This window comes from Nocardia aegles, from assembly GCF_052545135.1.
The window spans coordinates 172106-229776 of the sequence record NZ_JBQWRI010000007.1; the positions used below are offsets into that span (position 1 = coordinate 172106).

Sequence of the window (57671 nt, forward strand, 5' to 3'; positions counted from 1 at the left end):
GCGTCGGTGCCGTGGTGCCACGACCTGGCCGGATCGGCGCGGCACCGGCACGTTCAGCCGCGCAGGGCCGAGAGGAAGACGCCGGGCAGCCGGGCGGGGTTGGCGTCGGCGTAGAACTCGGTGAGCCTGCGCCCGGTGGTCGCGGCGGTGGTGTTGCCGACGAACCACGGCGGCTTCGGGGCGAGGGCGAACTCGCCGCTCAGCAGCGAGCGCGGCACCGGCCGGAACGGGCCGCGCACCACGGTGCGCTCCACATCGTCGAGCAGCAGGGCGTTGTGCACCACGCCGATACCGCTCTGCACGTCGTCGAGGGTGTGCCCGGGGAAGGCTCCCCAGGCCGCCCGCGGCGCGAGAAAGGCCAGGCCGGTCCAGGTGTTCACCGCAATCGCGCCGTAACGCAGCCGCTCGATCGCGCGGTCGAAGGCGACGCCGAGCCTGCGGATGGTCGTCGGATGGGCGATCACGTTCGCGCCGAGCGTGCCGGTCAGCTCGGCGTTGGCGAAGTCCACCGCGCGGTGCAGGAACTCGCCGCCCGTGTAGGGCAGCTCGACCACACCCAGCACGGGGGAGAAGTACTCCGTGCGCAGCAGCGGGGAGCCGGTCCGCGGCAGTCCGTCGATCAGCACCCGCCCCGCGCCGAGACGCTCGGCCGCCGGATAGGCGGCCAGCGCGTCGGCGACCCGCGCGTCGCTGCCGGGGTAGTAGGCCGTGCGTTGGGGCGCCCGCTCCAGGGCCAGGCGCAGCTCGGCGAGGAACTCGTCCTTACGGTTCCACTCCGAGCCGATCACCACCGCCTGCGCGGCCACGCAGTTGTAGCCGCCGTTGTGCAGCCGTTGGGTGGCGACGTGCTCGGCGTGGTAACGCAGATCGGCGTCGGACCAGTTGCCGGGCACCACGATGGTCGGCGAGACGCCGCCCAGCTCGCTGGTGATCGGCTTGTCCAGCAGCGGCCGATGGTCCTTCTTGCGTTCCGCGCCCTCCGTGCCGGGGCCCCACACGATGGCGTCGTGGGTCTGCGCGCTGCCGGTCATGTGCACGTGCGCGACATCCGGATGACGCACCAGGTAACCGCCCTGCTGCGCGCCGCCGGTGAGAATCCGCAGCGCACCGAGTTCCAGCAGCGGTTCGAACACCATCTCGAACACGGTGAACAGCGGGTCGGTGATCGGGTTGAGCTTCAGCGCGACGACCCGGTTGTGCGCGAACAGTTCGTACAGCGCGTCCAGCGGCGGAATCGAGGTGATGTTGCCCGCGCCGAGCACGGCGCCGATCCCGCCGGTCGCGGTGGGATCCAGCTGGGCCAGCCCGGCCCGCCTGCGCGCGGTGTCGGCGTCGACGCCGGGCCGCAGCCACACCTCGCCGCGGAAACCGTTGAGCAGCAGCCGATCGTAGACGCCGAACGGGAATACCGGCACAGCCAACCGCCCGCCCGGCGCCGGCCGCAGTGTCCTGCCCGCCAACGGGCTCCGTCCGGTCTCCAGCGCGGCCAGGGTCGCCGACAGCGCGTCCGTGGCTTGCAGCAGGGCGAGCGGGCCGGACATCCATTCCTCGCCGACCAGCGGGGAGTGTTCGCCGAGATCCTTGACGAGGCACGCCGCGCGCACCCAGGCCTCGGCGAAGCGGCCGGTCCGGGCGTGGATCTCAGCGAGCAGCGCACGGCGCCGGCGCAGCGGCGTCGCGGCCCACGCCTTCTCGCCCGCCGCGAGATCGGCCAGCGCGTTGTCGATGGCCGTCTCGTCGAATGGGGTGCCCACAGGCCCACTATGCGCGCGATCCCGCGTGGATGGTCCGCATCCTGGGATATCGGCGTGAAAGCGCAACACACCGACTACTAGGCTGGTGGCCCATGATCGACCTCCGATTCCTGCGGGACAACCCGGACGCGGTCCGCGCCTCGCAGCGCGCCCGCGGCGAAGACCCCGGCCTCGTGGACGCGCTGCTCGAGGCGGACGCGGCGCGGCGTGCCGCGGTGGCCACCGCGGACAACCTGCGCGCCGAGCACAAGGCGATGGGCAAGTTGATCGGCAAGGCGGGCAAGCAGGAGCGCTCCGCCCTGCTGGCGCAAGCGTCGGAGATGTCGGTCAAGGTCAAAGAGGCAGAGGCCGCGCAACACGCCGCCGACGCCGACCTGGACGCCGCGCACCGCGCCATTTCCAACGTGGTGCAGGAAGGCGCGCCTCCGGGTGGCGAGGACGACTTCGTCGTGCTGCGGACCGTCGGCACGCCGAGGGAGTTCGACTTCGAGCCGAAGGACCACCTGGAGCTCGGCGAGTCGCTGGGCCTGATCGACATGGAGCGCGGCGCGAAGGTCTCCGGCGCCCGGTTCTACTTCCTCACCGGCTACGGAGCGTTGCTGCAGCTGGGAATGCTGCAACTGGCCGCGCAGAAGGCGGTGGCCAACGGTTTTACCATGATGATTCCGCCGGTGCTGGTGCGCCCGGAGGTCATGGCGGGCACCGGCTTCCTCGGCCGGCACGCGGCCGAGGTCTATCACCTCGCCGACGACGATCTCTACCTGGTCGGCACCTCCGAGGTGCCGCTGGCGGGCTACCACGCGGACGAGATCCTGGATCTGAGCGACGGTCCCAAGCGGTACGCGGGCTGGTCGTCGTGCTTCCGCCGAGAGGCGGGCAGCTACGGCAAGGACACCCGCGGCATCATCCGGGTGCACCAGTTCGACAAGGTGGAGATGTTCGTATTCACCACGCCCGACCAGGCCGACGCCGAACACCAGCGCCTGCTCGCCTGGGAACAGGAGATGCTGGCGGCGATCGAGGTGCCCTACCGGGTGATCGACGTCGCCGCCGGTGATCTCGGAAGTTCCGCCGCGCGCAAGTTCGACTGCGAGGCGTGGGTGCCCACGCAGCAGACCTACCGGGAGCTCACCTCGACCTCCAACTGCACCACGTACCAGGCGCGACGCCTGGCAGTCCGTTATCGAGACGAGAACGGAAGGCCGCAGATAGCCGCCACGTTGAACGGCACGCTCGCGACCACCCGCTGGATCGTGGCCATTCTGGAGAACCATCAGCAAGCCGATGGGTCGGTCCGGGTTCCGCCCGCACTGGTGCCGTTTGTCGGTACCGACGTGCTTCGACCGTCGAATTGACTACGCGCGAATTACGTTCAGGTGAATAGCTGCTGGTTCGCCCCGCCGGATTCCCTAGATGTGACAACCAGCGGGATCCCTTATGTCTAGGCTATTCGTCGTGCGAGGAATCGGGTCTCGCGGCGATACCCGAACCCGGGTGCGGGCCGCGTCTGCGTTGGCGACGGCTATGGTCATGGCTCGGACCACCGGGGCGTTCTACGTCATGGGCGGGGTGCTCGGTCTACTGATCACCGCCATCGCCCCTGGCGACGAGGGTAATCGTCCGCTGGTAGGCGGGGCGGCAGCGGTGGCGCTGGCGCTCGGTCTCACGCTGCTCGCCTGGGGGCCGCGGCTGCCGCATTCGATCCACCACGTCTACGTCGCGATCGCGACGGTGCTGGTGACGATCGCGGTGCATTCGTTCCCGAACACCGTGGGCGCGATCAGTCTCGCGGCGTTCTACGTGTTCATCGCGTGCGATGCCGCGCTGTTCTTCGCCTGGTCGCAGGCCGCCGCCCATATCGCCTTCGCGTTGGCGCTGTGCCTGTGGGTGCTGCCCGCACGGCCGGTGACGCCCGGGTTGCCGTGGTGGTCGGGTCTGATCCCGGCCGGTGTGACCTTCGGTGTCGGCATCGTCGTCGGGATCCTGACCAGGATGGCGTCCGAAGCCGATATCGACGTGCTCACCGGCCTGCTGAACCGGCGCGGCTTCGACCGGGCGCTGAACACCGCGATCCAGCAGGCCACCAGATCCGGGCACGGGCTCGCGCTGGTGCTGGTCGACCTGGACCGTTTCCAGAAGATCAACGACCATCTCGGCCACCGTGCCGGTGACGCCGTCCTGCAGCGGGTAGCCGACACCTGGTCGAAACTGCTGGCCCCCGATCAGCGCTTGGCGCGCTATGGCGGTGACGCGTTCGCCCTGCTGCTGCCGAGCACCACCGAGCAGGCCGCGATCCTACTCACCGAACAGCTGCGCGCCGCGGTGACGACCGGCTGCTCGGCCGGCGTGACCTCCTGGCAGCCGGGCGAATCCGGGTCGCTGCTGGTCAGCCGCGCGGACGTCGGCCTGTACCGGGCCAAGCAGGCCGGACGCAACCGGACGGTACTCGAGTCCTCCCGGCAGCTGCCGCTGGCGGTGGAGCTGCGCGAGGCGATCGACCGTGGCGCACTCGATGTGCACTACCAGCCGATCGTCAGCCTGACCGAGGGCGGCGGCAAGGCGGTCGGTGTGGAGGCGCTGCTGCGCTGGTCGTCGAGCGCGCAACCGGATGTCACCACCGAGGGCCTGATCCGCGTCGCCGAGGAATACGACCTCATAGCCGATCTGGACGAGCTGGTGCTGCGCCGGGCCTGCGCGGACGCCGCGCGGTTGCAGGAAACCTTCGCCCAGCTGGATCTGACATTGAACGTCAACGTCAGCGGGCTGGAGCTGGCCGAGACCGGTTACGCCGACCGGGTGGCGGGCATCCTCGCCGCGACGGGATGGCCCGCCGATCAGCTGGTGCTCGAGGTGACCGAGAGCGAACTGGCCGCCGAATCGCAGACCGCGATCGAGAATCTGCATACTTTGCGCGACCGTGGTGTGCGTATCGCCATCGATGACTTCGGCACCGGGTACTCCTCGCTGAGCCGACTGGCCACCCTGCCCAGCGACATCCTCAAGGTCGACCAGTCGTTCGTCGCCGCGATTCGCTCGGATTCGCCAGCGCCGCCTTTGCTCGGCGTGATCGCCGCGCTCTCCAACGCGCTGGACCTGCAGGTCATCGCCGAGGGCGTGGAGACCGAATACCAGGCCGCCGTGCTCACCGAACTGGGCTTCGCGCTCGCGCAGGGCTATCACTACAGCGATTCGCATCCGGTGTCGGAGCTGATCAGCGACCTCAACGAGAACAAAGGCCGGATCGGCCCCGGAGTCACCGACCGTGAGCTGGGCGACGGGGACTCGGTTCCCGCGAACGGCTGGGTGCCGATGCCTTGATTCGCGCGGCGGCCGATGCCGTTCGGTGGCCGCCGGCGGTTATTCCCTTGACGCCGCGGGGCAGTGATCGCCATGCTGATCGACATGCGTTTGCTCATCCACGCCTGTTGATTCGTCGGATCGCCGCGCGCCCGTCGGACGGGTAGCGCGCGCGCTCTCAGCCTGCGCTCGCTGACGGTTCGGACGGTGCTTTTCAAGAGCACCGGTGAGCTGATCCCGCTGTACGCGCTGTATGCCCTACTGTTCGCCGACCACGGCATGAGCACGGGGCAGATCTCTCTGCTGTTCGCCATCTGGTCGGCGGCGTCGTTCCTGCTCGAGGTGCCCTCCGGCGCGTGGGCCGACACGGTTTCCCGGCGCGGGCTGCTCGTGCTCAGCGGTGTCTTGCTGACGGCGGCCTTCGCGCTCTGGACGGTGGTGCCCTCCTTCGAGGGCTTCGCCGCCGGGTTCGTGCTGTGGGGTACCTCGGGCGCCCTGGCCTCCGGCACCTTCGAGGCGCTGCTGTACGACGATCTGGCTGCCCGCGGTGCGTCGTCGACATATCCGCGCATTCTCGGCTACACCCGTGCCGGCGCGGAAACCGCCGTCGTCGTCGCGATCGTCGCCGCGACGCCCCTGTATCTAGTAGGTGGCTATGCCCTTGTCGGCTGGTCCAGCGTCGCTCTGGCGGCTGTGCACACGCTGGTCGCGCTGTCGCTGCCCACCGCACCGAAGGCGGTGTCCGCGGTGGACGTCGACGATCTCGAAGCGGAAGAGTCGGCCTCCGCTGTGTCGGCCGGTGATGCGCCCGGTCACGGTTTTGCGAGCCACTCCGCGCAAGTTCCAGCGCCGGGGTCGGACGCGGAGGGACGCGGCTCGGTAGCGGTGATCGAGGGATGTGACGAGACAGGGGAGGACGAGGCGGACCTCACCATGAGATACGCCGAGGAAGACCGGGCACCGGAGACAGTCGCGGCACTACTGGCCGCTCGATCCGGCGTTGCTCGAGCCGGCTTCGAGGAGCCGAGTGCCGGAACGCGCGGCTTCGCGCCGGCGACCGCGGCGTTCCATTCGGAGACCTCCGCGGCACACTCGAGACCGTTCACGCGATACCTCACCATGCTGAAAGCCGGTGTGGGCGAGGCGCTTCGTGTGCCTACGGTGCGCTACGGCGTGCTGTTGGAGGCGCTGCTGTTCGGGATCACGGCGTTCGACGAGTATTTCGCTCTGCTGGCGGAGGAGGCGGGCGTAGCGACGGCTGTGGTGCCACTGCTGGTCGGCCTCACCGTGCTCGGTTCGCTGACCGGCTCGCTGCTGGCGGGGCGCACCGAAGGGATGTCCAGCCCGACGATGTCGATCGCGGTGGGTGTCGCGGGCGTGCTCTTGCTCGGCGGCGCGCTGATCACCGGACTCGCGACCGGTCGTCCGGACGCGGTGTACTTGTTGACCGGCCTCGGCTTCGCGTCGATCGGAATCTCCTACGGAATCGTCTACAACGTGGGCATCGTCGCGGCCGCCCGCCTCCAAGACGCCATCGAGGGTCCGGCCCGAGCCACCGTCACCTCGGTCTCCGGTCTGCTGGGCGAGGTGGTCGCCCTAGCGGTGTTCGCCCTGGCCGCCCTGGTCACGCTCCACGCCGCTGTCTCCACCCTCCTGACCCTCCTGGGAGCCTCCATCCTCGTCCTCGCCGCCCTCACCCCGCGCTGGCTCCCACGCCGTGACCCATCGCCGCAGTGAGGTACCACTCGACGATTGGGTAGCGTGCGGGAGGTGCGGTTGGGGCTGATTGCGGGGTTCGGGATCGGTGCCGGGGTGGCGGTGCAGGGGCGGATCAATGGTGCGTTGGGGGCGCGGCTGGAGGATGGGGTCGCCGCGGCGACGATCAGTTTCGGGGTGGGGCTTGTCGTGCTGGGGGTGGCGTTCGCGGTGAGCGGCCGGCTGCGGGATGGCGGGCGGCGGGTGCGACGGGCGTTGGCTGAAGGCCGGCTGCGGCCGTGGCAGTTGCTCGGTGGGCTGTGCGGCGCGTTCTTCGTCGCATGCCAGGGGTTGACAGTCGCGGCCATCGGCGTCACCGCGTTCACCGTCGCGACCGTCGCGGGGCAGTTGCTCAGCAGCTTGGCTGTCGACCGGCTCGGGCTCGGTCCGAGCGGACGCACACCCGTCACCGTGGTCCGTCTGGTGGGTGCTGTGCTCGGCGTGACCGCGGTGCTGGTAGCCGGATTCGGGCACCAGCGCGCCACCGGCGGTCTCTCGGTGCCCGATGCCCTGCGCGATGCGCCGACCGTGTTGCTGATCGTGCTGCCCACTCTGGCAGGCGTTGGTCTTGCCTGGCAGCAGGCGGTGAACGGCGAGGTCGGTGCGGTCGGCGGACCGCTGTCGGCGGCGATGGTCAATTTCTGCGTCGGCCTGGCGGCGCTGCTCGCCATAGCGGCCGTGATGATCGCGTTTTCGGGCGGCCCGGCCGGATTCCCGACCGAGCCATGGCTCTACCTCGGCGGTTTCATCGGCGTCGTCTTCATCGCCCTCGCCGCCGTGACGGTTCGCTGGATCGGCGTTCTGCTGCTCGGCCTCACCTCGGTGGCGGGGCAGTTGCTGACCTCCGTGATCCTCGACGTGCTCACCCCTACCAGCGCGGGATTGTCCGCCACCGCGATCGTCGGCTGTGCGCTGACGTTTCCGGCGGTCGCCATCGCCAGTCGGACGCGGGCCTGAGCACTCTCGCCGAGTCGTTCCTGGTCGCGGTGCCGGCCTTCGCGGCTAGTCCAGCTTGCGCGAGCGCAGTTCGTGACCCTTGGACGTCTTACACCGCCCCGACGCCAGATCCCACTGCCAGCCGTGCAGGTTGCAGGTCAGGGTATCGCCTTCCACCACACCGAATTTCGACAGATCCGCCTTCAGGTGCGGGCAGCGCCGCTGCACCTCCCAGCCGCTGAGTTCGGTGGAGGCCGAGTCGTCGTGCGCCTCGGAGAACCAGCCGTCGGCATAGGCGATCCGTTCGTCGGTGAGGCACTTGAAAAACGTGTAGAGGAACTCGTTGTATCCGCCGATGCGCCAGGCCTGGAAGCGGGTGGACAGGAAGATGGTGTTCACCCAGTCGGGCTCCCGGTCGCGCAGTACCGTGCGCACCAGTTCCGGCGCGATGCGGAAGCCGTAGCGGTAACGGCCCTCGCCCTCGACCGGCTCGCGCACCGTGCGCTTGGGAAAGTCCAGCACGATGGTTTCCGCACCGATCACCAAGCCGACCGGGTAGCCGATGCCGTCGCAGATCACGTCGCTCTGCGCCATGATCGGCTCGAACAGTTTCCGCAGCGGCTCCAGCAGCGAGCCCTCGCCGCGCTCCCAGGTCGCCTTCTCCGCCTCCAGTACCGGGGCGAGGCGCTGCGCCATCCGCTCGATGTACTCGGCTTTGTTGTCGTAGATCTCGGCGGGGTCGCTCGGGTGGGTCAGGGTCAGTTCGGCGCCGCGCACGTCGGCGACCGAGCCGGGGATCATGAGGATCCCGCCCGTGTTGCCGTGGATCTCCATCTGCTCCAGGAACACCTTCTGGTCGGGGAAGATGTTGCCCTCATCACCGCGATCGTCGTTGAGGTAACGCAACTCGTCGTCCAGGAACACCGGCGGACCCGCCGATGGCACCACCCAGGTCGCGCCGACCTGCTCGATGTAGCTGCGGGCCCGGTCCATGCCGCGCTGACGCTTCTGCTTGCCGAAGTTCGACTTGGTGCGGGCCGGGATGTCGTAGACCATCGGATACCAGATCGCGCCCGAGTACTGCAGCAGGTGGATATCGACGTGGCCGAAGGCATCGTGCAGCACGTCCATGTCCACCGGACGGGCGTCGTTCATGTTGAAGCAGGTGGTCTCGCCGTCGGAGACCACGAGCCCGGAGTCGCCGATGGGGCCGTCGGCGGGCGCGCGCAAGGCGATGATCATGACCTCCAGGTCCCCGCCGGGGCCGGTCACCGTGTGCTTGACCGAGTCCTCGGTCTCGAAGAACTTGTGGAAGCCCAGTTGTTCGAGCTCGCGGCGCAGGTCCGGCACGGGATAGTCCGGCAGCAGCACGGTCGCGTCCTTGTTCACGTGCTCGGCGAGCGTCTTCGCGTCGAAATGGTCGCGGTGCAGGTGCGAGACGTAGAGGAAGTCACATGCGCCCAGCTCGTCCCAGTCCAGTTGGGTGTTGTCGGGGAACGGGAACCAGGAACCGAAGTACGCGGGGTTCACCCAGGGATCGCAAAGGATCGACCCGGCCGTGGTGCGGATGTGGAATCCGGCGTGTCCGACGCTGGTGATCTGCACTAGCTGCTCCTCCTGCTGTTTACCAGCCAACCAGGGTAGTAGTTACGGCGAGACATCGCCGATGCAGTAGCCGTCCGTCCCGGAGCGCAAGGTGAAGGTGCGGGTTTGCGTCACACCGGAGGAGCTGGTCACCGGCACGAGCACCGCGATGTACTCGGTGTTCACCTGCTCCGACCGGATCTGCTGGTCGGCGAAATCGGTGGCCCCGGTGAGCGCGCCCTGGTTGTTCGCCAGCGGCGCGGGGCTCGGACGCCCGGTGCCCTTGGGGTCCCAGGTCGCCGGGGACGCCTTACAGACCAGAGGGTAGTCGCCTTCTTTGTCGGCGGGGTCGAGCGGAGTGCCGACGAAGCGGGACAGGTACCGGCGCACGCTGTGCCGGGCGTCGGCGTCGTTGTAGGCGATCTCCGCACCCGCCGTCGCGACGCGCGGGCAGGCGTAGCCGGTCGCGATCTCGGCACGCTGAACAGCGACGGTGGTGGTCGGGCTCGTCCAGACGACGGCTTCCGCGGTCGCCGTGCCGGGCTGGGCCAACGCGGTGAGGACGGCCTGCTGGTCGGTGTACATCTCGGCCACGTTCTTGGGCGCGATGGTCCAGCACTTCTCCTGCATTTCGGCGATGGTGTGCGAGCGCAGGTCGGCGGCCCAACGCTGCACCGCCGCCGCGGCGGCGGGCAGCCCCGCGACCGCGCCGACCGGCGGAGCGTAGGCGGGTACCGGCGCAAGCGCGGAGGTGCTCGGCGGGGGCGTGGTCGGGGGGGCGGCCTGCGGCGTGGTGCGAACGGCCGCCCGGGGCGGGCTCTGCTCCGGAATGCCGACGACGGAGTCGCAACCGGTCAGCGCGATCGCCGCGATCAGGGTGGAGCCGCCGACCAGCGCGGCGCGGGTCCAACGCCCGGCCCGGTTCCGCTCGCGTGCTGCACTGCGGTCGTACTCGCGCGGTGCCGATCGGGCGCGTTCCACTTCGACGATCCTCTTCTCTCCGGACGTGCGGTCGGGGCTGCTCATGCGTCCTCGCTCCGGTGCGGCGCGCGATGGCGGCGAACTGCCGATGGGGACGAGCAGCGACTACGCTAGCGGACTTGTGGAACCCGTCTACCGGACGATCATCGGCCTCGCCCGTACCGTCTTCTTCATCGAAGGTCTGAAGTTCACCGTCAAGGGCGATGAACACATTCCCGCCCGAGGTGGCGCCGTGCTGGCGGTGAACCACACCGGCTACATGGATTTCACCTACGCGGGCCTGCCGGTGCGCACCCGGAAGCGCTACATCCGGTTCATGGCGAAGAAGGAGGTCTTCGATGACAAGATCTCCGGCCCGATCATGCGCGCGCTGAAGCACATTCCGGTGGACCGATCGGCGGGCGCGGATTCCTACCAGGCCGCCGTGGAATATCTGCGGCGCGGCGAACTGGTCGGCGTATACCCCGAGGCGACGATCAGCCGCAGTTTCGAGATCAAGGAATTCAAGTCCGGCGCGGCGCGCATGGCCATCGAGGCAGAGGTGCCGATCATCCCGATCGTCATCTGGGGTGCGCAGCGGGTCTGGACGAAGGGGTTCCCGAAGCGGCTCGGCCGCACCAACACGCCCATCTCGATCGCGGTCGGCGAGCCGATCCAACCGTTCGAGCCCGCCGCCGAACTCACCGCCAAGCTGCGTTCGACCATGCAGGAAATGCTGGCCGACCTGCAGAAGGACTACGTGCACGAGCCCGGCGCGTACTGGGTGCCCGCCCGGCTCGGCGGCAGCGCCCCTACGCTGGAAGAGGCGGACGCGATGGATGCCGCCGAGGCCGAGTCCAAGGCCGCGCGCAAGAACGCGGCGGGGCAGTAACGGGAGATGTGATGGCGCGCGAACCGGTCTATGACATTCTCACCGGCGTGGCCCGCGCCATTTTCTTCGCTCAGGGCCTGCGCATCGATATCGCGGGCCAGGAGCACATTCCGCGCTCCGGCGGCGCGGTCCTGGCCGTGAACCACACGGCCTACTTGGATTTCATGGAGGTCGGGCTGGTCGGTCGCAAGTCCGGCCGCAATGTCCGATTCATGATGAAAGCCGAGCTCGAGCACGGCATCGTCGGCTTTCTCATGAAGCACTGCAAGGCGATCGGCGTCGATCGCACGGCCGGGGCCGAGTCGTACGCCCGCGCGGTGACCGCTTTGCGCGAGGGCGAGGTGGTCGTGGTCTATCCCGAGGCGACGATCAGCCGCAGCTTCGAGCTGAAGGAATTCAAATCCGGCGCGGCGCGGATGGCCATCGAAGCCGATGTCCCGATCGTTCCCATGATCGTCTGGGGCGCCCACCGGATCTGGACGAAGGACATCCCGAAGCAACTCGGCCGCCATAATTTCCCGATCAATATCCGCATCGGCGCACCGATCCCCCCGGCCGGACCGATCGAGGAATTGACCGGCACCCTGCGCACCCGGATGAGCGAGCTTTTGGAACGCGCCCAACGCGACTACCCGATGGTCGAAGGCGCGCGGTGGGTCCCCCAGCGACTCGGCGGGACCGCCCCGAACCTCGCGGAGGCGGCTGTGCTGGAGCGTGAGGAGATGGAGCGGCGGCGGCGCGCGAAGGCGCGATGACGGCGCTCTACCCGGCATATGTGATTGACCTCACATCGAATTGCCGAACGCTGCCTGCTCGGCAAGGGTGACATGACTGGCCGCATGGTCAGCGCGCTTACACGAAAAGGGGATTCGGATGCGTCGACGGGTCATGACGGTCTTGGTCGCGCTCGTGGCGGGAGGTTCGGCAGCGGCGTTCGGCGGGGCGAGTGCTTCGGCGGTCGCGGTGAACCCGTTCCCCGGCGGCACCGAGGTCTACTTCGACCGCGGCGAATCCGCGGCGATCGCGAACCTGAACCTCGGCCCGGCGCTGAGCCAGGTGGCCGTCGGATGGTCGCCCGGAGCGAAAGCGCTTCTGGGCGATGGGATTACCGAGCACGCCCGGTGGGCCGGCGAATCTCCGACCGGCGGGATGTCGATCGAGGTGTACGGGACGTTCATCCAACCCTCGCTGGTCACGGTCACCACGCTGCGGGGTTGAGCTGATTTCCGTTTCGGAACTCAGTGTGCCGAAGGTATGCTCGCCCATTGCGTTATGCGCATGCTTAAAGACCTCCTGGCGAATGCCCGGACGGGACGACACTACGTGTGCCGTCCCGTCCGGTGTCTCGTTCAGCGGGTTGTCGAGCGGAAGCCGCGCAGCCGCAGGCTGTTGCTGACCACGAAGACCGAGGAGAACGCCATCGCGGCGCCCGCGAGCATCGGGTTCAGCAGGCCCGCCATGGCCAGCGGGATCGCGGCCACGTTGTAGGCGAAGGCTCCGGCGAGACTCGAGCGGGCGTCGCGGCTGACCGGCGTCCGTGGTGGTGAGGGCCGGTCGTGTTGCCCGTGAGTTCTCGGCGTGCGGCGGGACCGATCACAGAGCGAGGGATCGTATACCGTCGGGCGTGGACATCATTCTCGACATGACTCGGGGAGCCCTGTGGACCCCTTGGCATGGACCCGTCGGTCTAAGATGACATAATTCGAACGTGCGTTCTATGGCTTGCAGGTTGGAGGAGGTAAGTGACGAACCCGCATGCGCCCACGGACAGCGTGACTGGCAGCTCCCTGGCCTGGGATGATGGTGAACGCGCCGCGCTTGTATCCCTGATGCGGCTGAAGCCGAAGAATGGGGACTGGTCCTACCTGACCGAGGAAGTAATTCAACACGCGGGTGCTAGGGCGCTCTGGAATGCTACGCATCCCCGGGATCTATTCGGTGAAGCCGACAATGCTGAGCTCTTGGAAGCTGCGCGAAATGACATCGAAGTATGGAAGCGCGCTCCTTTCGAGTTCCATACTTTCCGCGATGATTCCTATCCTTCGCAACTTCGTACGGTCCGGCAGATGCCGCCCGTAGTCTTCACGCATGGATTGCTGCTCGACCACGATGACGGTGTGTGTGTCGTAGGCTCTCGAAAATCTTCCGATGGTGGTATCCGTTTCGCCGAGGAGGTTGCCCGCAGGCTGGTTGCGCGCGATATTTCCGTCGTGGCCGGGCTGGCTGAGGGAATTGATACGGCGGCGCACAGAGCGGCGCTCGATTCCGGCGGTCGAACGGTCGCTGTGCTCGGCAACGGTCTCAACCATGTGTACCCGCGATCGAATCGTGAGCTACAGAAGGAAATATCGGAGCGGGGTATGCTGCTGACCCACTTCCTGCCAGAATATTCGCCCACGAGGTATTCATTCCTGGCAAGGAATGTGATCATGAGTGCCTACGGAGTGGCGACGGTGATCGTAGAAGCCGGCGAGCACAGTGGGACCCGGACGCAGGCACGGGAAGCGGTTGCGCACGGCAGGCCGGTGATCCTGAATGCCGCGGTTGCCGAGTCGGCAGAATGGGCGCGTCAGCTTCGGGGAGAACCGGGTGTCTACATCGCCAATTCTCCATACGAAGTAATGCAGCACATCGATACTATTCTGGGACACCGTGCGCTGGTCCGGAACTGGCTGCACAACGATCGATGAGGCCCATAAGCCCTGCAGCCGCCGTGCTGAGGAAAATCGTCCAGGAGCGTGTCGGAACCACCTTCCACAATACGTACGTTCCAGGAACACCTGGAATATGCCATGTGTGCCGTGGCCCGGCGTTCGATGCCGATTACTGTGGAGCATGTCGAGAACATCGAAAGGTGTACGGAAGCCTGCTTGCCGATAAGACGATTTTGCTGACGTACGCGCAGGGCAACCTGCCAGGAGGCAAGCATCAGTCGGCGCACGAAGTACGTGCGTATAAAGAGGGCGTCGACTTGTGTCGTGAGAACCTTCAACTTGTGATCAGGGCGGCAGTCACCCTTCATCATCAATGCATGGCTACGCAGCTCGGCTGGCGATGGGATTCGTTGACGTTCGTCCCCTCACACCAGCGCAATGGGCGAAAGCATCCTGTATCGACCCTCGCCAACGCTGTGCTCACGACGCTGACGTCGCCGCCGATTTTGCCCACGAAATTTCTGCTCGATACCGGCCCGGGCGTTGCCGTGCGGCGTGCACTCGTCAACGACCGGTTCGTCGTACCGGACAGGTATCGTTCAGCGGTGGAAGGCAAGAACGTGCTCATCGTCGATGACACCTGGACAACCGGCGCAAGTATGCAAGGCGCCGCGATCGCGGCGAAGGATGCGGGGGCGCGTACTGTGACGGCCTTATGTTTCGATCGATGGCTACGCTGGGACTGGTCTGAGCACGCGCAACTGCTGAAAACCCTCCGAAACCATTACGACCCTCTGGCTTGCCCGATCAACGGGGATATTTGTTCGTCGGCAGCACAGTTTGTGGTGCCTTCGGCAAGCGAATGATTCGCCGAGTTATCCGCACTGCCGCGTAGGCTACTGATGATGCCCGGACGGGACGACACTACGTGTGCCGTCCCGTCCGGTGTCTCGTTCAGCGGGTTGTCGAGCGGAAGCCGCGCAGCCGCAGGCTGTTGCTGACCACGAAGACCGAGGAGAACGCCATCGCGGCGCCCGCGAGCATCGGGTTCAGCAGGCCCGCCATGGCCAGCGGGATCGCGGCCACGTTGTAGGCGAAGGCCCAGAACAGGTTGCCCTTGATGGTTGTGAGGGTGCGGCGGGACAGGCGGATCGCGTCCGCTGCCGCCCGCAGGTCGCCGCGGACCAAGGTCAGATCGCCCGCTTCGATGGCCACGTCGGTGCCGGTGCCCATGGCCAGGCCCAGATCGGCTTGGGCCAGCGCCGCGGCGTCGTTCACGCCGTCGCCCACCATCGCGACCACTTTGCCCTCGGCCTGCAACCGTTTCACGGTGTCGACCTTGTCCTGGGGCAGCACCTCCGCGATGACCTCATCGATGCCGACCTGTGCGGCGATCGCGTCGGCGGCGGCCCGATTGTCGCCGGTCAGCATGATCGGGGAGAGCCCGAGGGCACGCAGCTGGGAAATGGCTTCGGCCGAGGTGGCTTTCACCGCGTCGGCCACCACGAGCACGCCGCGCGCCTTGCCGTCCCAGCCCACCGCGACGGCGGTCTTGCCTTCTGCTTCGGCCGCGCGCATCGCCCGGGTCAGGTCGTCGTCGAGGTGCTGTGACCAATCGGCGAGCAGCCGCGCCCGGCCGACGACCACCGCGTGGCCGTCCACGATGCCGTGCACGCCCAGGCCCTCGACGTTCGCGAAATCCTCGACCGGCTTCAGCTCACCGACCCGCTCGCGGGCACCCTTGGCGATGGCTTGCGCGATCGGGTGCTCGGAGGAATCCTCCAGCGCTCCGGCCAATTCCAGAATCCGCTCGCCCTGCTCGCCCTCGGCCGCGACGACGTCGAGCAGCGTCATCTTGCCCGCGGTGACGGTGCCGGTCTTGTCCAGCACGATCGTGTCCACCCGCCGGGTCGACTCCAGCACCTCCGGCCCCTTGATCAGGATGCCGAGCTGTGCGCCGCGCCCCGTGCCGACCATGAGAGCCGTCGGCGTGGCCAGCCCGAGCGCGCACGGGCAGGCGATGATCAGCACCGCCACCGCCGCGGTGAACGCCGCGGCCACCGAGCCGCCGGTGCCGAGCCAGAATCCCAGCGTGGCGACCGACAGCGCGATGACGATCGGCACGAAGATCCCGGAGATCCGGTCGGCCAGCCGCTGCGCCCGCGCCTTGCCGGTCTGCGCGTCCTCGACCAGCTTCGCCATCTGTGCCAGCTGGGTGTCGGCGCCGATCCTGGTGGCACGCACGACGATCCGGCCGCCCACGTTGACGGTCGCGCCGACCACCGCGTCGTCGGGGCCGACCTCCACCGGCACCGACTCGCCGGTGAGCATCGAGGCGTCGACGGCCGAGGAACCTTCCAGCACGACGCCGTCGGTGGCGATCTTCTCACCCGGCCGCACCACGAACCGGTCGCCGACGGTCAGCTGCTCGACCGGGATACGCACCTCGGTTCCGTTGTATCCATTCCCGTGCTCCCGGGGCCCTGCGTGGTTACGCAGGCTGCCTTCTCCGGGCCCGTCGCTCGCACGCGGCAGCAGAACCGAGACCTCCTTGGCCCCCAACTCGAGCAGGGCACGCAGCGCCGCACCCGCCCGCCGTTTCGCACGCGCCTCGAAGAAGCGCCCGGCCAGGATGAACATGGTGACGCCCGCCGCGGCCTCCAGGTAGATGCTGCCCGTGCCGTCCATCCGCGAGATGGTGAACTCGAACGGATGTGTCATGCCGGGCCTGCCCGCGGTGCCCCAGAACAGGGCGTACACCGACCAGCCCAGTGCGGCCAGCGTCCCCATCGAGATCAGGGTGTCCATGGTCGCGGCGCCGTGGCGCAGGTTGGTCCACGCCGCGCGGTGGAACGGCAGCGCGCCCCACACCACTACCGGCGCGGCCAAGGTCAGCGACAGCCACTGCCAGTTGGTGAACTGCAAAGCGGGGATCATCGCCATGGCGATCACCGGCACCGACAGCACCACCGAGACCAGCAGGCGGGTGCGCAGGGATGCGGCTGGATCGTCCTCGGTGGCGATTTCCTGCGGCTTCGGAGGCGCGGGCAGGGCGGCGGTGTAGCCCGCCTGTTCGACGGTGGCGATCAGCTCGTCCGGCGAGACCGCACCGGTGAATTCGACCCGCGCCTTCTCGGTGGCGTAGTTCACGGTCGCGGTGACGCCGTCGAGCTTGTTGAGCTTCTTCTCGATCCGGGCGGCGCAGGACGCGCAGGTCATTCCACCGATCACGAGTTCGACCTGCCCGGAGAGCGGCGGTTGTGTCGCGGTGGTCATCGTGGGTGCTCCGTTCTGTGCGCGGACGGTCGTCGGGTCAGTGCGCGTGGCCATCCGGCTGCTGACCAGTGTGTTCGTTGTGGTTCGAGGCGTCTGCGGCGGGGGTGCCCGGCGCGACGGTCAGGGTGAATTCGGCGGTGCGGACCACGCCGTCGTGCTGGAAGTCGAGGAACAGGCGGTAGTCGCCCGCGCTCGGCGCCGTGACGGCGAAGGTGATACCGGGTCCGGCCGCGGTCACCCCGTCGCCGGGGTGGCCTTCCGGATGGACGTGCAGGTAGCCCAGGTCGGCGGCGCGCAGCGCCACCAGGTGGCCGTAAGCGCCGAGGTAGGGCTGCAAGTCGGTGACCGGCTTGCCCGCGCGGCTCACCGACAGCGTCACTGTCGAAGTCCGGCCGGGAACGAGGGTGCCGTCCAGCGTGACGGTGTAGTCGCCGACGCTCGTGGTGCGGGTCGCCGCGGGTAGTTGCTGGGGGTCGTAGACGCCCGCGACCAGCAGGTCTGCGCCGAGGGTCAGGTTTTCGCCGCCCTCCGGAGTGAAGTCGGCGAACACGCGGTAGTCGCCGGCGCGGCTGAGGTCGAGCGGGACCGTCCAGGTGCCGTCGGCCCCGAGCATCGGGTGGACGTGCTGGAAGGCGGCCATATCGCGGCGCACGACGATCAGGTGCAGATCCTTGTCGTGGCTGCGCACGTAGCGGGTGACGGGCTTTCCGTCCCGGTCGAGGATGGTGAAGCGCAGCGGTACGTTCGCCGCAGCGGTGGCCCGGGTGGTGTCCAGCCGCAGCGTGTAGCCGCGGTCGGTCGCCACGATTCCACCAGGTAGTTCCTGGTCCTGGAGTTGAGCGGTGTCGTGCGCTGTGGAGTCGTGGGCGGCGGGTTCCGGCCCGATGGCCGCACCGGCCGCGAGGGCGATCCCGAAGACGGCGGCGAGGCCGAGGGCGAAACCGCCGAATTTGATGGTCGCGTTCATCGAGTACTCCGCCCGTCAGCCGGCGACCGCGTAGCCGGCGCGAACCACGGCCGTGGCGAGTTCGGCGCGTTCGATCGGGGTCGCGCTCGCGACGGTCACGCGTCCGTCGGCGAGATCGACGGCCACCGCCTCGACGCCGGAGATGCGGCCGATCTCGCCGCGGACCGAGGCGGCACAGCCGCCGCAGGTCATGCCGGTAACGGTCACGGTGGTGGTGGTCATGGTCGATGTCCTCCTGCTGGCGTTTCTGCTTCGCGATTTCTACCCTACCCCCCTAGGGTATAGGGATGTCAAGTCCGGAACGGGCGAAAGCCCGGCCCGCGACGAATTGCGGACCGGGCTGTCGTGGCGGCCGTGCTCACGCGGTTCGGATTGCGCACGCGCGGCAACTGCTCGCGTCCGGTGTAGTGCGGAGTGCACGCGATGGTGAGACGCGAAGGGCTCACTTACTGGGCCGTCGCGCTGCCGTCGATCACAGCGGGCTCGAGTCGGACGAGTGCGGACGGCCCGAGCCTGTGCCGCCCCGCCGGCTCATCGCGGGGACGCGCCCGCTCTGATCAGGCGGAGTGCAGGTTGCGGGCCGTGGGTGAGGTCTCGGTCGTGGCCCGGTCGGGGTAGGTGCCGAAGAGACGGTCGGCGGTGCCGGAACTGGTGACCGTGAACCAGTAGTGCTCGTTCTTGTAGTGGTGGTGGCGATGATTGCGCCAGACTGCCCGGTAGAGCGAGCGTTTCGGCTTGTAGTCGGTGTGAATGAGGTAGTGCGTCCACTCGTAGCCGAACCCGACCAGGGTGATGGTGATCAGGAAGGTCAGGCCGAGCCCGAGGCGGGGGAAGGCGAACGCCGCAAGCGCGATCAGCACCACGACGAGCATCGATAGTGTCTTCGTCGGGATGAAGATCAGTGGGATACTCCGCGGATCCGCGTGATGTTCGCGGTGCTTGCGGGCCAGTTCGCTGTCGAGTGCGATCGGGCCGAGCCGGCGCGGCCGCCAATGCAGCACGGTGACGTGCACGATCCACTCGAACACCGGGAACAGCGCCACCATTACGGCGGGAACCAGCAGATCGGTCGACTGCCAGTCGCCGACAATGAGGCGGGTGATCAGCGCGCCCGCCAAGGTGGCCCCGATTATCCACGGCGACGGGTGCCGGACGAATTCGTGGAATGCCGGGCCCAGCGTGAGCCCGCGCCGCAGCGCGCGCTCGTCCCGGCGCACCCGCGCCCGCGCGTCGATCGAAGTGGCTTCGGAGGCATTGGATTTGGTCATGTTCGTTCCCGGCTATGGGTGACCGGCGGTCCCGTGAGGACCTCGATCAGGGCTGCGGTCGCCGGCTCGAGCAGCGCCCGAGCGGTGGTGGCGGCCTTCTGCGGCCGACCCGCGACGACCGCGGCGGCCAGTTCCCGGTATGCCTCGACGTTGCCCACCTCGGCGGACATGATCGGGGCCAGCGCCGCGAGCGCCGGTTCATAGGCGGCGCGCAACATGTTGAACATCAGCCGGAACACGATCGAGTCGGCCGCGTCCACGACGTGATCCCAGAATTCCATCGCGTGCCGTTGCCGCGCGACCGGGTCCGGTTCGGCGGCAAGCGCTTCGAGGGAGGCTTCCAGCAGCGGGCGGACCTCGCCCGCACCGATCGCGCCCACTCGGCGCGCGGCCAGCTCCGCCACCTTCGGCCCGTTGTGCAGGCGTGCCTCCAGAATGCTGCGCGCGACCGCGGGGTTCAGCTCCCCGGCCTGGACCAGAAGCCTGGGCAGCACCTCCAGCCCCGCGCCGCGCCGATAGTCCAGCACAGTCGTCGCGTCTCCTTGGCGCACTGACACCAGCCCGGCCGCGGCCAGCCGCTGCAATGCCTCCCGCACCGCGGGCCGGGAGACCCCCAGCGCCTCCGCCAACTGCCGCTCACTGGGCAGCGTCGCCCCGGGCACCAGCTCACCGCTGAGCACATCCGCGGCGATCTGCTCGAACACGTCCGCCGACACCGACCGCTTGACCACAGGTTGCAACGCCATGTGTCCACCGTGCGCCTGATTGGTCAGGAGGTCAAGTGGTAAGACCAATGCTGCCGCGCACGGATGAACGAGCTCTTCGTTGTATGGCCCGGACATGGTTTGGGCGCGGCAAGAACTGTCGACGGCACCGAACCGCAATGATGGCCCGGACCGGACATAGGCGTATTATTGATACGAGCAATTCATAATATGGAAGGCGTTATGGCAACCACAGTGGAAATTCCGGACGAGGTCCTCGCCGAGGCCATGCGGCTCACCGGCCTCACCACCAAGAAGGCTGTCATCAACCTCGCCATGTCCGAATTGGTGCAGGGATACCGACAGCGTGCGGCCTTGAACCAGCTGAAGCGAATGGGCCACAACCCCTTCCTTACCGAGGAGGAACTCGCTAACGCCGCCACGGCGAAAAACCGGTGACAGCTCCGAGCGATCGGCCCCACTACCTGCTCGACCAATCGGTGATGTCCCACTACTGGGCGAAGCCCGTGGTCAAGCGCAAGGTCGACCAACTGGCGGTCATCGGCGTCCTCTGCGCATCCGCGGTGACCATGGACGAAGCGCGCTTCAGCGCACGCAACACCCGGGATCTGAAGTTCATCACGGAGCTGTACGGCTCGGTGTTCCGGTGGCTGGCATTCGATGACGAAGCCGAAAAGCAAGTCGCGCTGATGAGATCCGCCCTCTGGAAGATCGGCGCGGGACGCGGGGCGCAAACCACAGATGTGCACATCGCCGCCGTTGCTCTGCGACACGACGCCACCGTAGTGCACAACGACACAGACTTTCTCACCATTCAGCGTGCGGTTCCGGAGCTGAAACAGCTACGGATCATGCCCAGCGAGGATGCGTGATGCCGGACTGGCAGCTCAGCTGGGGTCGGAGCCCTGGATGGCGGAGAGCCAGACGCTGATAGCGGCGGCGATGGTCGTGGCGGCAAGGAAGACGGGCAGTCCGCCGCCGTCGATATAGACCCACAGGATGGCCGCGAAGGGCGCGGCAACGGTGGACTGGGCGTCGAGTAGGAGGCGGCGGAGGAGACGAGTGGCCGACGCGGTTTTCGCGGGGGCGTCCGGGTCGGGTCGGCTGGGGTTGTCGATCAAACGACCCGGCGGTTCGACGTCGCCGATGCGGCCGGAGGGGTAGAGGCGTCGTCCGGCGATGTGGATCGTGCGATCGGTGAGCTCCGTCTCGGTTTCGGTCAGCGTGACCAGCTGCGGATCGAAATAGACCGGAAGCCAGCGCGGCTGCCTCGTGCCACTCACCTGTAGCCAGGAGCGACTGATCAGGCGGTGCTGTTGCCGGACACGGGTTACCCGCACGGTCCCTCGTGAGCCCGGACGCCGGATCCGCACCACCCCGAACGCCACGCCGAGCCGATAGCCCGTATATCCGATGACGCCCAGAACGACCGCCGCGATCGCCGCCACCTGATCTAGAGTGCCGAACGGCGCCCAGGCGGCACAGACCGCGAGGGCGCCGAACGTCACCGTGATCGGATAGGCCAGCGGGTGGCCCGATCCGGAATTCACTTCAGGAAACCGACCTTGGTGTAGTCGTAAGACGCCAGGCCCGGGGCGCCGTAGTTGGCCAAGTCGGCGCGCACCGCGAGATTGCCCGCGGACTGCATCAGGGGCAGCGAATGGCCTTCCTCGAATACCTTGCGATCGACCTGGTTCGCCAGTTCTCTGGCCTTGTTCGGGTCGAGTTCGGACACCGTCTGCTCGATCAGCGCGTTCAGCTCCGGCGATCCGATGCGACCGTAGTTGCCCTGCAGGTCGTTCGGGTTGTACCCGTAGATCTGGTTGATGCTGCCGAGCGGGAACGGGTCACCCACCCAGGTCCACTGCGCCACATCGAAGTTGCCCGGCTGGATCACCTCGGTGAAGAAGCCCTTGCCCGGCTTGGTCTCGATGTTCAGCTTGACCCCGATCGCCCCCAGATTCTGCTGGATGATCTGGGCGATCTGCACCCAGGTGTCGTCCTGGTACATGACGTCGCGGATCTCGAGTCTGCGACCGTCCTTCTCGCGGACGTCGCCGTTGAGCTTCCATCCGAGGTCGTCGAGTTCCTTCGCGGCGGCGGCGGGATCGAAGCCGAGGCTGTTGTCCTGGTAGCCCGCCTGCCCCTGGATGTACACGTGGTTGTTCAGTGGCTTCGGGTTCGCCACCAGTCCGTTCTGGATGGCGGTGACGATGCCCTGCCGGTCGATGGCCTTCGAGATGGCCACCCGCAGCTTCGGGTCCGCGAGGATCGAACCGGGGGCGCCGTTGAAGGTGAAGTGATTCCAGCTGTTACCCGGCGCGCGCCGGACAGCGACCCCCGGCGTGTTTCGCGCCGTACGCAATTCGTCGCGTGTGCCGAGCCCTACCGCGTCGATCTCGTTGTTCTGCAACGCGGGCAGTTGCGCCGAGGAGTCGAGCACACTGAAGGTGATCGTGTCGAGCTTGGGTGTGTCACCCCACCACTTGGGGTTGCGGCCGAGCACGATACGTCCTTGTGCCCGATCGGTGGACTGCACGATGAACGGCCCAGAGGTCAGCGTGATGCCGTCGACCAAGCTCTTGTTGAACGCCTCGGGAGTGGCGGTGACGGACTTGGGAAATAGGAATGTATTGCCCGCGAATTGCCCGCGCCACTCGGCGTAGTGCTGCTTGAACGTGATGATCGCCTGCCGGTCGTCGACGCCGCGCTCGACCTTCTCGACCCGATCGAAACCACTGTTGTTGGCGATCAGGAACGACTTGTCGGCGCCGCTGAGCGCGTTCGCCTGAGACCGGAAATCCTCCCAAGTGATGGGCGTACCATCGGACCACACCGCTTTGGGATTGATCGTGTAGGTGACCTGCTGCGGATCGTCCTTGGTCAACTGGACATCGGTGAAGTAGTCGGTGTTGACCGAGAGTTCGCCAGCCGCGTTGGTGCGGAACGCCCGCGGCATCATCGGCCGCAGGATGGCGCCGGTCTCGGCGTCGTTGCCGTCGTTGGACAATGCGTTCCAGTTCGCCGGAAACGCCGAGATGGCCAGCCGGAGGTTGCCGCCTTCGCGCAGCTCGCTGACATCGTGCGGGTTGATGTCGTTGGTGGTGCCGAGCTCGGCGGCCGAGCCCGCGGGCGCGCCTTCCTCGTCCGAACTACACCCGGAGACCACCAACCCGATCGCGACGGCGGCAATCGCCAGTCGTGCCGTCAGTGAACGAATCCGCATGGTTCGCTCCTTCCCGCAGCGTTGCTGCGTGTCTACTTCAGGAAACCGATCTTGGTGTAGTCGTACGACGCGAGCCCGGGGGACCCATAGTTGGCGATGTCGGCGCGGACGCCGAGTGGCCAAGCGCAGGTTGCCGCCCTCACGCACTTCATCCGGGTTCTTCGGATCGATATCGTCGGTGATGCCGAGCGTGTCGGACAGGCCCGTCGCCGACTCGGTGCCGTCCGCGCCACACCCCGCTGTCGCGGCTCCGAGCGCGACGACGGGAACCGCCCAGCGCGCCCAGTGTCGCCGGGTGGATCGGATCCGCATCGCGCTCACTTCCTTATCGGCTCACGGCTGGAACCGGCACGGCGTCGATCAGCGCGCGCGTGTACTTGTGTGTGGGCGCCTCGAAGATCTGCTCCGCCGGCCCGTACTCCACGATCTTCCCGCGATACATGACCGCGATGTCGTGCGCCAGGTTCCGCACCACGGACAGGTCGTGGGAGACGAACAGATAGGACAGTCCGCGCTCGGTCTGCAGGTCGCGTAGCAGGTTCAGCACGCCTGCCTGGATGGAGACGTCCAGCGAGGAGACCGGCTCGTCGAGTACCAGTAGTTCCGGGTCGAGCGCGAGCGCGCGGGCGATGCTGATGCGCTGTTTCTGGCCGCCGGAGAAGTCGGCGGGGTAGCGGTCGGCGTGTTCCGGGCGCAGACCGACCTGTTCGAGCAGTTCCGGTACTCGGCGGGCGATCTCGGCCCGCGGACGTCCGTCGATGCGCAACGGCTCGGCGAGGGCGTCGAAGATGGGCAGGCGCGGGTCGAGGGACGCGGTGGGGTCCTGGAAGACGATCTGCATCTTCCGGCGGATCTCCCGCTTGCGCGCCTTGCTCAGGGACGCGACGTCGCTGCCCATGATCTCGATGGCGCCCGATTGCGGCGGGACGAGATCGAGGATCTGGGTGAGCGTGGTCGATTTGCCGGAGCCGGACTCGCCGACGAGCGCCAACGTGCGCCCGCTGCGGACCTCGAAGCTGATGCCGTCGACCGCCCTGATCTCCCCCTTGCGGCGGCGCAGCACCACACCGGCGGTGATCGGGAAGACCTTCACCAGGTCCGAAACCCGCAAAACCACATCCGGCTGCACCTGCGCCTCGGCCTCCGGCTCGGCGATCTCGTGCCGGTAGGCATCGAACAGATCGTCGGTGCCGACTTCGGCGGTGCGGATGCACGCGGCGGTATGCCCCGGTTCGACTCCTTCCAGCGGCGGTTCCGCGGCCCGGCATTCACCGATCGACACCGGGCAGCGCGGTGCGAAGGAGCAGCCCGGCGGTAGCGCGTGCATGGCGGGCGGCGCGCCGACGATCGGGATCAGCGGTCGCCGCGGCGGGCCGTCCATGCGCGGGATCGAGCCGAGCAGGCCGACGGTGTACGGCATTCGCGGCGCGTTGAACAGCTCGCTCGCGGGCGCGGTTTCGACGATCTTGCCCGCGTACATGACGGCGATCCGATCGGCCAGGGTCGCGGCGATGCCCATGTCGTGGGTGATCATGATGACGCCCGCGCCGGTGATGTCGCGGGCCTTGCGCAGCAGGTTGAGGATCTGCTTCTGCACAGTCACGTCCAGCGCGGTGGTCGGCTCGTCGCAGATGATCAGCGCCGGGTCGTTCGCGATCGCCATCGCGATGACCACGCGCTGACGCTGGCCGCCGGAGAACTCGTGCGGGAACGCCTTGGCCCGCACTTCCGGATCCGGGATACCGACCAGGTCGAGCAGCTCCACCGCGCGCTTCGCGGCCGAGCCTCTGCTCGCCTTGCCGTGCGCCAGGAGGGCTTCGGCGATCTGATCGCCCACCCGGTAGACCGGCGTGAGCGCCGAGAGCGGGTCCTGGAACACCATGCTGATGGAACTGCCGCGCAGCTTGGACAAGTCGCGGTCGCCCAGCCCGAGCAGTTCGCGTCCGCGGAACCGGATGGAGCCGGTGATCCGCGCCTGCTCCGGCAGCAACCCCATCACCGCCAGCGAGGACACCGACTTGCCCGAACCGGATTCACCGACGATGGCGAGCACTTCGCCGTCGGACACCGTGTAGTCGACCCCGCGTACCGCGTCGATGCGGCCCTCCTCGCTGGGAAAGGACACCCGCAGATCGGTGATCTCCAGCAGTGGCGCGGTGGAGGTCTTCTCGGTTGTTCCTGCGCTCGTCATGCCTTCGCCTTCTTCTTCGACCGAGCCCGCTTCGCGCCGGGATCGAACGCGTCGCGCAGTCCGTCACCGACGAGGTTGGCGCACAGCACGGTGATGATCAGCAGACCACCCGCGAACAGGAACAGCCAGGGATAAGTCAACGCTGATTTCGTGCCCGCGGCGATCAACGAGCCGAGCGATACGTCCGGCGGCTGCACACCGAAACCGAGGAAGCTCAGCCCCGTTTCGGCCATGATCGCCGAGCCGACGGTGAGGGTGGTGTCGATGATCAGGATCGAGGCGATGTTCGGGATCACGTGACTCAGGATCACCGTCCGGGTGGGCGCCCCCATGTACCGCGCGGCCCGGACGAATTCGCGATCACGCAGGCTCAGCGTCAGGCCCCGCACGATCCGCGCCGAGATCATCCAGCCGAAGCAGGACAGCAGCAGGATCAGCAGCAGAATGGAACCGCTGCCCTTGGTGCGCGGCGCGAACAGCGCGATGATGATGAAGCTCGGGACCACCAGCAGCAGATCGACCAGCCACATGATCGCCCGGTCGGTCCAGCCGCCGAGCAGTCCGGCCAGCGAACCGGCGGTAGCGGCGATCGTGGTGGACAACAGCGCGACGCACAGGCCGATGACCAGGGACTTCTGCAATCCGCGCAAGGTCTGCGCGAGGACGTCCTGACCGATCTGGGTGGTGCCGAACGGATGTTGCGGGCTCGGCGGTTTGAGCAGGGCGGTGTAGTCCAGCTGCTGGTAGTCGTAGGGCAGCAGCGGCGGCAGCGCGAAGCTCACGACGAACAGCGCGATCAGCACGATGCCGCCCGCGACGGCGGGCTTGTTGCGCAGGAAGCGCCGCAGGACCAGCTTGCGCCGCCCGGTCGCGGTGACCTCGGGCGCGCCCTGGACGATGATCTCGGCTTCGGTCATCCCACACGCACCCTTGGATCGAGAATCGCGTACACGATGTCGGACAGTAGGCCCGACACCAGCACCACCAAGCCGGCGAACGCGGTGACCGTCACCACGACGTAGAGGTCCTGGGCGTTGATCGAGTCGACCAGCCACTCACCGACGCCGTGCCAGCCGAAGATCTTCTCGGTGAACGTCGCGCCGGTGATCAGCGCGCCGAGACTGTAGGCGAACAGCGTGGCCATCGGGATCAGCGCCGTGCGCAGGCCGTGCTTGTACAGCGCCTTGCTGCGGGTGAGCCCCTTGGCGCGGGCGGTGCGGATGAAATCGCTCTGCAACACGTCGAGCATGGCGTTGCGCTGATAGCGGCTGTAGCCGGCCATCGCGCCGAGGGCCAGCGCGGTGGTGGGCAGGATCAGGTGCTGGATGCGGTCGAGCAGTTGCGGCCCGAACCCTTCGATCTTGTTCGCCGACGTCTCGCCGGTGTAGAGGAAGATCTGCGATCCCGTGAGCGAATTGATCTCCAGCGCCCCGTATTTCAGCAGCGTCGCGAGCAGGAACACCGGTGTGCTCAAGATCAACAACGACACCACCGTGGTGAAATAATCGCTGAACTTGTACTGCCGGATCGCCCCCGCCGCGCCGATCAGCACCCCGAGCACCGTGCCGACCAGCGAGCCGACGATCAGCAGCCGCAGACTCACCGCGACTCGCCGCGGCAGTTCCTCGCTGACCGGCTGACCTGCCAGCGTGGTGCCGAAATCACCATGCGGAATGCCTTTGAGCCAGGTGATGTAGCGCTCCGGGATCGGGTCGTTGAGATGCAGCTCCTCGGCCTTGGCGTCGATCACTGCCTGTGGTGGGCGCGGATTGCGTTGTTCGAGACTGTCCAGCGGCCGGAACGTCAGGGACGCCAAACTGAACGTCAAGAACGAAGCCAGCAGCAACAGCACGACATAGTTGAGCGCGCGTCGTAGCAGGAAGCCGGTCATCAGTCCTCTGGTCTTTCGGCTGGGCGGGCCAGCGTAGGTATTAGCCCCCGATCATAAGGACGTGGTTCGCTGCGCGCGTGCCACACGACATCCGGGCATGTCCGAGGCTCAACCGGCCACACGGCCGGGCGCGAGCCCGGAGTCGTCCGGCAGGATGGACGGGTGACGCCCCTGCACCTGCCCAAGCCGAAGATGGTCGCCACCGATGTGGACGGCACGCTCATAGATCGCGACGAGCGGGTGACCGCGCGGACCAAAGCGGCGGTGGGCGCGCTGATCGCGGATGGCGTGCCGTTCGTACTGGCCACAGGGCGTCCGCCGCGCTGGATCGATCCCGTGGTGCAGGGGCTCGGGTACGCGCCACTGTGCGTCTGCGGCAACGGAGCGGTGATCTACGACAGCGCCGCCGACCGGGTGCTGGCCAGCATGACGTTGGACGTGCCGACGCTGGCCTGGCTCGCCGACCTCGCCGAGCGGGCCCTGCCCGGCTGCGGTCTCGCCGCCGAACGCGTCGGCGAGAGCGCCCACGACGCCGTGACGCCCCAGTTCGTCAGCTCGCCCGAGTACGAGCACGCCTGGCTCAACCCCGACGACACCTCCGTGGCCAGGGAGGAGGTCATCGACGCACCCGCCATCAAGATGCTGATCCGGCTGCCGGGTGCGCGCAGCTCGGACATGCGCACGGTGCTCGCGCCGCTGATCGGCGAACGCGCCGACATCACGTACTCGACCGAGCACGGGCTCATCGAACTGTCCGCTCCCGGCATCACCAAGGCCGCGGGGCTGGCGGTGGTCGCCCAGCGGCTCGGCGTGAACGAATCCACCATCGTCGCGTTCGGCGACATGCCCAACGACGTGCCCATGCTCACCATGGCGGGTCACGGTGTAGCGATGCGCAACGCCCACCCCGAGGCTCTCGCCGCCGCCGACGAGATCGCCGAATCGAACACCGACGATGGAGTCGCGCGCGTCCTCGAACGCTGGTGGGTGTGAATGTGTTGGTTTTCAGCGCCTGCGGCGGTCAGGGCGTCTGGACGCCAGGGCGCCGAGATGCGTGCGGAACGACTCGGAGCCCGGGCGTGGGGCGCGGGCTCCCAGTGGAAGTCGACGGCTTGTTCGGTATCAGCCCTCGGGTGACGGCGATGTAGCCGGGAACGCGGCTGGGGCCGGGCCGTGTGGTGGGGGTACAGCTGCCGGACGCGATGGGTGCAGCTGTGCCGGACCGGTCGAGGCCGGTGCGCCTGCCGGTCTCTGGGCGAGCGGGGTTCGTCCGGGTGCGGGGCCGATCGGCGGTGCGGGTGCGGCTGGGGCGGGGGCGCCGCTCGAGTAGGTCTTCCACACCGTCGTGATGATGCCGGTGAGCTGGTTGAGGATCAGCGAGCCGTGCTCGAAGTCGGCGCGCAGGCCGTCGGGGACGGGTAGGGCGTTGCGCAAGGGGAGTCCCAGCACACCCGTGTCGGCCCCGAGTTGCAGGAAGCGGTTCAGGATGCCGCCGACCACCTCGACGACCTGTCCGTCCGCGGTGGTGTAGGCGTAGCCGTTGGAGAATCTCGCGTACTGCTGGCCCTGCGCGGCGGGCAGCACGTCCGACCGCACCGCGCCGAGCGGGCCGTTCGGTCCGCCCGACTGCGACCAATGCCTGGCGATGATGTTGTCCTGCACCATGTTCAGCAGCTTGGTGGTCAGCGCGGCGAAGGCCGACAGATCGGATTCGGCGGGTGGGGCGGCCTGGCTGTCGTGCGTGCCGGGGGCGCCCGGTGCGCCGGCGGCGATGTCGCGGATCCGATCCATCAGCGCGTACGCGGCGTCGCCGGGGCAGGTGGTGTTGCCGACGTCGCGGTGCGCGAAGACGACCGGCAACCGCACCGCCTCGCCCTCGGCGTACGAGGTGAAGGAGGTGCCCTCGGAGTACATCGTGGTGGAGCCCTTGGGATCGAGTCCGGCGACCTTGGTGCGCCAGCCGACGAAAGCGCCGATCGCCTCGATCGCCTCCTGGGTCGGTTGCTCGGACTCGTAGTTGCCCATCAGCGCGACGCCCGAGGTGTTCTCGTTGAACCCGCCCGCGTGCGCACCCTGCACCGGGCGGTCGAGGCCGCCGAAGCGTCCCTCGAAGATCTGGCCGTACTTGTCGACCAGCGCGTTGTAGCCGATGTCGCACCAGCCCAACGTCTTCGCGTGATAGGTGTAGATCGCGCGGACGATGCCCGCCGACTCGGCCTTGCTGTAGTCGTTGCGGCCCGCGGTGTGGTGCACTGTGACGCCGCCGAGATGGTCGTCGTAGGTCGGCTGGTCGCAGCGAATGGATTCGTCGGCGCCCCACTGGGCTCGGGTGATCACACTCGGTCCACCGCCGGGCAGCGTGGCTGCGACGCTGTGCAGGTCGCTGTCGGCGGGGGCCTGCCCGGGATCGATCAGCACGGCGGTCAGGTCTTCGGCCTGCTGAGCCGGGTCGCCCGGTCGCGACTGATCGTCCGCGATGGGTCCGGGCTGCGCCACCGGTTGGATCGTCGGAGCTGCTTCCTTACGGGTGACCAGCACCTGTACCGCGTTCGTGTTGCCGACGTAGATCGGCTCGGTTCCATCGGTCGGGCCGGGACCGGAGTGATCGGTGCGGTGGGTCTCCACCGGTTCGGTGTCGTACCAGGGTCCCCAGGTGCCGTCGGGTTGCCGAGCCCGGATCGTGGCTTTGGTGTCCGCCAGCTCTCGCGCGGTGAGTGCGACCATGCTGAACGGGGTGTCGCTGGAAAGTTCCTTGACCTGGGCCCCCACCTGGCTCATCAGTTCGGGGGCGACCGCCCCCGGAGACAGCGCGGGGGTGTCGGGAGTGGTGCCGGGCTGGAGCCGGGCCGGATCGGCGATGAAGCGCACACTGCTCGTCGGGCGCTCGGTAATCTGCTGACCTGGGGAATTCGTGTTTTCCGACGTTCGGTTCGGAATGAATTCGGCACCCGAGGTTTGAACGGAATTCGAACTGGGTATTCGCGCTCCTTTCGGTGGCTGCGCGCCCGGCGGCAGCGGCCCGTCCGGAATTGGAATGCCCGCGGCGGTCGGCACCATGCGCAGGTCGGAAAGATGCAGGTCGGGCAGCGTCAGGCCGGTGAGTTCGCGCAGCGGTAACACGATATCGGGGGCCCGCGTGAGTGCGACCTCGGCGAGTTCGGCCGCGACGGCAGCCGGTTCGCTGCTGGTGGCGGTGCGGTAGTCGTTCGAATCGCTGAGCATGAGCGTGCCGAGTGGGGCAGCTACCGCGAGGATGGTGACAACCGGTAGCACGTAGGAGCGTTTCGGTTTGCGGTACCGCACGAGCGTCTCCAATCAGGTCGTACCAGTGATCATGTGTGATTCAGAGTCACTTCCTGATGTATCAATGATCACAATAGCCACATCAGTCACATGGCTAAACCTCTGGTTGAGAATTATGTGATTGCCTGAATGTAGCTCGTTGATTGCTGGAGCGTCTGGAAAACGTGCGGAAAAGGTGAATATCTGCTGGCCCGGTAAACCACGGGAGTGAACGGATGCATCGTGATACACGTATGCGGGGGTCAGGAAAATGCTGGTGAAGGCGATATTCCGGAGCGGGAAGCGAGATCGGCGCCCGCATCGGCGAGCGAGGCGCCGCTCCGGGAGAGCGTGGCTGTTGCTCAGTGGAGTTGGCATGATCGCTGGAGCCCTCATCACGGTCCCGGCCTGGTCGGTCGACGCGCCGTATCGCCCGCTGGCGGGGCCGGGGCACAGCGGCGGCTTCAGCCAGGTAGGCGCCTTCGAAAGCGCGCGAGCGGGGTGGGGAGCCGAACGCATCCTCGCGCACTACTACCCCGGTGCGACGCTCGGCACCGTCGCACCCGGCGCCATCCGGGTCCGCCTGACGGCACAGGACGGCTCCTCGCTCGACGCCTTCGCCGCCACCGGCCTGCGAGTGGCGGGCAGGCAGGTGGTGCCCGGCCAAGCCGCGCACCTCACGCCGTTGCCCGGTGGCGGCGCGAACGTGGCGGTGACGGCCGGCTGCGACGGTGATGTGCTGTGGCAGACCTCGACCGACGACCCCTGGATCCGTCCGATCGACCCACGCCCGAATCGCCCGGTGGCGGAACATCTGACGCTGTGCGGCGGTCTTTCCTACCGCGGCGCGCTCGGCGTCGCCCGCGAGGACGGCGCGGCCCGCACGATCAATGAGGTGGATGTCGAGGATTACCTACTCGGCGTGGTCCCGGCCGAGGTGCAGCCCAACTGGGCGGACCGGGGTGCGGCCGAGGCGCTGCGTGCCCAGGCGATCGCGGCGCGCTCGTATGCCCTTGCGGAGCAACGTTATCCGTACGCGCAGACGTGCGACACAACGGCTTGTCAGAGCTATCCCGGTACCGCGCGGGAAGATCCGAGGACGGCGGCCGCCGTCGCGGCGACAGCGGGCGCGGTGCTGCTGCGCGACGGCCGGATTCTGCGGACGGAGCCCTCCGCCGCGCCCGGCGAAGCGGAACCGGCGGATACCCACACCATGGACCTCGGGCCTGCGCCCGACGAACTGCCCAACACCACGCCGGCCGCGGATCCGCGCACGCAGGCGGCGGTCCCCGAGTCGGCGATCGATGTCGAGTACCGCCGCATCGGCGGCGCGAACAGTTCCCTCGGTGCGCCGGTCGGACCGCAGATGATCCTGCCGCAGCGTGCGGGGATCTACCGGATGTACACCAACGGCATGATCATCGTGACGCCCACGCTGGGCGCGCGGGTCGTGGACTACTCGCGCATGTTGCAGGTAGTGCCGGAAGCCGCTGGAACGCAGCAGCTTCCGTCCACCGCGCCGCCTGGCGCCGCGCTTCGGTCCGAGGCGGTCACGCCCGATGGTGTGGCTCGGCCCGGCGCACCCGGTGGTGCGGCCGCCGCGCCTGGCGGTGCGGCTCGGCCCGGAGATGCCGGCACCGCACCTTTCGGTGGCTCGGCGTCGGTCAGCGATAGGCCACCGCCGGTCGGTGCGACGCCGCTGGGGTCCGCTGCGCGGCCTGCGGACACATCTGGAACCGCTGGATCTCTGCCCGCGTCGCCTGCCTCGGCCCTGCCCTCCAGTTGATGCGATGTCGCTTCGGGGCTGGTCCCCGGTGCTGCGCGTGACCCCGGTACCTCGGCCGAACCGCGATGGCGCAGGGGCTGCGTTTCGGGGGTTGACATTGACGTAACGTCAACTTGCAAGCTGGTTGCACCGACGCGAGCACGAGGGGAAGACAAGGTGGTGGGCGGCAAGGAATGGTCCATCCAGGATCTGGCGAAGGCGGCCGGTACCACCAGTCGCACGCTGCGCCACTACGGGCAGCTGGGACTGTTGCCGCCCAGCCGGATCGGAGCAAACGGCTACCGGTACTACGACCAGGACTCCCTCGTGCGGTTGCAACGCATCCTGCTGCTGCGGGAACTCGGCCTCGGCCTTCCGGTCATCGCCGAAGTTCTCGCCGGAGAGCGGGAAACCGCCGCCGCGCTGCGTACGCACCTGGAACTGCTCCGGCAGGAACAGGATCGGATCCGGCGGCAGATCGAGTCGGTGCGAACCACGCTGCACAAGACGGAAAGAGGTGAACAACTCGTGGCAGCAGAAGTTTTCGACGGCTTCGACCACACGAAGTACAAGGACGAGGTGATCGAACGCTGGGGCAAGGACGCCTACGAGAGCGGTGACCGCTGGTGGAACTCGATGTCCGACACGGACAAGAAGAACTTCCAGCAGACCCATCTCGACATCGCCGCCGACTACGGCCGGGCGCACGCCGCCGGGCTCGCGCCCGACGCCGACGAGGTGCAGGCCATCGTCCAGCGCCACTACGAGTGGATCGGCATCGGCTGGCAGGGGCGTCCGGTGGTCAAGGAGGCATTCGCCAACCTCGGCGAGATGTACGTGGCCGACCCGCGTTTCGCGGCCAACTACGACGTGCACGGCGCCGGCACCGCCGAGTTCGTGCGCGACGCGATGAAGGTCTACGCCGAGCAGCGGCTGTAGAGCGCAACCATCCGGCGGCCGGTACGCACAGGCGTGTACCGGCCGCTGGTACGTCAGGTGGCGAAGCGGGGTGATTCGCTGTGCGAAGGCCGAGTGGGCGGCTGTCCATCGGCGCCGCATCCGGGATCGCAGCACTGAGTGTTCGGCGAAGGCGACGTCCTGGCCCGAGCCCGGTCAAGCTTCGCTGTCGCGTCCGAGCGCGTGCATCAATTGGTCTTCCGTGATGGGAGGCACCGGCAGCGGGTGGGCGGCCTCCGCGCGCAGGCCGTCGAGTATCAGGGCGAGGTGACGACGCCAGGCTTCCGGGGCGATGTGACTGGTCGCCTCGACGATCCTGGTGTGTGACCAGGTGATGAAGGCGATGTCCTCGAGCACCCAGTCGGGGCGCAGCACACCGGCGTCCTGCGCGCGAGTGATGATCCGGCGCATCAGGCCGTGGCCGTGCTCCTGCGCCCGCGCGATGGCGGGACTGGGCGCGGCCCGCACGGCCAGTTCGCTGAGCAGCCGGTCGGCGGCTTGCAGTGCGCAGACCCGCTCCACCAGGTAGACGAACGACTCCCACGGGTCGGGTATGGCCAGCGCGTCCTCCGCGATGCGGCCGCCCGCTTCGATCCGGTCCTCGACAGCGGCCGCGATGAGGTCGTCCCGGGTGGGGAAGCGGTTGTAGAGCGTGCCGATGGCGACTCCGGCGCGGGCGGCGATCTCTTTCAGCGGCGCGTCGAGCCCGCGTTCGGAGAAGACGGCGCGGGCGGCGGTCACGAGCGCGTCCCGGTTGCGCTGGGCATCGCTGCGTAACGGCTTGTCCACGGGCCGATCCTACAAATCGGGCAGGCGCAATATTTTGAGCCTTGGTTCAAGTTAATGCTACTGTCGCCGCATAACTTGAACCATGTCTCAACTTAATCTGGAGTGGCAATGTCCAAGACCATCGCGATCTTCGGCTACGGACCCGGCCTCGGTGTCGGCACGGGACGCCGATTCGGGCGCGAAGGATTCCGGGTGGCCGTCATCGGGCGTGATCCGCAGAAGGCGCGACGGCACGCCGACGAGCTGACCGCCGAAGGCATCGAGGCCGCGGACTTCCCCGCGGATGTCACCGTCGCCGCGCAGGTCACCGGCGTGATCGAGAAAATCGAGGCGACCTTCGGGACGATCGACGTGGCCATGCACGGCGCGGCGGGCAACATGAGCGACCGGCTGCCTTCCACCCTGGAGGTGGACATCCCGTCCCTCGACGCGCCGATCGCGCTGAAGCTGCACTCGCCGATCCTGGTGACGCGGGCGCTGGCACCGAAGATGGTGAAGCGCGGCGACGGCGCGCTGCTGTTCTCCTCGGGCTCCTCCGAGCATGTCGTGACGCCCTACCTGGCCAACTTCGGCATCGCGCTCGCCGCTCAGCGTGGATACCTGCGCCAGCTCGCGGTCGAATTGCGCGGGACCGGCGTCTACGTCGGATTGCTCAACATCGGCGCGCTGATCGACGGCAGCAAGGCCGCGCAGATCATCGACGAGAATCCGGAGCTGATCCCGGCAGGGCTGGAGATCGTCCGGATAAGCGGCGCCCAACTCGGCGACCACTACTGGCGGCTGTACACCGAGCGGGACAAGGTGGAACTCGACGTCGGTTTCCCGGCCTGAACCGAGAAGACCCCTTGATCGCGCACCGGCCGGGGCCGGCCGCGGCCGGTGCCAACCTGTCGTTTTCCGGAGAAGCCCATTCCGGCAAACATTCGGCGAAATGTTGAGGTCAGGGGCATGAAATCGGGTGTGGTGAGCGGTGCCGCTCAGCACAGTTCCGACTGCACCCGGACACGGCCGGGACTTCCGATACTCTGGGCTCCCGTGACCGTCGCATCGTCCCCGGGTACCACCGTCCATTCCGCCTCACAGTTCGATCTGATCGTCGTCGGCTCCGGATTCTTCGGGCTGACCGTTGCCGAACGCGCCGCCACCGTGCTGGGTAAACGGGTTCTGGTGATCGAACGGCGCCACCACATCGGTGGCAACGCCTACTCCGAGCCGGACCCGGAGACCGGGATCGAGATCCACAAGTACGGCGCCCACCTGTTCCACACGTCGAACAAGCGGGTGTGGGATTACGTCACCCAGTTCACCGAGTTCACCGGCTACCAGCACCGCGTGTTCGCGATGCACAAGGGCCAGGCCTACCAGTTCCCGATGGGGCTGGGCCTGGTCTCCCAGTTCTTCGGCCGCTACTTCTCGCCGGAAGAGGCGCGCAAGCTGATCGCGGAGCAGGCCTCCGAGATCGAGACCAAGGACGCGCAGAACCTCGAGGAGAAGGCCATCTCGCTGATCGGCCGCCCGCTCTACGAGGCGTTCGTGCGCGACTACACCGCCAAGCAGTGGCAGACCGACCCGAAGGAACTGCCCGCGGGCAACATCACCCGCCTCCCGGTCCGCTACACCTTCGACAACCGCTACTTCAACGACACCTACGAAGGCCTCCCCCGCGAGGGCTACACGAAGTGGCTGGAGAACATGGCCGCCTCCGACCTGATCGAGGTGCGCCTGAACACCGACTGGTTCGAGGTGCGCGAGCAGCTGCGCGCCGAGAACCCGGACGCGCCGGTTGTCTACACCGGCCCGCTGGACCGCTACTTCGACTACCGCGAAGGCGAACTGGGCTGGCGCACCATCGATTTCGAGACCGAGGTGCTGCCGCTGGGCGACTTCCAGGGCACCTCGGTGATGAACTACAACGACGCGGACGTGCCCTACACCCGCATCATCGAGCCGCGCCACTTCCACCCCGAGCGCGACTACCCCGCCGACAAGACGGTGATCATGCGGGAGTACTCCCGCTTCGCGCAGACCGGCGACGAGCCGTACTACCCGATCAACACACCGGAGGACCGGGCGAAGCTGCTGGCCTACCGTGAGCTGGCCAAGCGGGAGACCGCCGCGGCGAAGGTCGTCTTCGGCGGACGTCTGGGCACCTACCAGTACCTGGATATGCACATGGCGATCGGCAGCGCGCTGAGCATGTTCGACAACGTGCTGCGCCCGCATCTGGCGGACGGCGCGCCGCTGGTCGACCAGGAGGCATAGGAGCGGAATGACTTCTCAATCCATTCTGGAAGACATGACCACCGAGACCCGCGCGAAGTCGCTGTTGCAGCGCATCATCCTGCCCCGGCCGGGTGAGCCGCTGGACGTGCGCACGCTCTACGTCGAGGAGTCGGAGACCAACGCCAGGCGAGCGCACGCGACCACCCGCACGTCGCTGTCGATCGGCGCGGAATCCGAGGTCTCCTTCTGCACCTACTTCAACGCGCTACCCGCGAGCTACTGGCGGCGCTGGAGCATCCTGTCGTCGGTGGTGCTGCGGCTCGAACTGGCCGGTCACGGCCGCGTGGACGTGTACCGCTCCAAGGCCGACGGCTCGCGGATCCACGTGCAGGGCAAGGAATTCGCGGTCGCGACCGCGGCACCAGCGTCGGGCCCGGAGGAGGTAGCGGAGCGTAACCACGCAGGGACCTGGGAGGACCGCCAGTACCACAGAGCCGCCGACTCGGTGGTCGTGGAATTCGAGACCGACCTGGGCCCGTTCGAGGACGGCGGCTGGATCTGGTTCGACATCACCACCGACACGGCGGTCACGCTGCTGTCCGGCGGCTGGTACGCGCCGGTCGAGGCGCCCGGCGAGGGCAGCATCGCGGTCGGTATGCCCACCTTCAACCGGCCCACCGACGCGGTGAAGACCCTCGCCGCCCTCGGCTCCGACCCGCTGGTGCTGGAGAAGATCCAGGCGGTCATCATCCCGGACCAGGGTACGAAGAAGGTCGTCGACGAGCCCGGCTTCGCCGAATCGGCGGCCGCGCTCGGCGATCGCCTGGCCATCCACGACCAGCCCAACCTCGGCGGGTCCGGCGGCTACAGCCGGGTCATGTACGAGGCGCTGAAGACCACCGACGCCGAGTACATCGTCTACATGGACGACGACATCGAGATCGAGCCGGATTCGATCCTGCGCGCGCTGGCCTTCGCCCGTTTCGCCAAGTCTCCGGTGCTGGTCGGCGGCCAGATGCTCAACCTGCAGGAGCGCTCGCACCTGCACGTCATGGGCGAAGTGGTCGATCGCGGCATCTTCATGTGGACCGCGGCGCCGAACGTCGAGTACGACCACGATTTCTCGAAGTACCCGCTCAAGGACCGGGACAACTCCAAGCTGCTGCACCGGCGCATCGACGTCGACTTCAACGGCTGGTGGACCTGCGTCATCCCGCGGCGCGTCGCCGAGGAGCTGGGCCAGCCGCTTCCGCTGTTCCTGAAGTGGGACGACGCGGAGTACGGCCTGCGCGCCCGCGCGGCCGGGTACCCCACCGTCACCCTGCCCGGCGCGGCGGTGTGGCACATGGCCTGGAGCGACAAGGACGACGCGATCGACTGGCAGGCGTACTTTCATCTGCGCAACCGCCTGGTGGTCGCCTCGCTGCACCTGCCGGGCAATGGGCGCGGCATGGTCGTCAACACGATCAAGGCCACCCTGAAGCATTTGCTGTGCCTGGAGTACTCCACGGTGGCGATCCAGAACCTCGCCATCCGCGACTTCCTCGCCGGCCCGGAACGGCTGTTCCAGCTACTGCCCAGCGCGCTGGGGGCGGTGCACGAGCTGCGCAAGCAGTACCCCGACGCGGTGATCCTGCCGTCGTCCACCGAACTGCCGCTGGCCAGCCACATCGGGGTCGGGGCGGTCGGCGAGCCGGCCAATCCGCTCGCCAAGCTGACGCGGCTGGTCAAGGGCGTGGTGCACAACTTCCGTCCCGCGCGCACCGAACACCACCAGACCCCGCAGCTGAACGTGCCGACGCTGGACGCGCGCTGGTTCCTGCTCTCGCAGGTCGACGGCGTCACCGTCACCACGGCCGACGGCCGCGGCGTCGTCTACCGCAAGCGCGACCCGCGCCAGGCGCTCTGCCTGTTCCAGGAGGCCATGCGCCTGCGCAAGGAGCTGGCCGCCCGTTTCCCGGAGATGCAGCAGCGCTACCGCGCCGCCCACCCGCAGCTGACCAGCACCGCGGCGTGGGAGCAGGTCTTCGGCATCGACACGAAGGATGAGCAGCAGTGAGCCTCGGAGCGAGCGCCGCCGACGACGCGGCGGTGCAGCCGCCGCCGCACAGCGCCAACGGCCACGGCGGCCCGGTGTCCGCGAACCCCCCTGGGGCCGGGCAGGCGCCGCCGGAGGTCGCGATCATCAACGCCGTCCAAGCCACCCTCGGCAGCAAGCCCGCCGTGGTGTCCGCGGCGCGCGGCCTGTCGCACTTCGGTGAGCACGCGCTGGGCTGGGTCGGCATCGCCGCCGCGGGCTGGCTGGTGGACAAACCGCGGCGCAGGCAGTGGGCCGGGGTCGCGGTCGGCGCGGTCGGCGCGCACGCGGCGTCGATCGTGATCAAGCGCGTCGTTCGCCGTCCGCGCCCGAATGATCCATCGGTGCAGGTCAACGTGGGGACGCCGAGCAAACTCAGTTTCCCGTCCTCGCACGCGACCTCGACGACGGCAGCGGCCGTGTTGCTCGGGAAATTGACCGGGCTACCCTTGCCTGCGGTGCTCGTCCCCCCGATGCTGCTTTCGCGGGTGGTCCTCGGGGTGCACTACCCCACCGACGTGCTCGCCGGTTCCGCGCTCGGCGCCGCGTCCGCCGCTGCCCTGCTCGCCGCCGAAAAGAGACTCGACAGTGACCGCACAAGAAAGAGCCTTCGTTGACATGAGTGAAGAGCCGACCGGCGCCGACCTGGCCGAGGCGGTCGTCAAGGGCCCACCCAAGACGCTGGCCGGCGGTCTGTTCAAGGCAGTCCGTCCACGGCAGTGGGTCAAGAACGTATTGGTGCTCGCCGCGCCGCTGGCCGCGGGCACCGCCACCGATGTGGACGTGCTCGCGCCGGTCGGCATCGCCTTCGTGGTGTTCTGCATGGCGGCCTCGGGCATCTACCTGGTGAACGACGCGCTCGACGTCGAGGCCGACCGGGCGCATCCGACCAAGCGGTTCCGGCCGATCGCCGCGGGCGTAGTCCCGGTGAACCTGGCCTATCTGCTGTCGGCGCTGCTGCTGGCCGGGTCGATCGCGGGGTCGTTCCTCGCGTCGTGGCACCTGGCCGTGGTGATGGCGGTCTACATCGGTATCCAGCTGGCCTACTGCTTCGGGTTGAAGCATCAGGCCGTGCTGGACATCTGCATCGTGTCCTCCGGCTTCCTGCTGCGCGCGGTGGCCGGTGGCGCGGCGGCCAACATCCAGCTGTCGCAGTGGTTCCTGCTGATCATGGCCTTCGGCTCGCTGTTCATGGCCGCGGGCAAGCGTTACGCGGAGCTGCAGATCGCGCTGGGCACCGGCGCCAAGATCCGTAAATCGCTGGAGTACTACACGCCCACCTACCTGCGCTTCATCTGGACGCTGGCCGCGACGGCGGTCGTGGTGTTCTACGGGCTGTGGGCGTTCCAGCAGGACGGCATCAAGGACACCAACTGGTTCGCGATCTCGATGATCCCGTTTACCATCGCAATCCTGCGTTACGCGGTCGACGTCGATGGCGGCGAGGCCGGGGAGCCGGAAGAGATCGCGCTGGGGGACCGCGTCCTCCAGCTGCTCGCAATCGCCTGGATCGGAGCGGTAGGTGTCGCTGTCTATCTCACCTGACGAGATGCTGGTAGCGGAGCGAACGGAATACGCGGCGGAGCGGTCGGCTGATGAGTCGTCCGGCTCCGCGTCGCGGTTCGCGCGTCTATCCAAAGCCACGTTCGTCGGTGGGATCACGCTCACCGTTGTTCTTTTCGCGGTCGGAGGCTGGCAGCGGCGGTGGATCGCCGATGACGGTCTCATCGTGTTGCGCACGGTGCGCAACCTGCTGGCGGGCAACGGCCCCGTCTTCAACGAGGGCGAGCGCGTCGAAACCAACACCAGCACCGCGTGGACCTATCTGGTCTGGTTCTTCAGCTGGCTGACCCAGGCGCGGCTCGAGTACGTGGTGCTCGGCGTCGCGCTCACGGTGTCGCTGGCCGCGGTCGTATTCGCCATGCTCGGCTCGGCGCGCCTGTGGGGCGGGACCCGCACCGGGTTGTTGCTGCCCGCCGGCGTGCTGGTCTACATCGCGCTGCCCCCGGCCCGCGACTACGTCACCTCGGGTTTGGAAAGCGGCTTGGTGATCTGCTGGATCGGTCTGCTGTGGTGGCAGCTGATGCGCTGGAGCCAGGCCGAGTCGGTGCGCCTGCCGGGTCTGCTCGGACTGGTCTTCCTCGCCGGGCTGGCCCCGCTGATCCGTCCGGAGATGACCCTGGTCGGCGCGCTCGCGCTGCTGATGATCTTCTGCGCGCCCATGCCCGAGAGCAGACTGCGGCCGATCGTGCTGCGCGCGGCGATCGTCGCGGTGGCCGGACTGGTGCCGCTGGGCTACCAGATCTGGCGAATGGGCTACTACGGCCTGCCCTACCCGAACACCGCCGTCGCGAAGGACGCGGGCGGCGCCAAATGGGGGCAGGGCTTCACCTACCTCTGGGACCTCGTCGGTCCGTACTTCCTCTGGGCTCCGCTGCTGGTGTTGCTGATCGCCGGTGTGCTCGCCGCGCGTACGGGTGCGACCAGGACGGCGGGTGCCGGGACCGGCGAGACGCGCGGCTGGTCGATCGGCCGGGTCCGGGCCTGGCTGCGCTCACCGGCCGCGGTGGTCACTTCGGTTCTGGCCAGCGGGTTCCTCCTGACCGTCTACGCGCTTCGGGTCGGCGGCGACTTCATGCACGGCCGAATGCTGCTGCCGCAGCTGTTCCTGTTCCTGCTCCCGGTCGCGGTCATTCCGATCCGGGCGCCCCGAGGGGGCGTGCGCGCGGCGACCATCGCCGACTGGTCTTTCGCGGCGGTCGCCGTGGCATTCGTCGGCGTCGCGGGCTGGGCGCTGTTCGCCGCTAACACCACCGCGATCAAGACCGGCACCAAGATCACCTCCACCGGCATCGTCGACGAGCGCGTCTACTACGTGCTCAACACCGGGCACGACCACCCGATCCTGGCCGAGGACTACCTGGACTACCCGCGCATCCGCGCGATGGTCGACGACATCGCCAACAGCCCGAACGGCGGTCTGCTGCTGAACTCGCCGTCGTTCATGTTCTGGTACATCGCTCCGCCGCCCCAGCCGATTCCGGCCGGTGGCGCCGCGCACACGGTCTACTTCCTGAATCTCGGGATGACCAGCATGAACGTTCCGCTGGACGTGCCCGTGATCGATCCGATGGGCCTGGCCTACCCGCTGGCCGCGCACACCGACCGGCTCACCGACGGGCGGATCGGCCACGACAAGAGCCTGTACCCGGACTGGGTGATCGTGGACACCGGCATGGTGGACAAGAAACCGTGGCTGCCCTGGTACCTGGACGAGAAATGGGTCGCTCAGGCGCGCACCGCGATGTCCTGCCCCGACACCCAGGCTCTGCTGGTCTCCTACCGCGATCCGCTCACCTTCGAGCGCTTCCGGCACAACCTGCGCAACGCGCTGCACTTCGCGAAGTACCGAATCGACCGGGTGCCGAAGTACGAGATCCAGCGGTGTGGACTGGTGGATCCGTTCCCTCAGCCCGTCCCGCAGCGCTGATCCCGTGAGTCACAATCGGCCCAGAAGGCACGGCTGCCCCAATAGCCCCATTTTGCGAGGAAGATGAAGTGGTGTACGCCGCTTTATCTCTTTTTGGTAACGCCGCCGTGTCGATACCGATATACGCTACGACCGTATGCCCGGCCTGGCGTCCATCGGTTGTGGGCGATGGCGGGTTACCGTGTGGACGGCTTGCCGCTGTCGCTGTGAAACGAAAGGTTGAAACTGATGCGAGGCGTGATCGGGCGTCGTCTTAATTCTCGAAGAGCGGGTTCCTGGCTCAAGCGGTCCATGCTGGTCTCGCTGGCCGTTCTGCTACCGCTCGGGGTGTCGGTGGCAGGCCCTGCCGCCCCGGCTTCCGCCGCGTTCAATCCAGATGGCATGGACTTCTGGGTCGACTCCGAAATGGGGCCGATCAAGTCGCGCATCTTCCGCGCCGCCGACGGCAACACCGGCCGCGTGGTGTACGCGCTGGACGGCATGCGGGCGCGTAACGATCTGAGCGGCTGGGAGATCGACACCGAAGTCGCGCGCGAGCTGACCAAGTGGAACATCAACGTGGTCATGCCGGTCGGCGGCCAGTCCAGCTTCTACGCCGACTGGAACGGTCCGAGCGACTTCTTCGGCCTCGGCAGCGCGGGCTCGTCCTCGACCGGTTCGGCGAACTCCGGCTCCGGCCTGCTGACCGGTTCCGCGGGCGGACCGGGCAAGACCACCACCTACAAGTGGGAAACCTTCCTCACCAACAACCTTCGCTGGGCGCTGCGCGACCGGCTCGGGTTCAACCCGAACGGCAACGGCATCTTCGGCCTGTCCATGGGCGGCAGCGCCGCGCTCACCTTGGCGGCCTACCACCCCGATCAGTTCCGGTACGCCGGTTCGTATTCCGGGTACCTGAACATCTCCGCGCCGGGCATGCGTGAGGCGCTGCGCGTGGCGATGCTGGACGCGGGCGGCTACAACATCGACGCGATGGCGCCGCCGTGGGGCCCGCAATGGCTGCGAATGGACCCGTTCGTGTTCGCGCCACGCCTGAAGGCGAACAACACCCGGCTATGGGTCTCCGCCGGCAGCGGTCTGCCGAGCGGGGCGGACGGCATCAGCTTCGGCACGCTCAACGCGATGGGTCTGGAGACGCTGGCGCTGGCCAACACTCGCGCGTTCCAGGTCCGCATGCTCACTCTGGGCGCGAACAACGTCACCTATGACTTCCCCGCCGTGGGTGTGCACAACTGGAACTACTGGGCCGACGAGGTCTACCGGATGATCCCGGATCTGTCCGCGAACATCGGCTAGTAACCCGGTCATAGCGAAAAGGTCGCTTCGCGCCATCGGCGCGGAGCGACCTTTCGGCGTTTATCCGGTCGTCCGCGGGTGCATCGGCAACGAATATGAAGAGAAAAGGCTTCGGTAGTTGTGGTATGGATCACTATCCAGCAACATGAAGGCATTCGTTTCCATTGATACCCGAACAACCTGTGCCAAGGTCGACTCGTTCCGTTTTCTTGGTAGGCGTCGCGTCTTGGTGCCCGATGAGTGACCGGTTGCGATTGCTAAAAGTTTGCTAGCCGGGCCGTCCGAAGGAAAGGTCGATGTGATGCGTAGTGCGCGCGGGAAGCGCGGGCCCCAAGGGTCCCGAACAGCCGGATCGTGGTTGCGGCGATCCGCCCTCGGCATCGCCGCGGCGATGCTGCTGCCGCTCGGGGCGGCCATCACGGGCACGGGCGCCACGGCGTCGGCGGCGTTCGACCCCGCGGCATTCGATTTCTGGGTCGATTCCGGCATGGGTCCGATCAAGACCAGGATCCTGCGCGCCGCGGACGGCAACACCAATCGCGTCGCCTACGTGCTGGACGGCATGCGGGCGCCGGAGACACTGAACGGCTGGGAGATCGAGACGAACATCCCGCAAGTCCTGGCGAGCCAGAACATCAACGTGGTGATGCCGGTCGGTGGCATGTCGAGCTTCTACGCCGACTGGATCGCGCCGAGCGAGTTCTTCGGCGTCCCGGCCGGCGCGGGCTCCAACACCGGTTCCGGCGGGCTGAACGGGTTCGCGGGCGGCCCGGGCAAGAGCTACCGCTATCAATGGGAGACCTTCCTGACCAAGGACCTGCGCTGGGCACTGCGCGACCGGCTCGGATTCAACCCCAACCGCAACGGCGCCTTCGGCCTCTCGATGGGCGGTAGCGCGGCGCTGACCCTGGCGGCATACCACCCGGACCAGTTCAGCTTCGCGGGCTCGTTCTCCGGCTATCTGAACAACTCGGCGCCGGGTATGCGCGAGGCGATCCGCGCCGCCATGCTGGACGCGGGCGGGTACAACGTCGACTCGATGGCCCCGCCGTGGAGCCCGCAGTGGCTGCGGATGGACCCATTCGTGTTCGCACCCAACCTCATCCACAACGGCACCCGCTTGTGGATCGCCGCGGCCAGCGGCCTCCCCTCAGCAGGCGACCCGCCCAGCTTCGCCACCCTCAACGGCATGGGGCTGGAAAGCCTGGCGCTGGCGAACACCCGCGCCTTCCAGGTCCGGATGGCGACCCTGGGCGGCGGCAACGCCGTCTACTCCTTCCCGCCGTACGGCATTCACGCCTGGAACAACTGGGCCGACGAGGCCATGCGAATGATCCCGGATATGTCAGCGAACATCGGCTGAATTTTTTGGCGGCGCCTGCGGCACCGCGTGTTCGCGGCCCCTTTATGGCTCGCGCCAGAGCGGACGAGACTCGCGCCTGCGGCGCATGCGCTTCGTCCGCTCTGACGCGAGCCGGGCCGCGAACGGTGCTCGTAAGACTCGCACTCGACTGGGTTCGGTGAGTGGGGATCTTGCGTTTTGTGTAGTGGGCGGGTGGTTGGCGGGGGGTGTATTTGTTCGCGTTTTGCGTCGTTGTGTTGCTGACCGGGAGGGCTTGGCCAGTGGTGCTCCTAACTTGCCTGGTGGTGCCCCTGAGCAGTGGGGGTTGAGGTGGCGAGCTAGAGGAGTTGGGATAGGGGCAGGAGGGAGTTGGGATAGGGGCAGGAGGGGGTTGGGATAGGGGCAGGAGGGGTCGGCGGGGCGGAGCTTCGGGGTGTGGAGCACACTTCGTTTAGTTTGCTGATTGATCGCTAATTCGCTGTTATCGGTGCTCAAGGCTGTTTGCTTGGGATATTCGCGCAGCTATCACGGCAGATCTCGGCTTTGATCACGGCGCGGTCACGGGGTTGATCGGGTGCCGTCGTGTGGAGCGGGTGCTCGGCAGGCGTGTGCGGAGGCCGTCGGGCTGTCGGGATTGCGAAGATCTCGGGCCGGTGCCAGTTCCCGTCAGAGGCGCAAAGATCTTGCGTTCCAACACGACATCACCGCGAGAACGCGATAAGGTCACCGCATCATTACCTTGCGCGAACGGACGGATTTCGGCAGTGGGAAAGGCCCGGATCTTGCTAAAGCGAGGGGCGTCGAATATCGTCCAGCGAGCGCAAGTGTGACCAGATCGTTGTAGCGCCGTCATGGAGCGGATTGTCGGGACCATGTTCCGTGACGCGCGTCTCGTTGGCAACACGGGTGCCGCTCGCCCCTCGGGTGGCCGGCGGCACCACAACAGCAGAAAGAGAGCAGGATTCATGCGTTTCGGCAGGGCCGCCGCGCCGAAGGGAACACAGTCGGGACGGCGAGGCGCACCTCGCGGTTGGCGTAATCGAATTCTGGCTGTCGGAGCCGCCGCGCTGGCGCTACCGATCGCCGCGGGTCTGGCGACCCCGACTCTCGCTGCCGCGGCGCCGTCGGCGCATGCGCCGGTGCTGCGGTCGCCCGCGGGTGGCTACGAGGACCTGATGGTCCCCTCCAGCATGGGCCCGATCAAGGTGCAGGTGCAGTGGGCCTCGCGCGGCGGTAACGCGGCGCTGTACCTGCTCGACGGCCTGCGCGCTCGCGACGACCGCAATGCCTGGTCGTTCGAGACCAACGCGATGCAGCAGTTCGCCAACGACAACATCACCCTGGTGATGCCGGTCGGTGGCCAATCCAGCTTCTACACCGACTGGTACGCGCCGTCGAACACGAACGGCCAGAAGACCACCTACAAGTGGGAGACCTTCCTCACCAAGGAACTGCCCGCCTTCCTGGAGGGCTACGGCGTGTCGCGCACCAACAACGCGGTCGTCGGCCTGTCCATGGGCGGTAGCGCGGCGCTGGCTCTCGCGGCCTACCACCGCGACCAGTTCAAGTTCGCCGCCTCCTACTCGGGCTACCTGAACATCTCCGCGCCGGGCATGCGCGAGGCGATCCGCGTCGCGATGCTGGACGCGGGCCGCTTCAACGTCGACGCGATGGCCGCGCCGTGGAGCCCGCAGTGGCTGCGGATGGACCCGTTCGTCTTCGCGCCGCAGCTGCGCGGCCTGCCGATGTACATCTCGGCCGCCAGCGGTCTGCCGGGCCAGTACGACCAGCCGAACTCGGCGGTCGGCGTGTTCAACACCGGCAACGCGATGGCGCTGGAAGCCCTGTCGCTGGTGAACACCCGCGCGTTCCAGGCCCGCCTGAACTCGCTGGGTATCCCGGCCCGGTTCGACTTCCCGGCCGCTGGCACCCACTCCTGGAAGTACTGGGAGGGTGAGCTGTTCGCCTCGCGCAACATGATCCTGGACGCCACCGGCGCCTGGTGATCTGATCCGCCTCGTCGCATTCAGGCCGCACCGATTCGGTGCGGCCTGAATTGTGTTCGGAGCGGCCACGATCGCGGTGCGGCGAACATAGTTTGCTGTGCAGCGCGTGTCTCCCGTAAACGTCGCTATAACGGGAGTACAAAGCTTTTGTGGCAGGGATTACGCGCGGTAGCTGGGGTACACGCGGGCGTCTCGTCGCTCGTTCGGCACGCGAGCGGCTCATGCTGCTCGCCACCGTGCTGGTGGTCCCGCTGGCCGCGAGCGTGTCCGTCGAGGCTCCCGCCGTCGCCGAGCCCACGGTGGCCGTGGCCGCACCCGCCCTGGAGAAGGTTCAGTGGCTCGGTGACCGTCGCGTCGCGCTGTGGGTGACCTCGCCGTCCATGGGGGTGCCGATCCAGGTCCAGCTGCTGCTGGCCAGGGACTGGAACGCCCACCCGGAGGCCAGGTTCCCGGTCTTGTTCCTGCTCGACGGTCTGCGCGCGACCGAGGACGAGAGCGGCTGGACGAAGGAGGCGGGGGCGGTCGATTTCTTCGCCGACAAGAACGTCACCGTGGTGCTGCCGGTGGGTGGGCAGTCCAGCTTCTACGCCGACTGGCTACAGCCGGACAACGGCCGTACCTACAAGTGGGAGACCTTTCTCACGAAAGAGCTCCCGCCGCTGCTGGAGAGTTATTGGCGTGCGACGCCGGTGCGGGGCGTGGAGGGCCTCTCGATGGGTGGCACGGCCGCTATGTTCCTCGCCGCCCGCAATCCGGGCTTCGTGCGGCACGCCGCGTCGTACTCCGGGTTCCTGACCACGACGACGCTGGGCATGCCGCAGGCCATCGAGTTCGCCATGCGCGACGCGGGCGGCTTCGACTCCGCCGCCATGTGGGGCCCGCAGACGGGCCCGGAGTGGGAGGCGCACGACCCATACGCGCTGGCCGACAAGCTGCGCGGAATCAGCCTCTACGTCTCCAGCGGCAGTGGCGCGATCGGTCCCTACGATCATGCCCTCGGCATTCCCGGGGTGAGCACCAACGTCGCGGGCATGGGGTTGGAGATCCTTTCCCGGCTCACTTCGCAGAACTTCGTGACCAAGCTGTCCAAGCTGGCTATTCCGGCACAGGTGAACTATCGCCCGTCCGGCACCCATTCCTGGCCGTATTGGGATTTCGAGATGCGCCAGTCCTGGAGTCAGGCCGCGTCCGCGCTGGGCGTCGATCCGGGCAAGCCGGCCTGTCAGCCGGGCGGCGCGATCGGCCAGGTAGCGGCCGCGGCGAATTGGCTCGGCGAATGCCTCACCGGGGAGTACGCCGTGGCAGGGGGCACCGCGCAGGACTTCAAGGGCGGCCGGGTGTTCTTCACCTCGGATAGCGGAGCGTTCCCGGTGGGCGGCGTCTTCGGGTCCGGGTACCAGGCGGCGGGCGGACCTACCGGGCCGCTCGGAATGCCGAGGGGCGAGGAACGCGCGCTGGACGACGGCCGCGGCCGGTTCCAGTCCTTCCAGAACGGCTCGCTGTACTGGACTCCGCAGACCGGCGCTCAGATGGTTCGCGGCGCGATCCTCGACGAGTGGGGCAAGCAGGGGTTCGAGCGCGGGCCCGCGGGTTATCCGGTCGCGGCGGAGGCCAAGACACCCAGCCGCGACGGCGCGGTGCAGGCGTTCGAGAACGGTCCGTTCTACTACAGCCAGGCCACCGGCGTGCATCGCGTCCAGGGCTTGATCCTCGGCAAGTACGCCCAGCTGGGCTTCGAGAACAGTCCGCTCGGCTTCCCGGTCGCCGAGGAGCAGCCGGCAAAGGACGCGGGCCGCTTCAGCCGGTTCGAAGGCGGGAATGTCTATTGGAGCCCGGTGTCCGGCGCCTGGGCGGTCCGCAACGGCCCGATACTGGACGCCTGGCGCGACACCGGCTACGAGAACGGCAAACTCGGCTACCCCACCGGCGACGAGTTCCCCATCTCGGACGGCGTGCAGCAGAACTTCCAGGGCGGTTTCATCACGCTGCGCGACGGAAAAACAGAAGTGCACGCGCTCTGAGCATGACCGTCGCCCATCCGGGCCAGGTGAAAGTCGTGCATATGGGCCCAGACCCAGCGCTTGGAGGCGTGCATCGGACGGTGAGATGAGTCGAATACGACCAATTGGGCCCAACTCCCAGTTCCCGAAGCGAGACCGAGCATGTGCCGCGAACACCCAGCGCCGCGGGCGCTGGAAACCGAACACAGCCACAAAGGGGCCGCGAACACGCCGCGCGAAGGCGCGGCAAATCCAACCCGGCTAGCCTGGTGGGCGACCCGACCCCGCTCAGCGACAGATCGAGGACAAGAATTCATGCATCGGACCCGTGGAAAGGTATTCGGCGTAGTCGTGGCGATTGCCGCGACCGGCCTGCTCGCCGCGTGCGGCGACAACGATTCGACCGCCACGAGCACGCCATCGCCTACCCGCACCACGACGACGGCGGCGGCGAGCACGTCGCCGGTTGCCTCGACACCCGCGGGCACCGCGCAGCCCACCCCCACGCCGGAGCAGCCCACGCCGACGGTGGCGCCCGAGCGTCCGCAGCCGGTGCCGACCGCGGCCGTCCCGCCCGCCGACACCTCGAAGCTCACCGACAAGGACAAGAAGTTCTTGGATGAGCTGGCCAAGCAGGGTGTCACCCCGTCGAGCCCGGACATCGCGCTGAGCATCGGCGCGTACGTCTGCCAGGGCACCGCCGCGGGCGCGTCCGACCAGGATCTGATGACCTTCGTCAACGCCATGGCGGGTTCCGACCCGTCCTTCGACCCGGCGAAGATGCCGGTGGAGAAGGCCGGACAGATCTACATCTCCACCGCTCGCGCCACGTACTGCCAGTGAGTTCTCGCGTCCGTTCGACCTCCCGCCGGTCCAAGCCGGCGGGACGTCTGCTCGTGATCGTCGGCATCCTGCTGATCGCCCTGGTGGTCGTGCTGCTGTGGTATCTGCTCGCGGGGCGTTTGCGCCCGCCCGGCCCCGGTCCGAAGCCGCCGGAACGGCCGACCTCGCAGCCGGCCGGTTGTCCCGACGTGCAGATGATCTCCGTACCCGGTACCTGGGAGTCCAACAGCGCCGACGATCCGCACAATCCGACGGCCAACCCGGTGTCACTGATGCTCAACGTCTCCGGCCCGATCGCCCAGCGATTCCCCAGCGAGCGAGTGGACGTGTACACCGTTCCGTACGTCGCGCAGTTCTCCAATCCGATCGCCATCCCGCCGGACGGCCAGCAGTCCTACAACAACAGCCGGTCCGAGGGCACCCAGCGGATGGTCGAGGCGATGGCCGCGCGGCACCAGGAGTGCCCGCTCACCACCTACGTGCTCGCCGGGTTCTCCCAGGGCGCGGTGATCGCGGGTGACGTCGCCGCGCAGATCGGCGCCGGCAGCGGACCCGTGCCCGCCGATCTGGTGCTCGGCGTGACGCTGATCGCCGATGGACGCCGCACCGGTGAGAACGGTCCGGGGCAGCCGATCCAGATCGGCACCCCGCCGCCGGGTGTGGGCGCCGAAGTCGCGCTGAAGGGGTTGAACGTGCCCGGCATCACGATGACCGGTCCGCGTCAAGGGGGCTTCGGCGCACTGGCCGATCGCACCTACACCATGTGCGCGCCCGGCGATCTGATCTGCGACGCACCGCGGGAGGCGCTGAATCCGTGGAACATCCTGGGCAGCGTGAACACACTGGTCCGGGCCGCGGGAAACCCGGTGCACGCCCTCTACAACACTTATGTCGTGGACGGCGACGGCACCACCGCGACGCAGTGGACGGCCAACTGGGCCGCGGGCCTCGTCGAGGCAGCGCCACATCCGGCTCATTCGTGAAAATTCACCGACCGTGAGATACCCCGCACCCGATTGGCGTGACAAGGGCAACTCGAATTGGGTACCACGCTGTAAAGTGCGCTGGTGATCGCGACGCCGGGCACCACCGCAGCGCAGACCCGAAGCCGGCGTCCGCCCGTATCTTCCTTACAGCCAGGAGCATGAGTTCATGACAGAAGCCGCCGCACCGGCCACCACGGCGAGCCGTGACGCGGATGCTGCGTTGTCCGCGCTGGGCACTCCGTTGCGTCCGTTCCGCTTCGCGGCGGCCGGCGAAGGCAACAAGCAGGAGGGCGGTGCGCGCAAGTTCGTGCAGACCGCTCAGCAGGCCGAGGAGTACGGCTTCGACACCTTCGTGGTGCCCGATCACCTCGGCGAGCAGATCGGGCCGATCGCCGCACTCGGCGCGCTGACCCAGGCCACCGAGCGGATCCGGCTCGGCACCTCGGTGCTGGCGAACGGTTTCCGCCACCCCGTCGTGCTGGCCAAGGACCTGGCGACCATCGACGTGCTGTCCAAGGGCAGGCTCGAGGTCGGCGTCGGCGCGGGCTGGATCAAGGAAGAGTTCGAGAACGCGGGCATCCCCTACGAGTCGCCCGGTGTCCGGCTGGAGAAGCTGGACGAGTCGCTGACCATTCTCGACGTGCTGCTGCGCGGCCAGGAGTGCACCTTCGAGGGCAAGCACTACCAGGTCCGCGGTGTCAAGGGGACCCCACGGCCGCGGCAGGGTCCGCGCCCCCCGATCTGCACCGGCGGTGGCGGCCCGAAGATGCTGCGGCTGGCCGCCAAGCACGCCGACATCATCTCCGTCGTTCCGGCCACCACCAAGGATGGCAAGGGCCTGCTCTCCGGCATCACCATCGAGAAGGCCGTGGACAAGGTGAATCTGATCAAGGAGGCCGCCGGTGACCGGTTCGCCGACATCGAGCTGAACTGGGCCGTCATCGCGGTCGTGATCACCGACGATCGCGAGAAGACCGCGGAGATGGCGCTGTCGGCGTTGGATCGGGGGCTGCATCCGAACCTGGAGGTCGACGTTCAGCTGTCCGTCGAGGACATCCTGAACTCGCCCTACGTGGCGATCGGCACATTCGAGGAGATCGCCGAGCAGATCCGCCGTGTGCGGCAGCTCACCTCGATGTCCTACGTCGGTGTATTCCCCACCCAGATGGATGCGTTCGCCCCCGTTATTCCCCTGCTGCGGGACGAGTGAGCCGGTCTTCTCTGTAACATGACTCTGGTTTGAGTACATCTAGCCGATAAGCGGTCACCGCGCAGACCGCACAAAATCTGCAGGCTGGCTCTGCACTTGGAGCACCCGCGGGCGAAAGCGAGTCGGGGCCTCACAGGTGAAAGCGGCGATCTCGCCGTCTTGCTGCGTGTGCCTCGGAGGAGAAGAAGGAATGGAAGAGACTTTCGACGACTACCTGGACGAAACCGGGAACATCCGCATTCCCGAGGATCACACCCTGGTTGATCACGTCGAGAAGCACACCCGGAACGACGCGAACACCCTGGCATATCGCTACATCGACTACTCGCGCGAGCGCGACGGCGAGGCGCAGGAGTTGACGTGGCGTGAGTTCGGTATTCGGCTGCGCGCGGTGGCCGCTCGACTGCAGCAGGTGACCAACCCGGGCGACCGGGTCGCGATCCTCGCGCCGCAGGGCTTGGATTACGTGATCTCCTTCTTCGCCGCGATCTACGCGGGCACCATTTCGGTCCCGCTGTTCGACCCGGACGAGCCCGGCCACACCGATCGCCTGCACGCGGTGCTCGGCGACTGTGAGCCCTCGGCCATCCTGACCGCGAGCTCCTCCGCGGCCGGGGTCCGGCAGTTCTTCCGCTCGCTGCCCGCCGCCCAGCGCCCGCGCATCATCGCGGTGGACGCGATTCCCGACAGTGTCGGCGAGAGTTGGGTGCGCCCGGACATCGCGATCGATGACATCGCCTACCTGCAGTACACCTCGGGGTCCACCCGGGTGCCCGCGGGTGTGGAGATCACGCACCGCGCGGTGGGCACCAACCTGCTGCAGATGGTCGACGCGATCAACCTGGACTGGAACTCGCGCGGTGTCACCTGGCTGCCACTGTTCCACGACATGGGTCTGCTGACGGTGATCCTGCCCGCGGTGGGCGGCAAGTACATCACCATCATGTCGCCGAGCGCGTTCGTGCGCCGCCCCTACCGCTGGATCAAGGAGCTGGCCGCGGTGTCCGACGGGGCCGGAACCTTCGCTGCCGCACCGAACTTCGCGTTCGAGCACGCCGCGGCGCGCGGTCTGCCGAAGAACGGCGAGTCGCTGGATCTGTCGAACGTCATCGGCCTGATCAACGGCAGCGAGCCGGTGACCACCTCGTCGATGAAGAAGTTCAACGAGGCGTTCGCCCCCTACGGCCTGCCCAAGACCGCCATCAAGCCTTGCTACGGCATGGCCGAGGCGACGCTGTTCGTTTCCGCCACCAAGGCCGAGGACGAGGCCAAGGTCACCTACGTCGACCGCAAGGAGCTCAACGCGGGACGCATGGTGAAGGTCGACCCGAGCCACGAGGACGCCATCGCGCAGGTGTCGTGCGGTTATGTCGCGCTCTCGCAGTGGGCGACGATCATCGATCCGGAGTCGGTGGAGTCGGGCGGCGGTCGCGAAGTGCCCGACGGGTACGTCGGCGAGATCTGGCTGCACGGCAACAACATGGGCATCGGCTACTGGGGTCGTCCCGAGGAGACCGCGACGACGTTCCAGAACAAGGTCACCGAGCGCCTGGCCGAGGGCAGCCACGCCGAGGGGACCGAGCCGGACGCGAACTGGATGCGCACCGGCGACTACGGCGTGTACTTCGAGGGCGAGCTCTACATCACCGGCCGGGTCAAGGACCTGGTGATCGTGGACGGCCGCAACCACTACCCGCAGGACCTCGAGTTCTCCGCGCAGGAAGCCAGCACCGCGCTGCGTCCCGGCTTCGTCGCGGCGTTCTCGGTGCCCGCCAACCAGCTCCCGGCCGAGGTGTTCGAGCAGGGCAGCCATTCCGGTTTGCAGTTCGACGCCGACGACGCGTCCGAGCAGCTGGTCATCGTGGGCGAGCGTGGTCCGGGTGCGGGCAAAGCCGATCCGCTGCCGATCGCCGACGCGGTGCGCGCGGCGATCTCCCAGCGCCACGGTGTGACCGTTCGTGACGTGCTGCTGGTGCCCGCGGGTTCGATTCCGCGCACCTCCAGCGGCAAGATCGCCCGCCGCGCCTGCCGGGCGGCCTATCTGGAGGGAACGCTGCGGGGTGGTTACACCCAGCAGGCTTTCCCCGATGCACCGGAAGAGTAATTGCCAGGGGCGGCCTCGGACCGACCATCGCCGCTCGGCGCCGAGCTTCCCACGCGCCGGGCGTCAATTCACGGTACGCCCGGTACGCAGACAGGTAGCTTGAGGAATTGATGGCTGACAACGAGGGCACGCCCACCCAGACGACCGACACCCCGCCCGTGGAGACCGTCGCCGACGCGCCGGCCCCGGCCGAGTCCGCGACGGGCGGCGCGCAGACCGACATGTCGGTGGCGGAGCTGCGTGAGTGGCTGCGGCGCTGGGTCTCCGAGGCGACCGGGCAACCGATCGAGCAGATCACCGTGGACCGGCCGATGGAGGAGTTCGGGCTCGCCTCGCGGGACGCCATCGCCCTCGGCGGGGACATCGAGGAACTGACCGGTGTGATGCTGAACGCGACGATCGTGTACCAGCATCCGACCATCGCCGCGCTGGCCGAGCGGATCATCAACGGCGAGCCGGACGTGCCGGAGGAAGCCGGGGACGACTCGTTCTACACCGCGGGTTACCGTCCCGGCGAGGCGCACGACATCGCGATCGTGGGTTTGTCGACCCGGCTGCCCGGCGCGGGTGAGACCCCGGAGTCGACGTGGGAATTCCTGATCGGCCGCGGTGACGCGATCCGGGAACTGCCCGAGGGCAGGTGGGAGGAGTTCGCCGGCGATCCGATGGCAGCCGAGGCGATCGCCAAGGGAAACACCCTCGGTGGCTATCTCGACCAAGACGTCATAAAGGGTTTCGACGCGGAGTTCTTCGCGATGTCGCCGCTCGAGGTGGAGCGCGTCGATCCGCAGCAGCGCCTGATGATGGAGCTCACCTGGGAGGCGTTGGAGCACGCCAGGATTCCGGCCAGCCAGCTCAAGGGCGAGTCGGTCGGCGTCTTCATCGGCACCTCGACCAGCGACTTCATGCTGATCGCCGCGCTCGGTCTCGGCGCGGACAACCTGTCCGGGCCGGCGTCGGCCGCCGCGTACGGCCTGACCGGCAGTTCGTCGTCGATCATCCCGAACCGCATCTCCTACTTCTACGACTTCCGCGGCCCCTCCGTCGCGATCGACACCGCGTGCTCGTCCACGCTGGTCGCCGTGCATCAGGCGGTTCGTGCGCTGCGCAGCGGCGATGCGGATCTGGCGCTGGCCGGCGGCGTGAACCTGATGTTGGCGCCGATGGCCACGCTCGGCTTCGATTCGGTCGGCGCGGTCGCGAAGGACGGACGGATCAAGGCGTTCTCGTCGGATGCCGATGGCATGGTGCGCTCCGATGGCGCGGGCTTGGTCGTGCTCAAGCGGCTGGCCGACGCCGAGCGCGACGGCGATCGCATCCTGGGTGTGGTCAAGGGCTCGGCGGTGAACTCCGATGGCCGCTCCAACGGCATCGTCGCCCCGAATCCCGACGCCCAGGCCGATGTGTTGCGTCGCGCTTACCGCGATGCGGGCATACCGCCGTCCACCGTCGACTACATCGAGGCGCACGGCACCGGCACTGCGCTCGGTGACCCGATCGAGGCGGACGCGCTCGGCCGGGTGGTCGGCCGTGGGCGCGAGGCCGACAAGCCGGTGCTGCTCGGTTCGGCCAAGACCAATTTCGGTCACCTGGAGTCGGGCGCCGGTGCGGCGAGCCTGGCCAAGGTGATCATGTCGTTGCAGCACAATGTCATTCCGCCGAACATCAACTACGCCGGTCCGAGCCCGTACATACCGTTCGGTCCGGCGAACCTGAAGGTCGTCGAAGAGCCCACCGAGTTCCCCCGCTACAGCGGCAAGGCGACCATCGGCATCTCCGGCTTCGGATTCGGCGGCACCAACGCGCACGTCGTCGTCCAGGAGTACGTGCCGACCGAGGCCCCGTTCTCCGAACTCGAGGCCCCGTTCTCCGAACTCGAGGCCCCGTTCTCCGAACTCGAGGCACGGCTGGACGAGGACGCGGTGACGGAGAGCGCCGCCGCGGAGACCGAATCCGAGGCCGGTGACGTCGTGGCCGAGGTGGTGGCCGAAGCCGCCGCGGAGTGGACCACCGAGCGTACCGAGCCGTTGCCGCAGATCCTGGCCGTGTCGGGTTACCTGCCGTCGCGCCGCCGTCGGGCCGCCGCCGAGCTGGCCGACTGGCTGGAATCCGAGGCGGGCGCGCAGACCTCCCTCGCCGACGTGGCGCGGTCGCTGGCCAAGCGCAGCCACTGGCGTTCGCGCGGCGTGGTGCTGGCCAAGACGCACGAAGAGGCGATCGCCGGACTGCGCGCCATCGCGGCGGTCAAGCCGGGCGCGGGCGTCTTCACCGCCGACGCGCCCGCGGCCATGGGTCCGATATGGGTGCTCGCCGGTTTCGGCGCGCAGCATCGCAAGATGGGCAAGCAGCTCTACCTGGAGAATTCGATCTTCGCCAAGGCCGTCGACGAGGTCGACGAGCTAGTGCAGGACGAGGCCGGGTATTCGGTGCGCGAGCTGTTCCTCGACGACAGCCAGGACTACAACGTCGGCACCTCCCAGGTCGGCATCTTCACCATCCAGGTGGGTCTGGCCGCGCTGCTGCGCGCGCACGGCGCGGAACCCGAAGCGGTGGTGGGTCATTCGATGGGTGAGGTCGCGGGCGCGTACATCGCCGGTGGTCTGAACCTCGAGGACGCGGTGCGTGTGATCTGCGCCCGTTCCCGCCTGATGGGCGAGGGCGAGCAGATGATCAGCGACGACGACGTGCGCAACATGGCGCTCATCGAGTACAGCGCCGAGGATGTCGCGAACCTGCTGTCGGAGTACCCGGACGTCGAGGTCGCGGTATACGCGGCGCCGACGAACACGGTGATCGGCGGTCCGCAGGACCAGGTCGCGGCGATCGTCGCGCGAGTGGAGGCGGCGGGCAAGTTCGCCCGGGTGCTGCAGACCCGCGGCGCGGGCCATACCTCGCAGATGGATCCGCTGCTCGGCGAGCTGGCCGCGGAGCTGGCCGGTATCGAGCCGACCAAGCTGAAGACCGGTCTGTACTCGACGGTGCACTCCGAAGAGTTCTTCCGCTCCGGCCACGACCCCATCCACGACGAGGACTACTGGGTCAAGAACATGCGCCACAGCGTGTACTTCACCAACGCGGTGAAGCTCGCGGTGGACGCGGGGCACACCACGTTCTTGGAGCTGGCGCCGAATTCCGTCGCGCTGATGCAGGTGCTGGGCACCACCTTCGCCGCGGGCGTGCACGACGCGCAGCTCATCCCCACGCTCAAGCGCAAGGAGGACGAGTCGGCGGGCGTGATCGCCGCGTTGGCCCAGCTCTACGTGCACGGGCACAAGGTGGATCTGTTCTCGCTGGTCGGTCCGGGCGAGTACGCCGACGTTCCGCGCACCACGTTCGTGCGTAAGGAGTACTGGCCGAAGGTCCGGTTGTCCTCGGGCGGCAATGCCCGGGTTCCCGGTGCGCATGTCGCGCTGCCGGACGGCAGGCACGTCTGGGAGGTACCGGCGTCCTCGGTGACTGATCTCCCCGGACTGGTGCGTGCCGCGGCGGCGCAGGTGCTGCGCGACGTGTCGCTGGGCGCGTCGATCCCGTACGCGCCGATCCCGGCCGCGAGCACGCTCACCACCACGCTCACCCCGCATCCCGGCGGCGCCTCGGTGCAGGTGCACGCCAAGGAGGGTGGCGCCTTCCGCCTGGTATTCGACGCCGTGGTGACCTCCGGTGCTCCGCTGCCGGAACCTGTTGTGGCCGAACCGATCCCCGCGGTCGCCGCGCAGCCGCAGGGCGATGCCGACCTCGAGGTCGTGGAGACCTTCGGCGACCGATGGGATCCGGACGGCACACAGACCGTCGAGGAGCGGCTCGCGCTGATCGTCGCGGAGTCCATGGGTTACGCGGTCGAGGATCTTCCGATGGAGATCCCGCTGATGGAGCTCGGCTTGGACTCCCTCATGGCGATGCGCATCAAGAACCGGGTCGAGTACGA

General features: G+C 67.7%; 45 protein-coding genes (1 of these 45 cut by a window edge). 29 read left to right on the forward strand and 16 right to left on the reverse strand.

What is annotated here, in order from left to right; genetic code table 11:
- Nucleotides 1-53: 53 nt before the first annotated feature.
- On the reverse strand, nucleotides 54-1754 hold the full coding sequence (locus ACT89H_RS20390) for an aldehyde dehydrogenase family protein (protein ID WP_445110210.1): 1701 nt from the start codon (nucleotides 1752-1754) through the stop codon (nucleotides 54-56).
- Nucleotides 1755-1846: 92 nt separating this feature from the next.
- On the opposite strand from ACT89H_RS20390, the gene serS reads away from it, so the two are divergent.
- From serS to ACT89H_RS20410, 4 genes are all read left to right on the forward strand, one after another.
- A complete protein-coding gene (gene serS / locus ACT89H_RS20395) occupies nucleotides 1847-3109 on the forward strand; it encodes a serine--tRNA ligase (RefSeq protein ID WP_445110211.1) in 1263 nt (420 codons plus the stop codon).
- Nucleotides 3110-3284: 175 nt separating this feature from the next.
- Complete coding sequence (locus ACT89H_RS20400; protein ID WP_445110212.1) at nucleotides 3285-5072, forward strand: putative bifunctional diguanylate cyclase/phosphodiesterase; 1788 nt, start codon at nucleotides 3285-3287, stop codon at nucleotides 5070-5072.
- A gap of 186 nt (nucleotides 5073-5258) precedes the next feature.
- Complete coding sequence (locus tag ACT89H_RS20405) at nucleotides 5259-6788, forward strand: MFS transporter (protein ID WP_445110213.1); 1530 nt, start codon at nucleotides 5259-5261, stop codon at nucleotides 6786-6788.
- Nucleotides 6789-6821: 33 nt separating this feature from the next.
- Complete coding sequence (locus tag ACT89H_RS20410; RefSeq protein WP_445110214.1) at nucleotides 6822-7763, forward strand: DMT family transporter; 942 nt, start codon at nucleotides 6822-6824, stop codon at nucleotides 7761-7763.
- 45 nt (nucleotides 7764-7808) lie between these two features.
- Here ACT89H_RS20410 and ACT89H_RS20415 read toward each other — a convergent pair whose 3' ends face one another.
- Complete coding sequence (locus tag ACT89H_RS20415) at nucleotides 7809-9347, reverse strand: Rieske 2Fe-2S domain-containing protein (RefSeq protein ID WP_445110215.1); 1539 nt, start codon at nucleotides 9345-9347, stop codon at nucleotides 7809-7811.
- A 42-nt stretch (nucleotides 9348-9389) separates the two neighbouring features.
- Nucleotides 9390-10352 carry a hypothetical protein gene (locus ACT89H_RS20420; protein WP_445110216.1) on the reverse strand — a complete coding sequence of 321 codons (963 nt, stop codon included), beginning with the start codon at nucleotides 10350-10352 and terminating at the stop codon, nucleotides 9390-9392.
- 76 nt (nucleotides 10353-10428) lie between these two features.
- Here ACT89H_RS20420 and ACT89H_RS20425 point away from each other — a divergent pair, with 76 nt between their 5' ends.
- From ACT89H_RS20425 to ACT89H_RS20435, 3 genes are all read left to right on the forward strand, one after another.
- Entirely contained in the window at nucleotides 10429-11178 is a 750-nt protein-coding gene (locus ACT89H_RS20425) for a lysophospholipid acyltransferase family protein (protein WP_445110217.1), read from the forward strand.
- Between the two features lie 11 nt (nucleotides 11179-11189).
- A complete protein-coding gene (locus ACT89H_RS20430) occupies nucleotides 11190-11933 on the forward strand; it encodes a lysophospholipid acyltransferase family protein (protein ID WP_445110218.1) in 744 nt (247 codons plus the stop codon).
- 118 nt (nucleotides 11934-12051) lie between these two features.
- A complete protein-coding gene (locus ACT89H_RS20435; protein WP_445110219.1) occupies nucleotides 12052-12396 on the forward strand; it encodes a hypothetical protein in 345 nt (114 codons plus the stop codon).
- Between the two features lie 131 nt (nucleotides 12397-12527).
- On the opposite strand, the gene ACT89H_RS20440 is transcribed toward ACT89H_RS20435, so the two are convergent.
- Nucleotides 12528-12659 carry a hypothetical protein gene (locus ACT89H_RS20440; RefSeq protein ID WP_445110220.1) on the reverse strand — a complete coding sequence of 44 codons (132 nt, stop codon included), beginning with the start codon at nucleotides 12657-12659 and terminating at the stop codon, nucleotides 12528-12530.
- Nucleotides 12660-12920: 261 nt separating this feature from the next.
- Between ACT89H_RS20440 and ACT89H_RS20445 the strand changes: the two genes are divergently transcribed.
- Together ACT89H_RS20445 and ACT89H_RS20450 are read left to right on the forward strand one after the other, a co-directional pair.
- Nucleotides 12921-13868 (forward strand): DNA-processing protein DprA, encoded by a 948-nt coding sequence (locus ACT89H_RS20445; RefSeq protein ID WP_445110221.1) that lies wholly within the window; start codon nucleotides 12921-12923, stop codon nucleotides 13866-13868.
- Between the two features lie 164 nt (nucleotides 13869-14032).
- The gene (locus ACT89H_RS20450) at nucleotides 14033-14698 is read left to right on the forward strand and encodes a hypothetical protein (protein WP_445110222.1); all 666 of its coding nucleotides are present in this window, start codon (nucleotides 14033-14035) and stop codon (nucleotides 14696-14698) included.
- An 88-nt stretch (nucleotides 14699-14786) separates the two neighbouring features.
- Here the strand turns inward: ACT89H_RS20450 and ACT89H_RS20455 are convergent, their stop codons facing one another.
- From ACT89H_RS20455 to ACT89H_RS20475, 5 genes are all read right to left on the reverse strand, one after another.
- Nucleotides 14787-17108 (reverse strand): heavy metal translocating P-type ATPase, encoded by a 2322-nt coding sequence (locus tag ACT89H_RS20455; protein ID WP_445110223.1) that lies wholly within the window; start codon nucleotides 17106-17108, stop codon nucleotides 14787-14789.
- 37 nt (nucleotides 17109-17145) lie between these two features.
- Nucleotides 17146-18075, reverse strand: a complete 930-nt coding sequence (locus tag ACT89H_RS20460) for a DUF8832 domain-containing protein (protein ID WP_445110224.1) — start codon at nucleotides 18073-18075, stop codon at nucleotides 17146-17148.
- Between the two features lie 15 nt (nucleotides 18076-18090).
- Nucleotides 18091-18297 carry a heavy-metal-associated domain-containing protein gene (locus ACT89H_RS20465; RefSeq protein ID WP_445110225.1) on the reverse strand — a complete coding sequence of 69 codons (207 nt, stop codon included), beginning with the start codon at nucleotides 18295-18297 and terminating at the stop codon, nucleotides 18091-18093.
- A gap of 335 nt (nucleotides 18298-18632) precedes the next feature.
- The gene (locus tag ACT89H_RS20470; RefSeq protein ID WP_445110226.1) at nucleotides 18633-19343 is read right to left on the reverse strand and encodes a sterol desaturase family protein; all 711 of its coding nucleotides are present in this window, start codon (nucleotides 19341-19343) and stop codon (nucleotides 18633-18635) included.
- On the reverse strand, nucleotides 19340-20089 hold the full coding sequence (locus ACT89H_RS20475; protein WP_445110227.1) for a FadR/GntR family transcriptional regulator: 750 nt from the start codon (nucleotides 20087-20089) through the stop codon (nucleotides 19340-19342). Before ACT89H_RS20475 ends, ACT89H_RS20470 begins: the two co-directional genes overlap by 4 nt.
- 201 nt (nucleotides 20090-20290) lie before the next feature.
- On the opposite strand from ACT89H_RS20475, the gene ACT89H_RS20480 reads away from it, so the two are divergent.
- Both ACT89H_RS20480 and ACT89H_RS20485 read left to right on the forward strand, forming a co-directional pair.
- Nucleotides 20291-20506: a type II toxin-antitoxin system VapB family antitoxin gene (locus ACT89H_RS20480; protein WP_445110228.1), complete on the forward strand. Its 216-nt coding sequence runs from the start codon at nucleotides 20291-20293 to the stop codon at nucleotides 20504-20506.
- On the forward strand, nucleotides 20503-20940 hold the full coding sequence (locus tag ACT89H_RS20485; protein ID WP_445110229.1) for a type II toxin-antitoxin system VapC family toxin: 438 nt from the start codon (nucleotides 20503-20505) through the stop codon (nucleotides 20938-20940). Before ACT89H_RS20480 ends, ACT89H_RS20485 begins: the two co-directional genes overlap by 4 nt.
- A 15-nt stretch (nucleotides 20941-20955) precedes the next feature.
- On the opposite strand, the gene ACT89H_RS20490 is transcribed toward ACT89H_RS20485, so the two are convergent.
- The 5 genes from ACT89H_RS20490 to ACT89H_RS20510 all read right to left on the reverse strand — a co-directional run bounded on the left by ACT89H_RS20490 (nucleotide 20956) and on the right by ACT89H_RS20510 (nucleotide 27376).
- Entirely contained in the window at nucleotides 20956-21618 is a 663-nt protein-coding gene (locus ACT89H_RS20490; RefSeq protein ID WP_445110230.1) for a hypothetical protein, read from the reverse strand.
- Nucleotides 21615-23294, reverse strand: a complete 1680-nt coding sequence (locus tag ACT89H_RS20495) for an ABC transporter family substrate-binding protein (protein WP_445110231.1) — start codon at nucleotides 23292-23294, stop codon at nucleotides 21615-21617. The genes ACT89H_RS20490 and ACT89H_RS20495 overlap by 4 nt, the downstream gene beginning before the upstream one ends.
- Before the next feature lie 325 nt (nucleotides 23295-23619).
- Complete coding sequence (locus ACT89H_RS20500; RefSeq protein ID WP_445110232.1) at nucleotides 23620-25485, reverse strand: ABC transporter ATP-binding protein; 1866 nt, start codon at nucleotides 25483-25485, stop codon at nucleotides 23620-23622.
- Nucleotides 25482-26402, reverse strand: coding sequence for an ABC transporter permease (locus ACT89H_RS20505; protein ID WP_445110233.1), 921 nt, complete (start codon nucleotides 26400-26402; stop codon nucleotides 25482-25484). Before ACT89H_RS20505 ends, ACT89H_RS20500 begins: the two co-directional genes overlap by 4 nt.
- Complete coding sequence (locus tag ACT89H_RS20510; RefSeq protein ID WP_445110234.1) at nucleotides 26399-27376, reverse strand: ABC transporter permease; 978 nt, start codon at nucleotides 27374-27376, stop codon at nucleotides 26399-26401. Before ACT89H_RS20510 ends, ACT89H_RS20505 begins: the two co-directional genes overlap by 4 nt.
- A gap of 192 nt (nucleotides 27377-27568) precedes the next feature.
- Between ACT89H_RS20510 and ACT89H_RS20515 the strand changes: the two genes are divergently transcribed.
- Nucleotides 27569-28369, forward strand: coding sequence for an HAD family hydrolase (locus ACT89H_RS20515; protein ID WP_445110378.1), 801 nt, complete (start codon nucleotides 27569-27571; stop codon nucleotides 28367-28369).
- A 129-nt stretch (nucleotides 28370-28498) separates the two neighbouring features.
- On the opposite strand, the gene ACT89H_RS20520 is transcribed toward ACT89H_RS20515, so the two are convergent.
- Entirely contained in the window at nucleotides 28499-30679 is a 2181-nt protein-coding gene (locus ACT89H_RS20520; protein ID WP_445110235.1) for an N-acetylmuramoyl-L-alanine amidase, read from the reverse strand.
- Between the two features lie 355 nt (nucleotides 30680-31034).
- Between ACT89H_RS20520 and ACT89H_RS20525 the strand changes: the two genes are divergently transcribed.
- Nucleotides 31035-32444 (forward strand): LGFP repeat-containing protein, encoded by a 1410-nt coding sequence (locus ACT89H_RS20525; protein ID WP_445110236.1) that lies wholly within the window; start codon nucleotides 31035-31037, stop codon nucleotides 32442-32444.
- Between the two features lie 156 nt (nucleotides 32445-32600).
- Nucleotides 32601-33362 carry a MerR family transcriptional regulator gene (locus ACT89H_RS20530; protein ID WP_445110237.1) on the forward strand — a complete coding sequence of 254 codons (762 nt, stop codon included), beginning with the start codon at nucleotides 32601-32603 and terminating at the stop codon, nucleotides 33360-33362.
- Nucleotides 33363-33536: 174 nt separating this feature from the next.
- On the opposite strand, the gene ACT89H_RS20535 is transcribed toward ACT89H_RS20530, so the two are convergent.
- Nucleotides 33537-34169: a TetR/AcrR family transcriptional regulator gene (locus tag ACT89H_RS20535; RefSeq protein WP_445110238.1), complete on the reverse strand. Its 633-nt coding sequence runs from the start codon at nucleotides 34167-34169 to the stop codon at nucleotides 33537-33539.
- Nucleotides 34170-34277: 108 nt separating this feature from the next.
- Here ACT89H_RS20535 and ACT89H_RS20540 point away from each other — a divergent pair, with 108 nt between their 5' ends.
- The 15 genes from ACT89H_RS20540 to pks13 all read left to right on the forward strand — a co-directional run.
- Nucleotides 34278-35000, forward strand: coding sequence for an SDR family NAD(P)-dependent oxidoreductase (locus ACT89H_RS20540; protein WP_445110239.1), 723 nt, complete (start codon nucleotides 34278-34280; stop codon nucleotides 34998-35000).
- A gap of 204 nt (nucleotides 35001-35204) precedes the next feature.
- Nucleotides 35205-36431, forward strand: coding sequence for a UDP-galactopyranose mutase (gene glf / locus ACT89H_RS20545; protein WP_445110240.1), 1227 nt, complete (start codon nucleotides 35205-35207; stop codon nucleotides 36429-36431).
- 7 nt (nucleotides 36432-36438) lie between these two features.
- Nucleotides 36439-38451, forward strand: a complete 2013-nt coding sequence (locus ACT89H_RS20550; RefSeq protein WP_445110241.1) for a glycosyltransferase — start codon at nucleotides 36439-36441, stop codon at nucleotides 38449-38451.
- A gap of 74 nt (nucleotides 38452-38525) precedes the next feature.
- Nucleotides 38526-39086 (forward strand): phosphatase PAP2 family protein, encoded by a 561-nt coding sequence (locus ACT89H_RS20555; protein ID WP_445110379.1) that lies wholly within the window; start codon nucleotides 38526-38528, stop codon nucleotides 39084-39086.
- 1 nt (nucleotide 39087) lies between these two features.
- Nucleotides 39088-40014 carry a decaprenyl-phosphate phosphoribosyltransferase gene (locus tag ACT89H_RS20560; protein ID WP_445110242.1) on the forward strand — a complete coding sequence of 309 codons (927 nt, stop codon included), beginning with the start codon at nucleotides 39088-39090 and terminating at the stop codon, nucleotides 40012-40014.
- Nucleotides 40015-40018: 4 nt separating this feature from the next.
- The gene (locus ACT89H_RS20565) at nucleotides 40019-41959 is read left to right on the forward strand and encodes an arabinofuranosyltransferase AftB family protein (RefSeq protein WP_445110380.1); all 1941 of its coding nucleotides are present in this window, start codon (nucleotides 40019-40021) and stop codon (nucleotides 41957-41959) included.
- 228 nt (nucleotides 41960-42187) lie between these two features.
- Nucleotides 42188-43255, forward strand: coding sequence for an alpha/beta hydrolase (locus ACT89H_RS20570; protein WP_445110243.1), 1068 nt, complete (start codon nucleotides 42188-42190; stop codon nucleotides 43253-43255).
- Nucleotides 43256-43556: 301 nt separating this feature from the next.
- Nucleotides 43557-44618: an alpha/beta hydrolase gene (locus ACT89H_RS20575; RefSeq protein WP_445110244.1), complete on the forward strand. Its 1062-nt coding sequence runs from the start codon at nucleotides 43557-43559 to the stop codon at nucleotides 44616-44618.
- A gap of 944 nt (nucleotides 44619-45562) precedes the next feature.
- Nucleotides 45563-46603 carry an alpha/beta hydrolase gene (locus ACT89H_RS20580; RefSeq protein ID WP_445110245.1) on the forward strand — a complete coding sequence of 347 codons (1041 nt, stop codon included), beginning with the start codon at nucleotides 45563-45565 and terminating at the stop codon, nucleotides 46601-46603.
- A 221-nt stretch (nucleotides 46604-46824) separates the two neighbouring features.
- Nucleotides 46825-48624 (forward strand): alpha/beta hydrolase-fold protein, encoded by a 1800-nt coding sequence (locus tag ACT89H_RS20585; RefSeq protein WP_445110381.1) that lies wholly within the window; start codon nucleotides 46825-46827, stop codon nucleotides 48622-48624.
- Between the two features lie 294 nt (nucleotides 48625-48918).
- Nucleotides 48919-49446: a DUF732 domain-containing protein gene (locus ACT89H_RS20590; RefSeq protein WP_445110246.1), complete on the forward strand. Its 528-nt coding sequence runs from the start codon at nucleotides 48919-48921 to the stop codon at nucleotides 49444-49446.
- On the forward strand, nucleotides 49443-50429 hold the full coding sequence (locus ACT89H_RS20595; RefSeq protein ID WP_445110247.1) for a cutinase family protein: 987 nt from the start codon (nucleotides 49443-49445) through the stop codon (nucleotides 50427-50429). The genes ACT89H_RS20590 and ACT89H_RS20595 overlap by 4 nt, the downstream gene beginning before the upstream one ends.
- Before the next feature lie 169 nt (nucleotides 50430-50598).
- The gene (locus ACT89H_RS20600; protein ID WP_445110248.1) at nucleotides 50599-51642 is read left to right on the forward strand and encodes an LLM class F420-dependent oxidoreductase; all 1044 of its coding nucleotides are present in this window, start codon (nucleotides 50599-50601) and stop codon (nucleotides 51640-51642) included.
- A 190-nt stretch (nucleotides 51643-51832) separates the two neighbouring features.
- Nucleotides 51833-53746, forward strand: a complete 1914-nt coding sequence (gene fadD32 / locus ACT89H_RS20605; protein WP_445110249.1) for a long-chain-fatty-acid--AMP ligase FadD32 — start codon at nucleotides 51833-51835, stop codon at nucleotides 53744-53746.
- A 110-nt stretch (nucleotides 53747-53856) separates the two neighbouring features.
- Nucleotides 53857-57671, forward strand: the 5' portion of a protein-coding gene (gene pks13, locus ACT89H_RS20610) for a polyketide synthase Pks13 (protein ID WP_445110250.1). It continues 1525 nt past the right edge of the window; only the first 3815 of its 5340 coding nucleotides appear in the window; it begins with the start codon at nucleotides 53857-53859; the stop codon falls past the right edge of the window.

Coding starts and splice junctions, on each gene's coding strand:
- serS (WP_445110211.1), top strand. CDS start 1,847: ATGATCGACCTCCGATTCCTGCGGGACAACCCGGACGCGGTCCGCGCC.
- ACT89H_RS20400 (WP_445110212.1), top strand. CDS start 3,285: ATGGCTCGGACCACCGGGGCGTTCTACGTCATGGGCGGGGTGCTCGGT.
- ACT89H_RS20420 (WP_445110216.1), bottom strand. CDS start 10,352: ATGAGCAGCCCCGACCGCACGTCCGGAGAGAAGAGGATCGTCGAAGTG.
- ACT89H_RS20430 (WP_445110218.1), top strand. CDS start 11,190: ATGGCGCGCGAACCGGTCTATGACATTCTCACCGGCGTGGCCCGCGCC.
- ACT89H_RS20435 (WP_445110219.1), top strand. CDS start 12,052: ATGCGTCGACGGGTCATGACGGTCTTGGTCGCGCTCGTGGCGGGAGGT.
- ACT89H_RS20455 (WP_445110223.1), bottom strand. CDS start 17,108: ATGACCACCGCGACACAACCGCCGCTCTCCGGGCAGGTCGAACTCGTG.
- ACT89H_RS20460 (WP_445110224.1), bottom strand. CDS start 18,075: ATGAACGCGACCATCAAATTCGGCGGTTTCGCCCTCGGCCTCGCCGCC.
- ACT89H_RS20465 (WP_445110225.1), bottom strand. CDS start 18,297: ATGACCACCACCACCGTGACCGTTACCGGCATGACCTGCGGCGGCTGT.
- ACT89H_RS20470 (WP_445110226.1), bottom strand. CDS start 19,343: ATGACCAAATCCAATGCCTCCGAAGCCACTTCGATCGACGCGCGGGCG.
- ACT89H_RS20475 (WP_445110227.1), bottom strand. CDS start 20,089: ATGGCGTTGCAACCTGTGGTCAAGCGGTCGGTGTCGGCGGACGTGTTC.
- ACT89H_RS20480 (WP_445110228.1), top strand. CDS start 20,291: ATGGCAACCACAGTGGAAATTCCGGACGAGGTCCTCGCCGAGGCCATG.
- ACT89H_RS20495 (WP_445110231.1), bottom strand. CDS start 23,294: ATGCGGATTCGTTCACTGACGGCACGACTGGCGATTGCCGCCGTCGCG.
- ACT89H_RS20500 (WP_445110232.1), bottom strand. CDS start 25,485: ATGACGAGCGCAGGAACAACCGAGAAGACCTCCACCGCGCCACTGCTG.
- ACT89H_RS20505 (WP_445110233.1), bottom strand. CDS start 26,402: ATGACCGAAGCCGAGATCATCGTCCAGGGCGCGCCCGAGGTCACCGCG.
- ACT89H_RS20510 (WP_445110234.1), bottom strand. CDS start 27,376: ATGACCGGCTTCCTGCTACGACGCGCGCTCAACTATGTCGTGCTGTTG.
- ACT89H_RS20515 (WP_445110378.1), top strand. CDS start 27,569: ATGGTCGCCACCGATGTGGACGGCACGCTCATAGATCGCGACGAGCGG.
- ACT89H_RS20525 (WP_445110236.1), top strand. CDS start 31,035: ATGATCGCTGGAGCCCTCATCACGGTCCCGGCCTGGTCGGTCGACGCG.
- ACT89H_RS20540 (WP_445110239.1), top strand. CDS start 34,278: ATGTCCAAGACCATCGCGATCTTCGGCTACGGACCCGGCCTCGGTGTC.
- ACT89H_RS20550 (WP_445110241.1), top strand. CDS start 36,439: ATGACTTCTCAATCCATTCTGGAAGACATGACCACCGAGACCCGCGCG.
- ACT89H_RS20560 (WP_445110242.1), top strand. CDS start 39,088: ATGAGTGAAGAGCCGACCGGCGCCGACCTGGCCGAGGCGGTCGTCAAG.
- ACT89H_RS20565 (WP_445110380.1), top strand. CDS start 40,019: ATGCTGGTAGCGGAGCGAACGGAATACGCGGCGGAGCGGTCGGCTGAT.
- ACT89H_RS20570 (WP_445110243.1), top strand. CDS start 42,188: ATGCGAGGCGTGATCGGGCGTCGTCTTAATTCTCGAAGAGCGGGTTCC.
- ACT89H_RS20575 (WP_445110244.1), top strand. CDS start 43,557: ATGCGTAGTGCGCGCGGGAAGCGCGGGCCCCAAGGGTCCCGAACAGCC.
- ACT89H_RS20580 (WP_445110245.1), top strand. CDS start 45,563: ATGCGTTTCGGCAGGGCCGCCGCGCCGAAGGGAACACAGTCGGGACGG.
- ACT89H_RS20585 (WP_445110381.1), top strand. CDS start 46,825: ATGCTGCTCGCCACCGTGCTGGTGGTCCCGCTGGCCGCGAGCGTGTCC.
- ACT89H_RS20590 (WP_445110246.1), top strand. CDS start 48,919: ATGCATCGGACCCGTGGAAAGGTATTCGGCGTAGTCGTGGCGATTGCC.
- ACT89H_RS20600 (WP_445110248.1), top strand. CDS start 50,599: ATGACAGAAGCCGCCGCACCGGCCACCACGGCGAGCCGTGACGCGGAT.
- fadD32 (WP_445110249.1), top strand. CDS start 51,833: ATGGAAGAGACTTTCGACGACTACCTGGACGAAACCGGGAACATCCGC.